This window comes from Gemmatimonadota bacterium (assembly GCA_026705765.1).
Lineage (GTDB): Bacteria > Latescibacterota > UBA2968 > UBA2968 > UBA2968 > VXRD01.
Window position 1 is genome coordinate 1 of record JAPPAB010000176.1, and the last position, 54,715, is coordinate 54,715.

42 protein-coding genes and 2 pseudogenes are annotated in these 54,715 nt (G+C 49.1%); 18 read left to right on the forward strand and 26 right to left on the reverse strand.

The features are described 5' to 3' along the window. Window positions 1–292 precede the first annotated feature (292 nt). Both OXH16_22400 and OXH16_22405 read left to right on the forward strand, forming a co-directional pair. Window positions 293–931, forward strand: coding sequence for a hypothetical protein (locus tag OXH16_22400; GenBank protein ID MCY3684157.1), 639 nt, complete (start codon window positions 293–295; stop codon window positions 929–931). A 101-nt stretch (window positions 932–1,032) separates the two neighbouring features. Beyond that, window positions 1,033–1,704: a glycosyltransferase gene (locus OXH16_22405; GenBank protein ID MCY3684158.1), complete on the forward strand. Its 672-nt coding sequence runs from the start codon at window positions 1,033–1,035 to the stop codon at window positions 1,702–1,704. 115 nt (window positions 1,705–1,819) lie between these two features. Here OXH16_22405 and OXH16_22410 read toward each other — a convergent pair whose 3' ends face one another. Next, the gene (locus OXH16_22410; protein ID MCY3684159.1) at window positions 1,820–2,722 is read right to left on the reverse strand and encodes an integrase core domain-containing protein; all 903 of its coding nucleotides are present in this window, start codon (window positions 2,720–2,722) and stop codon (window positions 1,820–1,822) included. A 2-nt stretch (window positions 2,723–2,724) separates the two neighbouring features. Continuing rightward, entirely contained in the window at window positions 2,725–3,009 is a 285-nt protein-coding gene (locus tag OXH16_22415) for a transposase (protein ID MCY3684160.1), read from the reverse strand. Between the two features lie 109 nt (window positions 3,010–3,118). Here OXH16_22415 and OXH16_22420 point away from each other — a divergent pair, with 109 nt between their 5' ends. Together OXH16_22420 and OXH16_22425 are read left to right on the forward strand one after the other, a co-directional pair. Further along, the gene (locus OXH16_22420) at window positions 3,119–4,885 is read left to right on the forward strand and encodes a glycosyl hydrolase family 28-related protein (GenBank protein ID MCY3684161.1); all 1,767 of its coding nucleotides are present in this window, start codon (window positions 3,119–3,121) and stop codon (window positions 4,883–4,885) included. Between the two features lie 133 nt (window positions 4,886–5,018). Next, window positions 5,019–6,266 (forward strand): glycosyltransferase, encoded by a 1,248-nt coding sequence (locus OXH16_22425; GenBank protein ID MCY3684162.1) that lies wholly within the window; start codon window positions 5,019–5,021, stop codon window positions 6,264–6,266. 8 nt (window positions 6,267–6,274) lie between these two features. On the opposite strand, the gene OXH16_22430 is transcribed toward OXH16_22425, so the two are convergent. Further along, entirely contained in the window at window positions 6,275–8,677 is a 2,403-nt protein-coding gene (locus OXH16_22430) for an ABC transporter permease (GenBank protein MCY3684163.1), read from the reverse strand. A 412-nt stretch (window positions 8,678–9,089) separates the two neighbouring features. Between OXH16_22430 and OXH16_22435 the strand changes: the two genes are divergently transcribed. From OXH16_22435 to OXH16_22455, 5 genes and pseudogenes are all read left to right on the forward strand, one after another. After that, window positions 9,090–9,779 carry a class I SAM-dependent methyltransferase gene (locus tag OXH16_22435; protein MCY3684164.1) on the forward strand — a complete coding sequence of 230 codons (690 nt, stop codon included), beginning with the start codon at window positions 9,090–9,092 and terminating at the stop codon, window positions 9,777–9,779. 167 nt (window positions 9,780–9,946) lie between these two features. Next, a complete protein-coding gene (locus OXH16_22440) occupies window positions 9,947–10,753 on the forward strand; it encodes a sulfotransferase (GenBank protein MCY3684165.1) in 807 nt (268 codons plus the stop codon). Between the two features lie 406 nt (window positions 10,754–11,159). Then, window positions 11,160–12,014: pseudogene (locus OXH16_22445) on the forward strand (IS3 family transposase). 170 nt (window positions 12,015–12,184) lie between these two features. Beyond that, on the forward strand, window positions 12,185–12,988 hold the full coding sequence (locus OXH16_22450) for a PqqD family protein (protein MCY3684166.1): 804 nt from the start codon (window positions 12,185–12,187) through the stop codon (window positions 12,986–12,988). A 574-nt stretch (window positions 12,989–13,562) separates the two neighbouring features. Then, complete coding sequence (locus OXH16_22455) at window positions 13,563–14,594, forward strand: hypothetical protein (protein MCY3684167.1); 1,032 nt, start codon at window positions 13,563–13,565, stop codon at window positions 14,592–14,594. 143 nt (window positions 14,595–14,737) lie between these two features. Here OXH16_22455 and OXH16_22460 read toward each other — a convergent pair whose 3' ends face one another. From OXH16_22460 to OXH16_22475, 4 genes are read right to left on the reverse strand one after another with little or no spacing between them, the layout of a single operon-like run. Continuing rightward, window positions 14,738–16,369: a thiamine pyrophosphate-requiring protein gene (locus OXH16_22460; protein ID MCY3684168.1), complete on the reverse strand. Its 1,632-nt coding sequence runs from the start codon at window positions 16,367–16,369 to the stop codon at window positions 14,738–14,740. Window positions 16,370–16,389: 20 nt separating this feature from the next. Continuing rightward, window positions 16,390–17,283: a dienelactone hydrolase family protein gene (locus OXH16_22465; protein ID MCY3684169.1), complete on the reverse strand. Its 894-nt coding sequence runs from the start codon at window positions 17,281–17,283 to the stop codon at window positions 16,390–16,392. A gap of 26 nt (window positions 17,284–17,309) precedes the next feature. Further along, window positions 17,310–18,089 (reverse strand): phytanoyl-CoA dioxygenase family protein, encoded by a 780-nt coding sequence (locus OXH16_22470; protein MCY3684170.1) that lies wholly within the window; start codon window positions 18,087–18,089, stop codon window positions 17,310–17,312. Window positions 18,090–18,112: 23 nt separating this feature from the next. Beyond that, window positions 18,113–18,289, reverse strand: a complete 177-nt coding sequence (locus tag OXH16_22475) for a hypothetical protein (protein ID MCY3684171.1) — start codon at window positions 18,287–18,289, stop codon at window positions 18,113–18,115. 94 nt (window positions 18,290–18,383) lie between these two features. Between OXH16_22475 and OXH16_22480 the strand changes: the two genes are divergently transcribed. The 8 genes from OXH16_22480 (at window position 18,384) to OXH16_22515 (ending at window position 27,464) form a co-directional block, all read left to right on the forward strand. Then, window positions 18,384–19,550: a hypothetical protein gene (locus tag OXH16_22480; protein ID MCY3684172.1), complete on the forward strand. Its 1,167-nt coding sequence runs from the start codon at window positions 18,384–18,386 to the stop codon at window positions 19,548–19,550. Between the two features lie 402 nt (window positions 19,551–19,952). Further along, the gene (locus OXH16_22485; protein MCY3684173.1) at window positions 19,953–20,501 is read left to right on the forward strand and encodes a redoxin domain-containing protein; all 549 of its coding nucleotides are present in this window, start codon (window positions 19,953–19,955) and stop codon (window positions 20,499–20,501) included. 58 nt (window positions 20,502–20,559) lie between these two features. Next, window positions 20,560–21,636: a hypothetical protein gene (locus OXH16_22490; protein ID MCY3684174.1), complete on the forward strand. Its 1,077-nt coding sequence runs from the start codon at window positions 20,560–20,562 to the stop codon at window positions 21,634–21,636. A 532-nt stretch (window positions 21,637–22,168) separates the two neighbouring features. Beyond that, complete coding sequence (locus OXH16_22495; GenBank protein ID MCY3684175.1) at window positions 22,169–24,826, forward strand: GWxTD domain-containing protein; 2,658 nt, start codon at window positions 22,169–22,171, stop codon at window positions 24,824–24,826. A gap of 34 nt (window positions 24,827–24,860) precedes the next feature. Then, on the forward strand, window positions 24,861–25,085 hold the full coding sequence (locus OXH16_22500) for a hypothetical protein (GenBank protein ID MCY3684176.1): 225 nt from the start codon (window positions 24,861–24,863) through the stop codon (window positions 25,083–25,085). Further along, on the forward strand, window positions 25,082–26,326 hold the full coding sequence (locus OXH16_22505) for a glycosyltransferase (GenBank protein ID MCY3684177.1): 1,245 nt from the start codon (window positions 25,082–25,084) through the stop codon (window positions 26,324–26,326). Before OXH16_22500 ends, OXH16_22505 begins: the two co-directional genes overlap by 4 nt. Beyond that, window positions 26,313–26,900: an FMN-binding protein gene (locus tag OXH16_22510; protein ID MCY3684178.1), complete on the forward strand. Its 588-nt coding sequence runs from the start codon at window positions 26,313–26,315 to the stop codon at window positions 26,898–26,900. The genes OXH16_22505 and OXH16_22510 overlap by 14 nt, the downstream gene beginning before the upstream one ends. Before the next feature lie 12 nt (window positions 26,901–26,912). Further along, entirely contained in the window at window positions 26,913–27,464 is a 552-nt protein-coding gene (locus OXH16_22515) for a TlpA disulfide reductase family protein (protein ID MCY3684179.1), read from the forward strand. A 74-nt stretch (window positions 27,465–27,538) separates the two neighbouring features. On the opposite strand, the gene OXH16_22520 is transcribed toward OXH16_22515, so the two are convergent. The 19 genes from OXH16_22520 to OXH16_22610 form a co-directional block, all read right to left on the reverse strand. Then, on the reverse strand, window positions 27,539–29,092 hold the full coding sequence (locus OXH16_22520; protein ID MCY3684180.1) for a glycoside hydrolase family 32 protein: 1,554 nt from the start codon (window positions 29,090–29,092) through the stop codon (window positions 27,539–27,541). 20 nt (window positions 29,093–29,112) lie between these two features. Beyond that, window positions 29,113–30,564: a sulfatase-like hydrolase/transferase gene (locus OXH16_22525; GenBank protein MCY3684181.1), complete on the reverse strand. Its 1,452-nt coding sequence runs from the start codon at window positions 30,562–30,564 to the stop codon at window positions 29,113–29,115. Further along, complete coding sequence (locus OXH16_22530) at window positions 30,561–31,334, reverse strand: hypothetical protein (GenBank protein MCY3684182.1); 774 nt, start codon at window positions 31,332–31,334, stop codon at window positions 30,561–30,563. The genes OXH16_22525 and OXH16_22530 overlap by 4 nt, the downstream gene beginning before the upstream one ends. 8 nt (window positions 31,335–31,342) lie before the next feature. After that, the gene (locus OXH16_22535) at window positions 31,343–32,758 is read right to left on the reverse strand and encodes an alpha-L-fucosidase (GenBank protein ID MCY3684183.1); all 1,416 of its coding nucleotides are present in this window, start codon (window positions 32,756–32,758) and stop codon (window positions 31,343–31,345) included. Window positions 32,759–32,854: 96 nt separating this feature from the next. After that, the gene (gene dgoD, locus OXH16_22540) at window positions 32,855–33,994 is read right to left on the reverse strand and encodes a galactonate dehydratase (protein ID MCY3684184.1); all 1,140 of its coding nucleotides are present in this window, start codon (window positions 33,992–33,994) and stop codon (window positions 32,855–32,857) included. Window positions 33,995–34,004: 10 nt separating this feature from the next. Continuing rightward, the gene (locus tag OXH16_22545) at window positions 34,005–35,267 is read right to left on the reverse strand and encodes an aryl-sulfate sulfotransferase (protein MCY3684185.1); all 1,263 of its coding nucleotides are present in this window, start codon (window positions 35,265–35,267) and stop codon (window positions 34,005–34,007) included. A 27-nt stretch (window positions 35,268–35,294) separates the two neighbouring features. Further along, a complete protein-coding gene (locus OXH16_22550) occupies window positions 35,295–37,037 on the reverse strand; it encodes an arylsulfatase (protein MCY3684186.1) in 1,743 nt (580 codons plus the stop codon). Then, window positions 37,034–37,996 carry a phytanoyl-CoA dioxygenase family protein gene (locus tag OXH16_22555; protein ID MCY3684187.1) on the reverse strand — a complete coding sequence of 321 codons (963 nt, stop codon included), beginning with the start codon at window positions 37,994–37,996 and terminating at the stop codon, window positions 37,034–37,036. Before OXH16_22555 ends, OXH16_22550 begins: the two co-directional genes overlap by 4 nt. After that, a complete protein-coding gene (locus OXH16_22560; protein ID MCY3684188.1) occupies window positions 37,983–38,801 on the reverse strand; it encodes a phytanoyl-CoA dioxygenase family protein in 819 nt (272 codons plus the stop codon). Before OXH16_22560 ends, OXH16_22555 begins: the two co-directional genes overlap by 14 nt. A 16-nt stretch (window positions 38,802–38,817) precedes the next feature. Beyond that, window positions 38,818–39,837, reverse strand: coding sequence for a Gfo/Idh/MocA family oxidoreductase (locus OXH16_22565; protein MCY3684189.1), 1,020 nt, complete (start codon window positions 39,835–39,837; stop codon window positions 38,818–38,820). A gap of 12 nt (window positions 39,838–39,849) precedes the next feature. Continuing rightward, complete coding sequence (locus OXH16_22570; protein MCY3684190.1) at window positions 39,850–41,238, reverse strand: sulfatase-like hydrolase/transferase; 1,389 nt, start codon at window positions 41,236–41,238, stop codon at window positions 39,850–39,852. Between the two features lie 7 nt (window positions 41,239–41,245). Beyond that, complete coding sequence (locus OXH16_22575) at window positions 41,246–42,145, reverse strand: phytanoyl-CoA dioxygenase family protein (protein ID MCY3684191.1); 900 nt, start codon at window positions 42,143–42,145, stop codon at window positions 41,246–41,248. 17 nt (window positions 42,146–42,162) lie between these two features. Next, window positions 42,163–43,074, reverse strand: coding sequence for a phytanoyl-CoA dioxygenase family protein (locus OXH16_22580; GenBank protein MCY3684192.1), 912 nt, complete (start codon window positions 43,072–43,074; stop codon window positions 42,163–42,165). A 22-nt stretch (window positions 43,075–43,096) separates the two neighbouring features. Continuing rightward, on the reverse strand, window positions 43,097–45,085 hold the full coding sequence (locus OXH16_22585) for an alpha-L-fucosidase (GenBank protein ID MCY3684193.1): 1,989 nt from the start codon (window positions 45,083–45,085) through the stop codon (window positions 43,097–43,099). Beyond that, entirely contained in the window at window positions 45,082–46,548 is a 1,467-nt protein-coding gene (locus OXH16_22590; GenBank protein MCY3684194.1) for a sulfatase, read from the reverse strand. Before OXH16_22590 ends, OXH16_22585 begins: the two co-directional genes overlap by 4 nt. Window position 46,549: 1 nt before the next feature. Next, entirely contained in the window at window positions 46,550–47,497 is a 948-nt protein-coding gene (locus tag OXH16_22595; GenBank protein MCY3684195.1) for a phytanoyl-CoA dioxygenase family protein, read from the reverse strand. Window positions 47,498–47,509: 12 nt separating this feature from the next. Then, on the reverse strand, window positions 47,510–49,480 hold the full coding sequence (locus OXH16_22600; GenBank protein MCY3684196.1) for a hypothetical protein: 1,971 nt from the start codon (window positions 49,478–49,480) through the stop codon (window positions 47,510–47,512). Between the two features lie 13 nt (window positions 49,481–49,493). Beyond that, on the reverse strand, window positions 49,494–50,231 hold the full coding sequence (locus OXH16_22605; protein ID MCY3684197.1) for a phytanoyl-CoA dioxygenase family protein: 738 nt from the start codon (window positions 50,229–50,231) through the stop codon (window positions 49,494–49,496). Window positions 50,232–50,287: 56 nt separating this feature from the next. Then, window positions 50,288–53,587, reverse strand: a complete 3,300-nt coding sequence (locus OXH16_22610) for a hypothetical protein (protein ID MCY3684198.1) — start codon at window positions 53,585–53,587, stop codon at window positions 50,288–50,290. A 374-nt stretch (window positions 53,588–53,961) separates the two neighbouring features. Here OXH16_22610 and OXH16_22615 point away from each other — a divergent pair. After that, window positions 53,962–54,150 (forward strand): annotated as a pseudogene (locus tag OXH16_22615) (AAA family ATPase). Window positions 54,151–54,715 lie beyond the last annotated feature (565 nt).

Here is a 54,715-nt window from a genome sequence, read left to right on the forward strand (position 1 = left end):
CACAAATTTTGAGGTGTGTTAAATATGATTAATGGGTTGGTGGATAGCTTTAATGGGTTGGATGTGTCTCATCTTTGTAGGGTTGAATATTCTGTTATCCGGCAATAAGACGGAGACAGTTTTTAGGAGTTAAAATTTACCGGATAGCACTTTAGACTTTTTAGGGCCTTAGGAATGTGCTTTTTGCTCAGGCCATATATTTAGGCGCAGAGATAATTCGAAATACTACACTCTACTTTGGCTACCAAAGCTAACTATTCTTCTTGGTTCAGTTGATATGGGGAATGAGCATATGGTTAGAAAGCATGTCGTGATTTCTGGCACGGGAAGGACAGGCACTACATTTCTTGTCCAATTACTTACATACCTTGGACTTGATACGGGATTTAAACCAGATGATCTGGAAGTACATGAAATCTCTAATGCCGGTCTAGAACACGATATTCGGCGGAATGATGTGCCCTACATTGTAAAGTCTCCTTGGTTTTGTAATTATGCAGAAGAGGTCGTTTTGAGGGAAGACATTCATATTGAGCATGTTTTTATTCCTGTGCGAGATCTTTTTTCAGCTGCAGAAAGCAGGAGGCAGGTGACAAGAAAGGCCTTAGTGAAATCAACTTTGAAACAGCGGATTCGACATTTTTTTCAACCACGAGTAGCAGTACCTGGCGGAGTATATGCTGCAAACCCTGGTCACCAGGAATTAGTACTTCTTGAGCAATTCTATAAACTTTCATTGGCTCTATCAAGAACATTCATTCCTATCACACTTTTGAACTTTCCAGAAATTATCCAGAACAGCCGTTTTTTATACGAAAAGTTAAAGCCAATCCTTGGGCAAACTGACTTTGGAAGCTTCAACGAAATTTTCAAGTCTACAGTTAGACCTGAATTGGTCCACACATTTGATCGCAAAATCATCCGAACATGAGTTTGTAACTCAAATGGGATTTGTTGCACGAAAGAAAGGATAAAAAAAAAGGCTCTAAGGTCTGGAGTATTGGCCTTAATCTATTTGGGTACAGGAGTGAGATGATGATACCGATCTTCATTGTACTATACAAAATGCCTCAGATTGAAAGGCGCTGTATAGAAACCTTAATGCAGCATACAAACTTAAGATTTGCTGAGCCAATTGTATATGACAACGGTCCTAAAAACCAGAATTTAGCGGTCGTATGGAATGAGATGATTGAACATTATCAGGGGTGGAGAAATGACTCTGACCAGATAGGTGTTTTGCTCAATACCGATTGTTTCGTTACCCCGGGTTGGCTGGAAAAGCTCTTACAAATTATGAAAAAATATGAAAAAGTTGGCTTCGTTGGGCCTATGACTAATAACTGCAAGACAAAGCAGAAAGCCTCTCTTTTTTATTCTTCACGCTTTTTTAAAAATCGCGTTCTATTTGATCAGCGTCTGTCTGGATTCTGTCTTATGTTTCGCCGTCAGGCTTGGATAGACGCCGGTCGATTTCCAGAAGATAGTCCTTTTTATGGCCAAGAATCGGCTCTTATATGGAATGCTCAATGTTTAGGCTGGCGAACTGCAATTGCATGTGGCTGTTGGGTAGAGCACTTGGGCAGTGCTAGTGCTCGCGCTGCAGAATTGCGAGGAGAAATTATATATGAAGAAGAGAGACAGAAAGGTCGGGAATGGATAGCCGCTTATAAAGTTAGAATGTCTCAAAGAGATAAAGATTAACCTATCATTACCTGATAGTTTGTGCCACTATGGACAGGACTTTCTATAGTTGAATTCTGATATATCTGTGGGATCTGTGACCCAAAATTTGAACCAGTTATTAGACTAATTTACGCTAAGGATCAGCCGTGATATTTCTCATAATAATTGCCTGCACCACTTGTTGTGGCGTACGATAGCTCAAGGCAGAATGCCGTCGATCTTGATTGTAATACGTCATTTGCGCCTCTGTCACACAGATAAGTTCTGCCAAAGAGTCTGCGTGCATAATCAAAGTTTTGTTTTCTGTCTTAAAACGTCCCCAGAAGGACTCTATCCACGGATTATCTTTTGCCCCATTCATCGCAAAAGAAATCCCTGCACGTTCTCTTATCAATACACGGTGTAACCAGTCGTATGAGGTGTAAACCGAATCGCGGTCGTGATGAATGAGGATGTCCGAAAGTCTCCTGCCCAAACAGGCCAAGTTATTTTGCAACTGATTGAGGCAGTATATCGCCAGGGCACGATTGCGATGTGCGCCCACGCCAAAGCCTGCGATCCATCTTGTCTGGATGTCTAAAAAGGCCATTAACCACGCTTTTTTATCACCCTGACAATAGAGCAGTTCTGTAAAGTCGGTGCAAAAGACACGCAAGGGATCAACGGTGCGTTTCTGGACCAAATTAGCGTCTTGTCCCACTTGGCTTATCAGCTTTAATACCGGATTCTTGCCACGCTTTGGCAGATGACGAGGTAAGTCCAACTCATAGGTTGCCAAGATCTTACGCAACCGCTTATGATTGATCACGATGCCAGCACGCGCTATCAGGTCTTCCTTGATGCGACGATACCCATAATCGGGGTGATGCCTGATTGTGGTGACGATCTCGGCCTTTATCTGTGCATCTGCGCTCGAACAAGAGGCCCGACCACGACGGTAGGCAAGCGTCCCTTTCGACAAGCCTAAGGCACGGCAGCACGCATTCAGACCATACCTGCTCTTATGCTTTTCGACCAAAAAGACTTTGTCAGACACGCTCAACGGTTGCCTAAAAAATTTTTGAGCAAGGCCAGTTCGACTTCTTTCTGACCCAGCAATCGCTCCAACTCAGAAAGACGTGTCTCATACGTTTTGACTGTATCATTGCCAGAGAAAATCTCTGCACTACTATCAAGGAACTGACGCTTCCATTTTGACAGACTCACCGGATGCACATCGTAAGCACGCGCGATTTCTGCATCCTCTTTGTCTGAGGTCAATGCCTCTAACACGATCTGGAACTTGAGTTTAGCGGAGTAGGACTTCTTGGTTTTCTTACCCATGGTATCTCCTCCTGTTGGTGAGAAAATACCACGCTGACACCCAATGTCAATTAGCCTTTATACCGGTTCAAATTTTGGGGCGCACCTCAGTGAGATCAATCGGATGACTATGATAAGATCAATTCTTAATTTAATACTATCCTATAGATTCTGGCAGTTATTGAAGATTCAAGAGATATTTCTTTTAGAAATTATGGGATTATCTTCTTGGGCTCTTCTCGGCTCATTACTTGTGTGTAATACGGCCTTGGCTGAAGATATATGGAGAAGCAAGCTCTATCCGTTGGACTGGAAACCTGGGCACAAAGACTCCAATGGCAATTTTCTACATGATTTCTCATTTGCAGGGTATAAAAGAGGCGAGAAGGAGATTCCCATATTTTCAAAAACAATGAAAGTTGATGTGACTGAAGATGTATTCGGTGCTGATCCGACGGGAATAAAAGAATCCACAACTGGTATTCAAGCAGCTATAGACTTTGTGGGCAAAAGTGGCGGAGGGATTGTTCATATTCCAGTAGGCGTATACCGAATAAAACCTGCTCAAGACAAGGCCTTTACACTCAAGATTTCATATGATAATGTGATCTTAAGAGGTGATGGTGTCGACAAGACATTTCTATTTAATGACGAACCTTACATGAGACATCGTAAGGTTATATTTATCACACCAAGAGGACCTTCAAACTGGCATTCGTCTACAGAATTGTCAGTGGATATAGTGCAGGACTTAACTGAACCGACTACACGAATCCCTCTTTCTGATGTATCACATTTTAAAGAAAATGATCAGATTGTCATAATAAGCGACGCAACAGATTCCTTTCTAACAGAGCATGATATGTTAGGATATTGGTCTCAAGACACACTTGGCGGGCCGATATTTTATCGTCAAATTGTCAAGATAGATAGCGAAGTAAAGATCGTAGAAATTGATATCCCTACGCGTTATTATCTGTTGAGGAGAGATCATGCTCGTATTTATAAAATTGATAGCTACATAGAAGGTGTCGGGATAGAAAATTTATCGATTGGTATGAGGGAAAACCCTAAACCTAATATCAGTAGCTTCGATTGGTATTTTAGAGACACGGCAGGTTACGAGGTACATAACTCCCACGTCATTTTCATCCGCAACGCGATTGATTGTTGGGTGCAGAAGGTTAATACTTTTCGTCCCAAAGGCAATCAAAGGAAATACCACATCTTATCGCACGGAATAAAAATTACGGCATCTCGAAACATAACTATTCGCAACTGTGACTTTCGTTATCCTCAATATAAAGGCCGAAATGGTAATGGGTATCTCTACTCAATTTCTGGAAGCGATTGCCTAATTCAAAATTGTATTGCCGTCGGGGGGAGACACAATTTTTCATTCTCTGGCATTCAGGCTACGGGAAATGTTATACATAGATGTGTGTCTAAACATGGACAACTACCGAGTGATTTTCATAGAAATTTAAGCATAGCGAATTTAATCGATAATATGACGCTTAAAAAAGATTGGCTGGAGGCCCGATATCGACTGGGATCTCTTTCGGGGTTGCTTAATTCCAAAGTCCATGGACATCCTACGACACAATCAGTTTTTTGGAATACTCGTGGTATCGCTTATCACCCCCAAAGTGGATCTGTAATCATTGATTCAAGGCAAGTTGGACAAGGATATATTATTGGAACGCAAGGGTTGTGCCATAAGATTACTTTAAGGCCTCTAACAATATGGTTAAAACTAACACAGTACCTCTTTAGTCGAAATACTGCGCCCGATGATTTTGTGGAAGGTGTAGGGACTGGCAACTTGCTATCACCTGAATCTCTATATGAAGATCAACTAGATAAAAGATTGAGATCCGTAAGAGAGCTAAATTGAATACTAGGTTGAGGAAAGATTATGAACGATATAGAGACATATTTCCTACATATGAAGGAAAATAATAGATAAAAGGTTTTATACTGTAACTCTTCCTTGATTTTTATCCACTCTTTAGAGGAGCAATATAGAAATGTCAAAAAAAAAGATCCTCTTTCATAGCCAACATCTGCACGGTGTCGGGCATCATTTTCGCACACTTCAAATCGTTCGTGAGCTTAGTGAAAGGCATGAAATTTATTGGGTAGAGGGGGGAAGAAGAATCCCTGATTCAGATATACCTGAACCGGTTAAAATTATACAACAAGAACCCATATATTTTTCTAATTGGGGAAGATTAATTTCTGCAAACCGCAAAATATCATTAAAGGAAGCTTTGAATAGTAGAAAACGGGTTTTAAAAGAGGTAATTGAGACTATAAAACCTGATATTTTTTTTATCGAATATTTCCCCTTTCGGTGGACATTAGCTAATGAATTAATGCAGGCACTAAGCATAGTCAAGACATTGAATAGTTCTTGTAAGGTTGTATGTTCTTTAAGAGATGTTCCTCGCGAAAGCCCAGCGACCTCTCATCTTTCTAATCGGGTCCCACCTGATCCCCTCGCTAAGTGGTATAAAAAGAAATTTTATACTAAGAACCCTCTACTCACACCACAAGAGCGTGAAAGACGCAAGGCAAGATTATACTATGAGCAGGTTGTTTCAACATTGAACTCCAATTTTGAGTGTTTGCTTGTACATACAGATCCTCGAGTTAACACATTAGATCAATACTTTCCTTGGATAGAAAAATTACAAATTGAAATCTTGTATACTGGATATGTTGCCCAAAGGATTAGTGAAAAATCTATTGATTACACTCATCCATTTGTTCTAGTGAGTTCAGGTGGGGGCGCGGATGCATATAAAATCGTAAAACCCTGTATTGATGCTTGGAAACTCCTATATCGGCACAATAAAATTAACAATCGCCAGATGATCATCTTTACTGGACTCTTTATTCCCCAGTCAAAATATAAGAAACTCCAAAGAGGGTGTGAAAATGGTCCTTTTAAGATTGAGATGTTTACTAATGATTTCATTCATTGGATGAAGGCTGCAGATTTTTCTATCAGTCGTGCAGGGTATAATACCTGTATGAATATTTTAGAAACAAAAACACCTGCTTTAGTTGTGCCAAGCGGGTTGACAAATGATCAATACTTGAGAGGGCAGACACTGAGTAATCTAGGCTTAGTTGAGATGATTATGGCAAAAGATCTGAGACCTCATCGGATTGCTGAGAGTATTGAAAGAGGCGTATTGTCTTCACACTCTGTTCATGACATTTCAATGGACGGAGCAAAGCGAACGGCAGATATTCTGTCGGTAATTTAGCATTACATTTATTCACTCCTAAGCGCATTTACTGAATTTGCTTGTGCTGCCCTTATTGTCTGAGTGATGATCGTTGTTAGGGCAATTATTAAGGACAAAAAACCACCTATTAGAAATAAACCAAGCCCCAAGTCAATACGATAAGCAAACTGATCCAGCCAATTTTCCGCAATAATGTAAGCTATAGGTGCCGCTATAACATTGGCTATAATCACGAGTATCGCTTGATCTTTAACCAACAGAAGCACAATTTGTGGAACAGAGGCCCCCAGAACCTTTCGTACAGCAATTTCTTTATTACGCACTTGCACCGTGTGGGCAATAAGTCCTAGCAATCCAAAGCAGGCCACGAAAATTGTCAACAAAGACAATATTGTAACCACCTGTTGTATACGGCGTTCTTTTGAATAAAATAGGTCCAGATGTTCGTCGAGGAATTGAAACTCAAAAGAGCGATTAGGTAGGTAGGCTTTCCATATATCTTCTAGAAAATCCATAGTGCGCTGAATGTTCTCTGTCTGAATATCTAGAGTAACATAGTTATAGGTTACAGAATATTCTAAAAAGAGCGGACCAATGGGATTGTAGAGCGTATTGTTGTGAAAGTCCTCAAAAATGCCGATAACTGTGTAATCTGAATTCCGAACCTGAACGATATCGCCTATTCCTAACCCACCCAGCCGTTGAGAAGCCGTTTGATTGAACAGCAAGTATTTGTCTCTATCTCTTTCATTGGGACTAAAGGCTCGCCCTTCTCTTATCGAAATGTCATACACATTTGTAAAATCATGGTCCACCGGTAATCGATGTACAGTGATGGAATCAACCATTCCCGGTCGATTAACCTTCCTAACATCTCGGGTATTCTCCCACCCTGGTGGATAAGCCGATGCAGTAAATCCAACAACATCTGGTGACTCGAGAAATCGTGCACGGATGGTTTCGAATTTGTCCAGTAAAGATTGATCCTCCCGAAATAGAGGAATGACCACTAGACCATCCTTCTTAAATCCGAGATTGATGGTTCGAATATTATACATTTGCGCTTGTACTATCAATGTGACAATAATCAGCACGACTGCAATCGTAAACTGGGTAATAACAAGTCCTTGTCTGAGATAAGACCTACCTATTGAAATAGTCCGTGATTTCTTGAGTGCTTGAGATGGGTGAAGGTTCGATAAGAACAATGCGGGATAAACTCCTGCACAAAGGCCTGTAACGATAGCCATAATTAAGCAGAAAATCCAAGACCAAAAATTGAGACTCAAATTTGTTACAAAAAATCCATTCAACAAAGGAATAGCTGCTTGAGCAAGGACCATTGCAAGTATAGACGAGCATGTCGACATTAAAAACATCGCAAAGAGGAATTGCTTAGCTAGATGTAAACGGGTTGCTCCTAAAACTTTGTGTATACCAACTTCCAGAGCGCGATCTTCAGCATGGGCTGTAACCAGATTCACAAAATTGATACAAGCGATTAAAAGCAAGAAACCACCGGCAAATGCAAGGGCATAGCAATGATAAATATCACCAAAAGGTGGATGAAATTTCGCACGACTCAATTTAAAATCGTGTTTGGCATAGAGGTGTGTTCTGAGAAGAGGTAGAAGGTCGTATCGTTCTTGATTAGAGACCCCCTTTGCCCAGTGTCGGGAAGCAAGCTTGTCGAGCTTTTCGCGAAGGTTTTCTGGCGTTGTCCCTGAAGTTAGGCGAATGAATGTATAGATAAAGAAACTCTGTGATGAATGTCGCCAATTTTCCCAATTGAAAGAGATGCTCTCACTTGTTGAAGCATGGCGGCTAACTACAAGGTCAAACAGGAGTTCTGCCGAAGTTTCGGAAGGAGGATCGCGCAAAACGTCCGCAATTAGAAAATCGCCTTCGAGCCACTTAAACTCAATACGAATAGACCGGCCAACGACATCAATCGAACCAAAAAGTTTTTTGGCCAAACGTTCTGTTAAATAAACAGTTCCTGGCGTAATTTGGGAAACCGTCCTGCCATGAATGGTAGGAAACGTAAAAAATGTCAAAAAATTATCATCAGCTATCGTACCCGAAACTTTAAAGCCTCGATTTGAAATACCTGCCCACATTGGACGTGTTATGAACCTTGTCATAGCTTCAACTTCTGGAATCTCGGATAAGAACGCTGGTCCTGCCGGTCCTTCTAAGCCTCGAGAATAGTAACCATTACCAGCATCAGATGATACTCGGTAACGTAAAACCCGATAAATGCGGTTTGCCTCTTTATGGTAGATATCATAGCTGAATTCTTGTTGTAACAAAAGAAGAATCAACAGACATACCGCCATGCAAGTAGCCAGCCCTACTACATTCAAGAGCTTATAGACACCGTGGCGTTTCAAATTTCGTACAAAAACCAGAAGCAAGGGAGTAATCATCCAGAACCCCACATAAAAAGTTTTAATTTTAATTTTAATTTTAATTTTGATCGTAGTTCTATATATCAATATCGGTTTTTTTGGGGCCCATAGCAAAGATTTTTTGTGCCTAATCTACATACTTATAGGCACTTAAAATAAAAAAGCTCAGCTAAGAGCGTGAAATCCGAAGATGTAGAACTCAAGCTAGCTGTCTAATCGTCAGGGATACGCTCTGACACCATCCATAACAGTTGATCGCACGTACACTCAAACGACAGAAAATAGAAGCCTTGATTGGGTGTATGGTGCTAAACGCTTTTGGTTATTTGGGAAAACCCGATGCGGTTAAAATCGAGACGTTTTCACAATACGTGCGTATTTGGATTATTGGCTTGCTCTGATTTTTTATGTAACAAAGTCGAGAGGATGTATGATGTTGGCAAGAATATATGATGCTGCGCAATCAAACTTTAACAAAGCTTATATTGGAAAAAGAGATGATGTGTTGAGTCTATTGCCTTATACCGCTAAACGAGTGCTTGACATTGGTTGTAGTGTTGGCACTTTGGGAGCAGCGATTAAAAAAACTTTAGGGGCTCACATGACTGGGGTAGAATTGTCAAAAAAAATGGCTAATGTTGCTTCTTCGAAACTGGACAGAGTTTTGTGCGGCAAAATTGAGGATATATTTGAGAGAAACCTGCTGGAAGATTGCTCATTTGATGTCATTATTTTTTCGGATGTGCTCGAACATCTTGAAAATCCTTGGGGCATATTAAAGAAAAGCCTGAAATATCTAACGTCTGATGGGACAATAATCGCCTCAATTCCCAATGTTAGACATATAGATACAATCTACAACCTTATATTGAAAGGTTACTGGCCATATAGAGAACGAGGTATTCATGACCACACACATCTTCGATTTTTCACAAAGAGAAACATCTTTGAACTGTTTGATGCTGCTGGACTTACAATTACTAAATTGGAAGTGACTTATAGAATTTTCGAATGGACCGGAAAATACCGAAAATTATCAAACCTAATCCGTTATATGCCATGTAATGATTTTTTTGCATTTCAATACCTGATTGTGGCAAATATAACTACCAAAGGATAAATTGAGCGCGATTCAGCACGTCTGTCTATTAAAGTTAGAATAGAGATATTTTTGAAAGGCAACTTGGTGCCGATGGTTGTTGCGCGCTTGCAACTATAAACTCTCAGACATTTAAGGTTGCTCTAAAACAGCCTGTTTTCAGTGTGAGTAATGGAAAGGAAAATATAATGTTGCCAAGTCTAATCATTATAGGTGCAATGAAAAGTGGAACAACGAGTCTTCACAACTTTCTAAGTCGGCATCCAGAAATCCATATGTCGACACCGAAGGAACTATACTTTTTTGATATAAAAAATAATTGGACAAAAGGAGTTGATTGGTACGAATCCCACTTTTCAGAAGATGCGAAGATCAATGGAGAATCAAGTACTAATTATACTAAATTTCCAACTATTAAAGGTGTACCAAAGCGTATGCATTCTGTAATTCCCAAGACTAAATTGATCTATATTGTAAGAGATCCCATAGAGAGAATCATATCTCACTATATACACAATTTTGCAGCAGGGCGCGAATCTCTAGAAATTTCTGAAGCCCTAAAAAATATAAATCGGAATCGCTATATCTATCCCAGTTTGTATCACAAGCAAATACAACAATACTTAGGATTTTATTCAAGGGATAGAATCCAAATAATCGTATTTGAAGAATTGCTATATTCTCCTCAAACGCAATTAAAAAAAATTTTAGATTTTTTAGAAGTCGATTCTGATCTGATAGATACACGGTTTTTTTTAAAATCTCATGAGTCGTCCAGAAAAATTAAATTAAATAAGGTTGGGTCTTTCTTTGCAAGCGTTCCTTGGGTACCGAACATAAATCTAAAGCCATTTCTTGTGCCAATAATTGGCAGGAAGATTCCACGTCCAACGTTAGATTTAAATTTTAAAAAAAAATTAAAAGAATATTTACAGGAGGACATAGAGAATCTAAGGGAATTGATTCAGAATGACCTATCGTGCTGGAATTTATAGAGCAATGGACTTGACCCGTTTTGGATGCTGTTACCGAATTGGGCAAGAGGAAGTCTGCGGTTGGAAAAACGGCTGTTTGTGGCCTGAATTCAGGCTTATGTTTAGTTGCATCGGGACATAATTCGAAATTCGGCAACAGCATCGTTTTGGTGGATGTACCTTATCAGCATCCGCCCCCGCATGGGGTTATGTATGAAGGGAACTCAATGTGTCATTCCGGCGTAAGCCGGAATCCAGACTTGTTCAGTGAAAAATAGGCATTGTAAGTTACTGCGACACAGTAAGTTTCTTAGGAGTAGTTAGAAAGGAGACCCGCTATGCCACCAACACGTCCACCTTTTCCATCCGAGTTGAAACGTCAGACCGTCGAGCTTGTGCGCGCTGGTCGCAGTCCTGCCGAGTTGGCCAGTTAGCCAAAGCGCACCAGGCACTTTGGCCAATCGCCACGCAATGCCGAGTCCTGGGTGTCTCCCTCAGTGGGTATTATGCTTGGCGAGCACGTCCACCCTCTATACGAGCAATGGTCGATGCAGACCTCAAAGAGCACATCAAAGCCTTCCACACTCGTTCGGATGGCACCTATGGTTGCCCCTCGCATCTGGAGAGATCTGATGGATATAAGCATTAGAGTCAGTAAGAAGCGCATAGCTCGTCTGATGCGTAAGATGGGCATTTGTGGCATAAGCTGCAGAAAGAGCACACAAACCACTGTTAAGGCGCATCAGGCTAATAAGGCCCCGATCTGGTAAAGAGAGACTTCACGGTCGCAACGGTCAATAAACTCTGGGTGGCTGACATCACCTATATACCCACCTACTCTGGCTTCTTGTATCTCAGTGTTGTCATAGATGCCTTCTCTCGCCGCGTCGTGGGCTGGGCAATGGCGAGCCACTTGCAAAGTGAGTTAGTCTTGTCAGCTTTAAATATGGCCCTTTACCAGCGCCGACCCGAAGACGTGATCCATCACTCTGACCAGGGGGCGCAATATACCTCGATAGCATTTGGAAAGCGTTGTCGTGAAGCAGGCGTACGTCCCTCTATGGGGTCTGCTGGCGACTGCTATGACAACGCGCTGTGCGAGAGCTTCTTTGCCACCTTAGAATGTGAGTTGATCAATCGCCGGTCCTTCCGTACGCATAAGGAAGCGCGCTTGGCTATCTTCTCCTACATTGAAGGATGGTATAATCCGCATCGCAGGCATTCTTCCATTGCCTACCATGCGCCGATAGCTTATGAAAAACTGCATCTATCACGGGCTTGAAACACAAGCCCTAAACTCTCCACCCAAGCGGGGTAACTCCAGTCTGCGATTAGAAAAACGGCTATTTTTGGCCTGAATGCAGGCTCTGTAAGCCCTATGTTTAGTTGCATCGAGACAGATTCGGAATTCGGCAACAGCATCCAAAGCGGGGTAACTCTAGGAGAACAAACATGAAGAATGAAACTGATAATATTAAAAAAAAAGCAGAAAATTTCAAAAATATGGGCTACTTAGTCACCAAACGCTTTGTAGATAATGAAATGTTAAAACTCTTTGAAATGTATGCTTTAATGTATAAAGATCGCGGTCTTTATTTTCAATATGATCAGTCCGGTCTTGGGCATTATGCTGATATTTTGAGTGAGTGCTTATTATTATATATACAACCCTCAATAGAAAAATACGTTGATTTAGATTTGATCCCTACATATTCCTACTTAAGAATTTATGGCCATGGAGATACACTGAAAGCACATGTAGATAGATCTGCCTGTGAAATTAGTTGCTCGCTTGTTATTGGTTATAAAAGCGAAAAACTCTGGCCGCTTTTTGTAAAAGCAAGAGGCGAAGATATTCCGATTGAACTCGATCAGGGCGATGCACTCATTTATAAAGGTTGTGAAATTCCTCATTGGAGAGATCAATTTAAAGGAGAATATTGGATTCAAGTTTTCCTTCACTATGTCAATGCTAAAGGAAAAAAGACTGCATTTCGATATGATAAAAGAAAAAAAATAGGAGTCCCTCGAATTCCTGGAATATCACGCCAAATGTTGAATGCCATTGGAGTTCGTGTGTGGACTTTGATTGATCAGCCTCACAGTGTTTCTGAATTATGCGATATTTTGACACAAGAATTTGACTTAGAAAAAAAACAGGTATGGTTTGGAGTAACTACATTTTTACAACTAATGATATCTACCAATAGAGTTAAATTTATTAAAAATCATGGTCAAGCTCGAAAAATTTCGTAAAATGTAGCTCTTGGATTTGATCCGTTTTAGTGGACAACTTATCTTTTTCAGAGAAAGGAGTCCAAAATGGGCAGAAAAGATCATATCCAGCAGCATTTCGCCAGCAAATGGTCGATCTGGTCAGATCGGGTCGCAGTGTTAACGATTTAGCCAAAAAGTTTGAGCCGACTGCCCAGACGACTAGTGCCTAGGTGCGTCAAGCTGACCGCGATTAGGGTCGTCGCGAAGACGGGTTGACGAGCCGTGAGCGAGTAGAGCTTCAGCAAATACGCAAAGAGAATAAATACTTGCGTCAAGAGCGCGAGATACTGCCAAAAGCAGCGGAGAGCGACGCGATCCCTAGAAAATCTTCGCGTTAGTCAAAGCGCACCAGACTTTTTGGCCAATCGCCGATCCTTCCGTACGCAGCGCGTCTGGCTATTTCTCCTACATTGAAGGATGGTATAATCCGCATCGCAGGCATTCTTCTATCGCCTATCAGGCGCCGATAGCTTACGAAAAGTTGTACAATCACAGGCTTGAAACACAAGCCCTAAATACTCCACCAAAGCGGGATAACTCCAGGTGATTTCTTTTGAACATTAACATCGATAAACTCTTTCTCTCGCCAGAATTTTATCCTATCAGTATAAATGTCTGTTCTTATACAGTCACTTTTATACATCTAAATAGGCAACGCTTTCTGAATCTTACTTTCCATGATTTTTCTACCTTAGAGAATGAATCCGAAAAGTTTCAGGTCAAATTAGATGATCTTTTGGATTTGCATAAAATGCAAACTCCACCACAGCGTCCTGTTAATTTTATTTTTCATACTGCCTTTTGCGGTTCAACTTTATTAGCAAGGTATCTCGACCAGCCAGGCTGGACATTTGTTTATAGGGAGCCAGCGATATTAACATCGCTGGTAACACATCGTTTCAGAAGAACGCTGAATTCTAGCTTATGGAGTGATACTTTCAAAATGAGTATAACCTTATTATCTCGTACGGATTCTTGTAATGAAGTCCCTATTATTAAACTTCACGACGGATGCAGTAGTATAGTCCATCACCTTCTGTCATTGCATCCAGATTCAAAAGGACTTATCCTTTATACAGACTGGTACTCATTCCTATTATCAATATTTAGACACCCATTCAGAAGAAAGTGGGTGAGGGATAGGTTGCAATTAACTAACTGTCGAGATCACGATTTGCTACATGACGTGGATATAGCCTCTCTTACTGACTCGGAAGCTACTGCCTATCTTTGGATGGCGCAAATGTATACATATCTTAAAGCAATAGAGTATCATACAAGACGTTTATATAGCCTTGAATGCAACATACTTTTCCAAAGCCCTCAAAATGCGCTTCGAGCGATTATGGATCACTTTTGTATTTCATCATCTTATGGGGTTGTCATTGATGATATTGCACGCCATGAAAAAATCCATGCAAAATTTGGGCATGAATATGATGCGAAAGTAAGTGCTGCACAGAATGCATTCATTGCAAAGATATATAAAAATGAAATTAGAATGGCACATAGAATGATTGAGAAAGTTGCTGTAAAGAATCCTCTTATCACAAAATTACCCCTATCTATTTGTGAAAATAAATAGAGTTGCCCCGGGTCAAGGGTCAAGTCCATTTCTCATGAAGAGTTAGCATAGAATAGAGATTTTAATTTTTGGTCAAGTGTATAAAAAACCACGTCCTTTGGGTGTGGTTGTTTGGTTTATACTACTAATGTTTTCGACAGGGATCAAAACCGCGATTGTTTGCTCTCCATGCTGGTATGCACATCGATCAACACGGTTTTGCCATCGGCGTTTAGTCGCTGTGCTTCTTGTAGTGCAGGGCGCATTTCGCCCGCTTTTTTGACGGTGATGCCCACAGCGCCCATGCCTTCGGCTATTTGGGCGTAGTTGCCCTGCATATTGGAAACGCCGTAGCGTTCGCGGGCTACGGGAAATCCGCCGGGATATGTCGCCATGCCACCGTTGTTCAAAAGTACGGTTGTAATGGGAATGCCTGCGCGAGCAGATGTTTCAATGTCCAGGCCGGACATGCCGAAGGCGCCATCTCCCATCATGTTGAGACAGAATTTGTCGGGGTGGGCGAGTTTGGCGCCGATCATCAGCGGGATGCCGAAACCGAGGTGGGTTGTTTTGCCCCAGCCGATGTAACTGTGGGGCGTGGTTGCGGTGTAAAATGGCACGATTGAGTCGCGGGGCGCGCCGGCGTCGTGTGTGACGATGCTGTTTTCGCGGTCGAGTGTGGTGTTGATTTCGTTGATGACGCGATAGGGGTTGAGGGGTTCTTCATTTGAGGTTAGCAGGGGGGTCCAGGTGTCGAGCCATTGTTTTTTGGCATGTGCGATCTCAGCGGCGACGCGGTCGGAATTTCTGGGTTCGCCAATTTGCGCTTTTACTTCGTCAATGATCGCTTGCAGGGTAAGTTTAGTGTCGCCGATTAATCCGATATCTACGGCTTCGTCTTTGTTGATGTCATCTGGATTATCGGTGTTTTGGATGAGTACTTTGACGGGGGGGACGGATTGGGCATAAGGCGTGCGGGTTAGACTGGATCCGAGCGCGAGGAGTACGTCGCAATTTTTGAGCCAGTGGTGTACGGGTCCCGTGGTTGCGCCGCTGCCAGCGCCGAGGGCGAGTGGATGGCGTTCGTCAAAGGCCGATTTGCCGGGCATGGTGCAGAATACGGGTGTGGCGGTGAGATCGGCCAGTTCTTCTATTTCATCTGTTGCCCCGGCAAATACGACCCCGTGTCCCGCCCAGATTACGGGGTTTTTTGCGGCGAGTAGTGCTGTGACGGCATCTTTGATGTCTCCAGATGAGGGGACCTGTTGTGCGCGTTTTGGCGAGTGATAATTTTGCGCGTCGGCGGGTATTTTTTCTGCACAGACATCGGAGGTCATTTCGACTACGACTGGACCAGAAATACCATTGCGAAGCGCGTGGAATGCGCGGCGCATTACGGTGCCGACATCTTCTGGTCGATAGATTGCCTCGACGCGTTTGACCCATCCGCGATACGTGTGGGTTGCGGAAAAATTGGGACGGACCGCGATTTGACTGAGTCTTACGCCGCCGGGGAGGACCAGTATTGGGACGTTGTCGGCATAGGCCTGGGCAATGCCACCCATTGCGTTTTCCGCACCGGCTTGTGCCTGTATAGCTACGACGCCGAATCGCTGTCGGTTGCTGGTGCGGCTAAAGCCGTCTGCGGCCATGACTGCTCCGCGTTCGTGGCGAAATGCGATTGGGCGGATGCTTTCTTTGGCTGCGGCCTCAATTAGCGGATTGCTGGGATAACAGGAGATCCATTCGACGCCTTCTTGTTTCAAAATGCGCGCGATGTATTCAATGCCGTTCATGAAAGTTCCTTGGGAAAAAGCTATTCTTTTAATGTTTCATTGAAAAAGTCAATTGTGCGTTGCCATGCCAATTTTGCCGCGGCTTCGTCATAGCGCGGTGTTGTGTCGTTGTGAAAGCCGTGGTTGGCGTTTTCGTATATATGAGCCGTGTAAGTTACGTCTGCTTCTTTGAGGGCGGCTTCATAAGCGGGCCAGCCCTGATTGATGCGTCTGTCCAGTTCGGCATAGTGGATGAGCAATGCGCCTTTTATTTTTGGTACGTCTTCGACAGCGGGTTGGCGGCCGTAAAAGGGGACTGCGGCGGAGATGATGTCGGGGATGCGGACGGCAAGGGTGTTTGACATGCCCCCGCCAAAGCAGAAGCCTACGACGCCGACTTTGCCGGTGCATTTTTCGTGTGTGTGTAGATAACGCGCAGAGGCGATAAAGTCTTCTGTCATTTTATTGCGGTCTATCTCGCGCTGCATGAGTCGGCCTTCGTCATCTGTGCCGGGATATCCGCCGAGGGGCGCGAGTGCGTCGGGGGCAAGAGCCAGAAAGCCTGCCGTTGCCACGCGCCGGGCAACGTCTTCTACGTAGGGATTTAAGCCGCGATTTTCGTGGATGACGACGACGCCTGGGACTTTGTCTTCTGCTTGTGCAGGGGCGACGAGGTATCCGCGCGTTTTTTCATGTCCTTCTGGCGACGGGTATTCTATGTATTCGGCGGTGATGCGTTCGTCGTCTGTGGCGATTTGCTGTGCAAGTGCGTAGTTGGGCTTCAGACTGTCTAATAGGGCGGCAGCGGTTACGCCGCCGACCGCGAATTTTGCAGCGCGGTTTAAGAAGCCCCGCCGGTCTGTTTGTCCGTGGACATATTCATCGTAGAGGTCGAGGAGTTCCTGGTCAAAGTCAGTTGCTCGTTGGCGTTTCATAATGGATTTCCTTTCTGTGATTTGGTTTATGCTGCGCCGACAGTCCCGCGAACGCCATCCCACTCGCGCCATATATCGGTGAATGCATCTACTCCAATTTCATTGATTTGTGTGTGTTTGGTCCTGAAGATTACGGCGTATCGAATGTCTGGCGAGGTGTTGGGACAGCCGGTGTGTACCATGGCGTGATGGGCAAAGATTACGTCGCCTGCTTCGCCAGTTACAAATACCGGACCTTCGGGTAGTTCGACATGGGGCATGTGGTCATTTAGTATTTGATGTCCGTGTTCTTTGAAGTAGTTTTCAAAGAAGTGATGCGATTTGGGCCATACGGTAAAGTTGCCGCCGTTGGGAACGGGGACATCGTCGAGATATACGACCGCGAAAGATGTAAAATTCCGGTTATAAGTTCCGTCTTCGCGCAATCCGCGCAACCGGTCGCCTACGGCTTTAATGCCGTCCAGGTGCCCGCCACTTCTGCCCCATCCAATTTTTTCCGTTAAGGTATCTTTTGGAAGACTGCCCGGTGGGCGCGGGAAATTGAGTTTGATACTTCCCGTCTGACTGCGCTGCAAATTGCCTTTTCCCAATGCGGATTCGAGGAGAGAGAAGGCGGGTGTTTCGTTGAACAGGTCCGTAATGACTGGTGTGGCGTTGATTTCGGGAAATGGGTTGGTATTTCCTTTGCCTATTTCGGCATTAATCGCCTGCCGCGCCGCATCTACCATGGCGCGGGGCACAGCGCCGGAGACTTTAAGATAGCCTTCTTCGTAGAAGAAGTGCTTTTGGCTTTCGGTTAGTTCCATTGCGATCTCCTCGCGTTCGCGTTTCAATTCACTTCGTCCAAAATTATACCACTTTCCAAAAAAAGCAACATTTTTACTTTAGTGGGAAAGCAGCTATCAGCTTTCAGTCCCCGCCCAGCCACCCAAAGGTAATACCTCGCTTGTTTTTCTGACTGCTGACCACTGACTACTGATAACGCTTGATAATTTTTTTGTTTCATGCCAAATTTCTTTTGATCGAGGAAATGGGAAGTGGGGAAAGCAGATTTATCACCTTAAGATTGCCCCAATTGGCACGGGGCGAAAGGAATGAAGATGTCCAGTTCTCAATCAGTTTATCGCGCTGCGGCTTTTGCCGATTTCAAGCCTGAGCTTTCGGCGCCCGGAGCTACGCCAGAGCGATTGGCACATCTGGAGGAGCACGGTTTTGTCATTATCAACGATTTTGCCGATAATCCTTGGATTCCCGTTCTCCGAGAGGCGGGTCGCCGCGTTACCGAGGCGTGCGCGCCAGAGAATGGGTACGATAAGATCGATTGCTCGAAGGGCTATGTACACCGCACGGGTAATGATGAGCCGTGGGCGATTCGGGGGCTTATCCATCCGGCTTTTGGAGAGCCGTGTTTTGCGGAGTTCCACGGTTCGCCAGATTTTCTGAGTTTTGTTCATTCGTGGTGTGGCGGGCTGGAGCCAGAAGATGTGGTGCTGGGTGGTTTGTTGCTGTGGTGCAATCCGCGGCAGAAAGAGAATAAGCTGAGTTGGCACCGGGATGTGACGTGGTGGGGTACGGGGGAGCGCTATTTTGCACAGCGGGATGAGCGGGGTAGTGATCCAGAGGCGTATTCCGAGGAGGTTGAGAGGAAGCGCTGGAAAGAGATCCGCGCAAATAATGCGAAGTCTCTTAAAGAGCGAAATGGCGTGAGTATGTTTTTGGCATTGGCGGACGATGAGTGTCACGAGCTTGTGCCGGGGAGCCACAATCGGTGGCGTACGCCGTTTGAGCACGATGTGCTTTTACCGAAGGCGGTGAAGGAGCAGGGGGTGCCGCATACGCCGAGTTGGAATGGCGAAGATCCATTGCCGGGTCAGGTGGCGATCCGGCTCAAGGCCGGGGAAGCGCTTATCCGAAATGGAACGACGATCCATACGGGGCACACGGTTCCGGATCGCGAGCGCAATACGTTGTCAATTGGTTGGTCGAGGTGGTCGGGACCATCTGAAGAGGAGCCATCTGTGAGCGATGTGCGGCATGCATGGCAACTCGATCCGGCTGTGCGAGAAGCACTGCCACACGAGTGGATGAAGACGGCGTGGGATCGCTGGGCCGAGAGAACGAAACTCGGGGATACGCTCGAGGACCGGTATCCGGGATTTGATATCAAGCGCGTCAAAGCTGGCGAGGTGATCGGTTGGCGCAGTGAACTGGAGCGGCAAGCGGCAGCGGCTGGCGAAGCGTGGGAGCGTTTCCAGACTTTGTCGTGAAGATTGTGCAATAGCAAAAAGCCCCCGGTGCTATTATAGCGTCGGGGGCTTTTTTTGTGCAAAGGCTGAGGAAGCGTTGAAGAACCCATCATATACTCTTTCGGAAATTGCTTACCTGTGTGGGTTCACATCTTTATCGACTTTTAGCAAGGTTTTCAAAGAGACGTATGGGGTTAGTCCGACCACATATCGAAAAAAGTAGCGACTGGAACAAATTTTTGCAGGTTAGGACAAACTTTCGGGCTTAAAACTATAAAGGCCATAATATTATCATTCATATTACAAAAAAGCCGCCGACAGACCCTGGCAAGTCGAGTGTCGGCAGTGAACAGTATTTGGTAGCAGAATTTTAATCATCTTTGCTCTCGAAAAATAAGACGTTCACCAAAATAGGACGAGTCCATGAGATTGTTTAAATTCTTATTGAAGAGACCTCCTGCGACAGGATGTGCATTCGGTATTTTATGCGTGATCTTGGTCCTTTCTATTGATAAACCACAGTCTGCACTCATACAGTGGACATCAAGTGATTCATTACCCTGGCGATCTGAGGCACCGGACTTTTCTTTTAAATCTGAAACCGGCGACCTGATTGATCTGAGTGCGTTTCGAGGGACAAACGTAGGGATTGTTTTTGTGTCATCTCGTTGTGCGTTCTCCCAGAATTTGAAGCAACAACTCATTGATCAGCATAGTAGTTCGGCTGAACGCCTTGTATTCATCAACGACTTCGACGAGCGCGAGGTTCCCGAAGAGACACAAAAGCTGGATGATACATTTCGAGCACGGTTTACGGTGGTAAAGGATACCACAGGAGAGACATTCCAAGCCTATAGGGTTCGGGGTGTGCCCCATATCTATTGGATAGATGAATTGGGAAAAATTAAAGATTCTGCTGGTGGTTTGTCCACCACGCTCAAGCTTATCCGTTGCTTTGCCGATATGCCATAAGTGAAGGAATACTGTTTTGGATTTGTTTTTCGACAGCACTTTTTGGGTGGAGTGGAGCATGCTTGCCGCAGTACTGGGTATTGGTCTCTGGGTCAGTCTGGTGGATATTTCCACCCGTCGTGTGCCAAATAAATGGACTTATAGCCTGTTGAGTATTGGCCTTCTTGGCCAAGGATTTATGCTCATTACAGAGGTTACGACACCCGCACGTTTAGCTGGTGTGTTCGGCATCAGTCTCGTCATTGCGATGGTGCTTATGGTGATCAGATTTTGGGGACCTGGCGATGGCAAGCTCTTTTGGGCCACTGCGCTGGCTCTACCCCCTTCATTATGTCCTACATTTCAGGTTTTTTCACTACAAAATGCAGGACCAGCTTTGCTCATCAATACTCTTGTTATCTATCTCCTCTTTAGCCTGTTTGCATCGCTCGTTTTTCGAAGAAATGAGGAAGAACCTCGTGTAAAGCAAAAAGAGATAGAGACTCCAATATTGCAGATTGCTGTTCGACTTATCGGCCTCTTGGGCCTGTTGCTGGGTACCAGCATATTGGTGATGAAACGACCATTCAACTATTTGGAAGCGCTGGCCATTTTGGTCATTGGATATCGTCTGTTTGACTTTCTCCTATCCCCTCGCCATTGGCCTTTGCTGACCTGGCCTGGGATTGGGGTGTTTGCTGTTCTCTGTTGGAGCCAGGATAATATTGTGATCTACGCAATTATTTGGGCAAATGTCGGGTTATTGGAATTGGCCTATAAGCGCGTACGTTCTTTTTTTCGCTACAGATTTGTACAATCAATTCCGATTGGAGCACTACAAATCGGCAATGTGCTGCGCCAATCGCTATACGTCAAGCATGAGGGAGAATCCCTGGAATTTGATTCTGATACTGAAGAAGAACCATTGCTCAAACGCGGGCAACCGCTCCTGACGAGAGATCTGCGTGCTTTGCGCAGACTCATCAATGAAAAAGTCTTAGCCTCAGAAGATCGCATTGAGATTGAACACACATTCCCATTTGTACCGTTCATCACCTTAGGAGCATTGCTGACCGCGCTTGTTGCAGGTCATATTGCAACACCGCTATCTCGATCACTTGGCCGCCTGGTCGCCAGGAGCCTTACGATTCTATAGTCTGGAATGCGACCATTTGATTTACACCAGGCGACCTTAATTAAAGGAGGGCTTACTTATGAACTGAGTTGATTTCGTGATATAAATTCATTATATCACATAGGGTTGAATTTGGGAAGTTTTTTTCGTCTAAAAAATCACAACGTAAAAGGAGTGTTATCATGGTAAAGTCGTTTTTCCTCAATGAAAGCGGTTTTGTGGCACCTTGGACCGCGTTGTCGTGGAGTTGGATTGTAGGCATTATGGGTGGAGCTTTCTCACTGTTGACGCCAGTGATTACAGCGTATGCCAACGCCGAGACTTGTATTACAGAGACTTGTTGGTATGGCGAGAGTGTAGAATGCTGTTGCGACCCACCCTGGGTCCCCGTCATACAATGTGGCGCTTATACTTATACCTGTGAATGCACTTAGTACTACAACGCGGAATTCTTTTTAAAAGCCGGAAAAGGATTTTTCGACTACGATACCTGTATATGACGCTGTCGGATTGGCGATTCGGAATTTGTTCAGACACAAGCAAGGAGTCAACCATGCGTTTTTCTTTTTTTAGAAGGTCATGGTTTGGTAGCTTTGTTTTTTTAGCGACAAAAGCGTGTTTTATCTGCAATGTCGAAGGACAAATATCCGAACCCGCACTTCAGAAAAGCTATGCTCACCGCGAGGACACCGCAGCGAGCCAACTCATTGGTGAAATCGCAGGTGCTGATTCGGCAGCGTTTTATCGGGATCTCCCACGCGCAAAAAAGGGAACATTCTTACACGCATTCTGGCAAGCACACAATCCGCTCGTACTCAAATACTACTATGGCTACCATCTCGATCAGCGCAGGTTTTCCGTATCAGATGCTTATTTTGAACAAAAAAAATTGCTCCCAAAAACCTATTGGGCAGGCGCTGTGCCACCCGATTCCACACAAGTTGTGGAGGCCGTACAAATTTGTACACGCCTCCTGACGCACAATCCCGAAGACGCGGTCGCCATGTGTGCGCTCGGCTATCTCAATCTGGAACAGAACAGGGAAAGCGAGGCAGAAAAACTATTTGTGCAGGCGCTCGAACATGACAAACGCCTATTCGAAGCCAGAAATGGCAGGGCACTATCACTTTTGCGGGTACCAAAACAGCGATGGCGCGCGAGAAAACTATTGCTGGAGGCAATGGCCTGGGACCGCAAATACAGCGCAGCCTATTACGGTTTGGCAATGTGCGATTTAATAATGAAAAGCGTAGAGGCAGAAAACAGCCTCAAAAGGTTGATCAAACGGTCTCCAGAATACTCAGACGCGTATTTTAAGCTGGGTGTTTTTTACGAAACCAGAGGCAAATTTGAAAAAGCCGAAGACGCTTATGACAAACAATTGGAAGCTGATCCCTCTCACATCACCGCGCAATTTCGCCTGGGCATCATAGCATTCAAAACCGGTCAACCCGCCCACGCGATCGAAATCCTGCAACCCGTCCTGAAAAAACGGCCAGACCTTCAAAGACCCGCTTTGCCAATGGTCTTTGAAGCCTATATCCAACTCAAAAATATGCCAATGGCAGAAGCGACCGCAGTCGCCTATCTGGATGGATTAGATGAGCACAATCGGTCCATGTTTGAGGATATCCGCATCGTCGCTTCTCCCGAAGAAATCCATGCCTTTAATGCCCTGCCAATCGAAGAGCGTGCGGCTTATATCAGAGCATTCTGGCAGCACCGCGATCCCACACCAGCAACCCCTGAAAACGAATGGTTGGTCGAACACATCCGCAGAATCATGTATGCGCGGCGGCATTTCTTTTCATCCCGCGGGCCCTGGGACCGCCGCGGTGAAATCTATATCCGGTATGGTCACCCGGCGCACTGGAGCCGGTCTGACAACATACGATTCGAGATTGATCCCGAAGTAGTACGCGTAAAAGAACGCTTGCTGATGTCGCTAACCGATGATGCGCGGAAAGAACTGGTCGCCAATATCCAGCGCATCCGAACATCGGTGAGGCAACCGGGAGAAGAAGTGGATCTCGAACCGGGCGTATTTGGAGGCACCGTTGAACTCACTGATTTTGAAAATGTTGACTACAGCCCCAGAGTAACACCGCGGGGAACTCCCCCCCAGATCGTCCGTGGGAGAATTACGAGCGACACGCCGTTATCCGACCGGGATGCGGGAATAGGCACAGATCATAGTCGCGGGTATCCACTCTTTCCCGTAGATGGGTATAAACCCTGGGAATATTGGATCTATCCAGAAGTCAACGGAGGCATCGAAATCGTATTCACATCGCTGGCAAGAGGTGGCGATTTCGACTATCCAATACCTTCATCCATACGCGCAGAAGCCAGAGACAATGCTGTGGTCTGGAACCGGCACAGGCCAGAAGATATCGTCAATCGCGCAGTCGCCCGCGAACCCTCGCGCTTTGATCTCCGCCGAGAAACCCTGGATTTCTATGCAGACATGGCGGATTTTCGCGGGGAACAGGGACAGACCCGTCTCGAAATTTATTACGGCTTGCCAGTTTCCGGACAGCCTGAAACAACGCAATTTGAACGTGGCCTCGCGCTTTTTGACACAACGTGGACCCCGATCTTTCAAAAAGTTGAACCCCTGTCCGATATATCTGACCAGACGGACAAAATCGTAGATCGACTGACCGTGAACATTCCCCCGGGCCGTTATTATCTGGGCGTTCAGGTACACGACACAGCGGGCAACAGGTTGGGTGTCCAAAAACAAGCCATTGACGTAGAATCCTATACAGGAGACGGATTGATGCTCAGCGACATAGAATTGGCAAACCGAATTGAAGAACAAGAAGCCGATTCTCTGAACATCATCCCCCAGCCCTCAAAATCTTTCTCCGCCGGGCAACCCGTCACGATTTATTACGAGATTTACGGATTAAAAAAAGATGCGTTTGGACAGACGCGCTACCAGATGCACTATCGGATTGCGCCAGCGCAGGGGCAGGCACCGGCTGTACGCGTATTGCAATCTGTGGGCAAACTACTGGGGGTCCTCAGCGAAAAAGAATTCACAGTTTCTTATGAACAGGTGGGCGAAACAGAATCTGAATTGAGCTATCTGGAGATTGATGTCACCGACTCCGCACAGGGCCTGTACGAATTGGTAGTGAAAATCTCGGACTTAAATGCAAACGTACAAGTTGCCAAATCCACCACCTTTCAGATCGTTGAGTAGAATCCCTGACACGGGCAAAGGGATTGGAGTCACTGTGACAGATGAGTTTGTCTTTTATTGCTACTCTTTGCCAAGATCAGAGATATATCTCGATATTTATGATCACAATTTGAATCTCGTTGAAATAGATGTCGGTATTGACGGTACGCTCATAGGAACGGATAAAGAAGTGTATCTCTACCTAAAAAGAAAAGTGGATGGTAGAGAAGAGCTGTTTCGGGCAAAATTCAATCCTGAAAGTCTGCGGGAAAATTCATGAAAATTTGTGTGATTACCTTCCAGTTTCCGCCAGAAGTCAAAGGCGGCGTTGGCACGGCGATTAATCGCATCACGCGGAACCTCGCAGCATCGGAGATAGGCATCCATGTAATTGCCCCTGGACCGCACGGGCCTGAAGACAGCTTTTCTTTTATTGTAGAAAATGGGGTCACAGTTCACCGTACATGCCCCAGTTTAGGCAATCACTTTGGCGATCCAACGCATTTGAGAAATATCGCAGATTATGTCGCCAGACTGCATGATCGAGAAAAATTCGACCTTTTCCATGGCGTCTTTGTGTTTCCCGCCGGACACCTTGCGACTTTGTTATCAAAAGATATGGGGGTGCCATCTGTTATCAGTATCCGGGGCAGTGATATTGAATTGCACCGCTATCATTGGGGATTATTTGGCGCAGTAAAATGGACATTGGAAAATGCCGCTTTTGTCACCTCAGTCGCGGGAACACTCCTCGAGAAGGCTTCTTCTTTTGCACAGATATGCAAGAAGAAAGTGATAAAAAACGCTTTTGATCCGAATTTATTTTCCAAGCAAAATATTGAGGAACTCGTCAAAACGCGAGGTGGTTTACGCGGCCAGATTTTTGTGAAAAAGCTGAAGAACGAAAAAGAAAAAGGCAAATTGGTCGTCGGGACAACCGGTATCATAAGACCGGGAAAAAGCGGTTTTTCTATTCTCTTTCAGGCATTCGAAGACTTTCATAGACAATATCCCGAAAGTCATCTTTTGCTCATAGGTGATTTTGCAGACTCTGAACTAAAGAAGACATGGTTACAACAATTCAGGAAACGCAAGTTGATCCGCCATATTTCTATCACAGGCCGTGTACCGCACAGTGAAGTGCTTGCATGGATGCGTCAGGTAGATGTATTCGTATTGCCATCTTTATATGAAGGATCGCCGAATGCGGTTTTGGAAGCTATGGCATGTCAAAGACCAATTATCTCTTCTGCCGTTGACGGTGTCCTGGAAATCGTCGAAGATGGGCAAGATGGCATGCTTTTTCCTTCTCAGCGAAGTGACATTTTGTGCGAAAAATTGATGTGTCTCGCGGACGACCACAATTTAAGAAAAAGACTGGGAATAGCTGCTGAGCACAAGATTCGAGAGCAATTTTCTCCCGAGAAGGAAACAGAAATCTGGAGAGATATATACAGACGAGTTATAGATGAATACAAACTTGAATCTCAAACTTCCAACGTGATCCATGATAAAGACTGAAAATCGAATCCCCATACTACTTGGTGCACTACTTGGCATTTTGCTGTTGTTGGCTGCCGGCTTGCTGATGCTATATAACAAACGCGCTATGCCGGTTGCTGGACTACCAGAGGTCCCATCAAAACAAGATATTGCGTCACGTCTTGAAGCCTTCAACGCCGCTTGGACAGACGTCAAAATGCAAGAGATCTTTGTTGCTCGGCCAGAACCGCGTTCTGGTGTACTTGTTGTTTATTCGATCCATAATAACGAACAAAAAACTTTCTATTTGGCAGCAGTGCGTCACGATATTAGCTGTACGACTTGTAGAGACCTTTTGTTGGGCGTTCTGCTTGATCCAAATACAAACAAAATTTTGGGGATTCTTCCCCTCTCGCCCTGGGAATTGGAGACTGGAAATTATGATCCCACAGTCTTTTTATCGCAATTCAAAGGCCAGATACTCGAGGCTTCCCAGTGGAAAACCAAAGATATTGACGGCATTTCAGGTGCAACCTACTCTGTCCAGGCAACCCTCACCCAATTGCGTGAATTGAATCGCTGGATTCAGAACTCGCAGCAATCACCCAATTAAGGAATGCAAAAGATGGTAGATAATACTCAACCGCAAAATGTGAGCGGACGCTTGATACTTCTGATGTCGCTTGGCTGTGGCTTGTTGGTCGCCCTGTGTATTTCTGTAGGGGTTAGACTCGTGGCTGGACACCCACCTGGCATACTTGTGAATCCTTTGGCTGAGTTAATTGGCGAACCGGTGCCCGATTTTGAAGTTGCCAGTCTCAATGAAGACCGTCAAATTTTTTCCGATGCAATGGGCAATTCGCCTTATATCCTCTATTTTACAGCGTCCGATTGTCGTGCCTGTGATGAAACCTATCCCGTGTTAAAGGCGGCCTCGGCAAGTCTGCCAGCATTTGTCATTGGTGTGGGACATCAACAGACTTTGGCCAGAAAACTCAAAAACCACGAAATTGTTGCAACTGTGGGGTTCGATAGTTCAAGGGCTATATTAAAAACCTGTGGTATTTCTGGTGTTCCAACCGCTTTACTTGTCAATGAAGAGGGTATCATCCGGAAAGCTGCGATGGGTAAACCCAATATTGCCCGCATGTTTGCTTCAGAGTTAGAATTGCAATAGCATTTTTGGAAATGTGTAACTCAAGTCGCTATCAAGAAGCCCCCGGTGCGGTTATGGCATCGGGGGCTTTTTGTTTATGATGTGTAAATATTCTCCATCTGATAGGCGTCGAGAGACAGGAGTTCGCTGTCCTGTCCCTGTGGTCGCAGGGAGACGCCCGTGCTGTCTTCGCGTCCGGGATAGACGCGCAATGCCACGCATTGTTTGCCGTTTACAAATACTTCTACGACGCTTTTATCGATAAATACGCGCAATTTTAAGGTTTCGTCCGGCTCGATATGGACCGAAGCGGTTTCGGGCGCGCGGGTGCGCACGTCGGGTAGAGTGGAGGAACACGATGAGTCGATTGTGATCAGGCTTTTCTGTGTGTTGAGCGCTCGATTTCTGAGCCCGCGATCTTTGAAGAACATGATGCGCGTGACTTCTTCTTTGTTGGGTGACCGCAATACGTCCATCTCGACCATAGGCGCATTTTTGGTATCGATTTCAGCGACGATCTCCATTGCATTGCCCTGAATATTGTCGAGGACGATCTCGCTATTGGCAGCGAGTGTCATGCGTCCTACGTGCTGGTGATCGCGGCGCAGGGATTCTATGTCGCCCGCTGGTTCTATGCGTATATCTTCTTCGTCGATGAGGGTCATTTTGCGGGGCAGGGTCATGATCTGGTTCCAATTTTCTGTCGGCTTGCCCGGGTTCATGTTGAAGATGACGATGATATTGCCATTGCCATCCGGGGTTGCCGAAGGCGCGTGTACACCACAGGGAGCGGAGGGTCCGAAATTGCATTTGTCGTGCGCTGTTACCACAAATTTGTCGCGTTCTTTGTCGTAGTCGCCCAGGAGATATTGCCCTCCGCTTATGTGGCTGTAAAAGAGTAAGATATGGCGATCGCCAATGGGCCAGAAGTAGGGGCAGGCGCCGTCGTCGCCAACGATTGTGAAGAGGTCGTCTTCGACAAATGGATGTAAATACGTCCAGTTCGCCAGGTCGGGTGAGCGGAGCAAGAAGTTTGCGCGCTTGGGTTTGCCGCCCGGTCCGGGCAGGGTGCCGCCCGAGAGGGAGTAGTAAAAGTCGCCTTTTTTCCAGATGCACGGATCAAATACCCGATAGGGCGGGGTGGAGCCATCGGGATTTTTCATGGGGATTACGGCTTGTCCGGTCACTTTTTCCCAGTTCAAGAGCAGGGGGTCGCTGGATACGGCGACCATGTTGCCTACCATGGTGCCGTGATACATGGCGATGACGCGGTCGTCTTCTACGAGTGTTGAGCCGGAAAAACAGCAGCGTTCGGGATTGGGATAGATCGCATAGGGCAGGTCTTCCCAGTGGATTAAGTCGTCGCTGATGGCGTGTCCCCAGTGTTGACGCGGATCTTCGGGGGGATATGCCTGGTAAAACAGATGCCATCGTCCCTGCCAGAAGCAGATCCCATTGGGGTCGTTGAGTGTGTGTTCTGGATTTACGTAGTGGTAGATGGGTCTGTGGGGGTCGCCTTCATAACTTTTTCGCGCTTCATGCATCCGCTGTAATAGCGGATTTGTGGCGAGGGCTTCGCGCTGTTCTTCGAGTGTGTTTGGAAATGTGTAGTGCGGTACGAGTGATGTGTAATCTGGTGTGTCGCTCATGGTGCTTTGTCCTTTCTGTTTTAGGGAATTCTCATGGCTTCCAATTCGGGGTGTGCGTCCCAGTGCGCCCGGATGCGCTGCCCCCAGTTGTCGATTTGACGGGTGGGTCGCTCGTGTGTGATTTGCCGCCGTTCCAATCCCGCTTCAAATTTCAGTAGTGCCTGACGGCATTGTATCACTAATGCGCGTTTGTTTTCTTCATGGGCGAGATTTTGCGTTTCTCCCGGGTCGTTCTTGAGGTCAAAAATTTGTTCGAGGCCGATGCGTTCGGGGTCGGGTCCGGGTGGGAGGAGGTCTTTTTCATTTCCGTAGGGAATATACTCACAGACGTATTTATAACGGTCGAAAAGCAGGGCGCGTCCCCAGTAGTTGCTTTCGACAAAGCCAAAGTCGCGCCAGGGTATGTCCCGACCTTCGACGAGGGGGCGCACGCTCATTCCACGCGCATGTTCGGGTGGTTCGATTCCGGCGTAGTCGCATACGGTGGGGAGGAGATCGACACCGGAGACAAAGTGTTTGTGATCATATGCGCCTTTGGGGATGTTCAGGTTGTGTCCGAGGGATGAGACGATAAAGGGTACGCGAATGCTGGCTTCGTAGAGGGAGAATTTCTGAAACATCTGATGCTGTCCAAAGGCTTCGCCGTGATCTACGCTGAAGATGATTGCGGTGTTGTCCGCGAGGCTGCTTTGTTCAAGGGCGGTTAAGATCAGGCCGATTTCACCATCTACTTTTTCTACAAAGCGGTGGTGATGCCATATAAATGTTCTCCATTGGCGTTCGTCCCATGTTTTCATGGCGCGCAAGATGGGCCAGTGGATCAGGCATTCGTCTATGCGCCTGCATACGCGGTGCAGGACGGTTTCGCGCGTGTCGTAATTGAAATTGTCAGGGAGAGGGGGTAAGTCCTTTTCGGTGAGCATGCCCCGGCGCACAGCGTCGGGCATTTCTTTTGTTTCAAAGTTGTGGCCGTATTCGCAGATGTCGTGCGGGTTGACGTACCAGACTTGCAGATAAAATGGGTCGGTTTTGTCATACGTGGTTAAAAAATCTACGACGGCATGGGTCATTGCCGCGTCGTAGTATTCGCCGCCGCCTGCGCCGATTCGCTGTTGGCCGTAGTAGAGGACGTCGAAGCTGTCATATACGTTTCGGCCATCTACGTGCCATTTGCCGCAGTGGATTGCGCGGTAGTCGCTTTGTTGTAATATCTGACCGAGGTCGGGTATGTCTTCGTGCAGATGGCCGCCGTTGAATGGGGTGCCGGCTTCTGAGGTGTATCGCCCAGTCATCCAGCTCGCCCGCGCAGGAGCGCAGACGGGGTCGCTGCTATAAGACCGCATGAATGAGATGCCGTTGTTGTGCAGGCGGTCGATGTGCGGCGTTTTTACATGTGTGTTGCCGTATGCAGATATGACGTCCCAGGTGTGCTGGTCGGTGTTGATGAACAGGATATTGGGGCGGTCGCTCATGCGGCGTCTCCTGTTAGTACGAAGGTCTGGAATGTGGTTGATGCGATGATGACCTGTTTTTGTTGATCCAGCCACCAGTACGAGGGTAGCATGCCCGCGCCATAGACGAAGAAGCCGGAGAGTTTCAGGGTTCTGTTGCCGAGTGGTAGAGTACAGTCTTCCATGTAGCCGATGTGTGCGGGTGTGCGGATTTTTTCGAGGTCTTCCAATATGGTGAGGGAGATTTTTTTGCCGGAAGATTTTAACTGGTGTGCGAGTTTTGGGATGACGTCAAATAGTGTCCAGTTGCAGGTGATGGGGTGGGTGTTTTCGAGATGACCGATGGGTAAGGTTGTGTTGTTGACGACGAGTGTGATTCCCTGTGATGTGATGCGTCCTTCACAGGTGAATTGGCGGTATTTATCTCCTGCACCATTGGTCGCTGTTACGCGCCAGGTGTCCCGCAGGGTGCGGAGGTTGTCGTCCGCACAATGGAAGTCGAGGTGCAGATTTTCGCCGCTTGTGGTGTTGAGAAATTGAATGTCGTAATGCCAGTTTTGCGATGGTTCGCGCTTTCGGTTGATTATTACTTCGCCAATTGTCAGGTCGCGCATGGGTTCTCCACCTGATCGACCTTTGTATCCTTTCCAGTAGTTTGGGAGGACGGTGTATTTTTTTTCGGATGCTGGCGTAGTGTTTCTATTCAGTATTTCGGTCAACTGTTTGCCAAAGTGGGGGGTCTGACTTCTGCCATCGTACTGAAATGTCCAATGTATGTGGTCGGATGTCATTGGATGCCTCAATCAGACACTGGCGTGATTTTTAAGACGATCGCGTGGTCGCATGGTTTTTCTGCGGGGAGTTGGACTTTTAAGCCGCGCATTGTTTGCGACCATTTTAACGTTCCTGCTCCCAGTAGTTCGACTTTGTCGATTGGTTTGGTTAGCAGACGTAGGGAAGAGCCGAGCGATTGGATCGTTACTTCATTTTTTTCGGGTATTGCCAATACGGTTGCGTAGAGGATATCCCCTCGCGTGGTGAAGCGGATGTCGCGTTCGCTAAACATCTGTCGCTTTGTATCGGTGAATGAACCTGTTGTGACTTCTGTGGGACCTTCGCCAAATACTTTCCAGGGGCGCGAGTCGTAGATCGCTTCGCCGTTTGTGTTTAGCCATTTGCCGATTGCGAGCAATAGGGCCTCTTCTTCTTCGGGGATGGTGCCATCGGCACGGGGGCCTACGTTGAGCAAGAGTGCGCCGTTTTTGCTTACGATATCTATCAGGTCGCCGATGAGTTGCGAGGCGCTTTTGTATCCCCGTTCTTCTTCGATATATCCCCAGGATTTTCTCGCCACACAGGTGTCGGTTTGCCAGAAGTGCGGGTTGATGTCGTCTAATTGTCCGCGCTCAATGTCGTAAACTGCGGCTTCTGGGGGAAAGGTGCTGTGTTTGTAATTGATCGCTACGCCGCGATCCCATTCGGCTCCGCGGTTGTAATAGTAGGCTGCAAAACGCTGTACGTAAGACGCGAAAGCGGGTTCTTGTATCCACCAGTCAAACCACACGATTTGCGGGTGGTATTTATCGACGAGTTCGCAGGTGCGCGCGAGCCAGTCGTCTAAGAATTCTTCGTTGGGCTGGCTGTCTCTCGGTTGCGCGGGTCCGTATAAGCCCGCGTATTGTCCGTCCTGTACGTCGGAGTCAAATTGCATCCCGCCATCCATGAACCACCAGTGTTCTGCGCGGTGGGTCGATAGGCCGAATACCAGCCATTGTTTGCGTACGGCTTCGGCGAGTTCGCCAATGAGATCGCGTTTGGGCCCCATTTTGCTCGCGCACCAGTCCGATAGGTCGGTGTCGTACATGGCAAATCCATCGTGATGCTCGGCTACGGGGACGACAAAGCGGGCACCAGCTTTGCGGAATAGGTCTGCCCAGTGGTCAGGGTCGTATTTTTCCGCTTTGAACATGGGGATGAAGTCTTTGTATCCAAATTTGCTGTGTTCGCCATAGGTCGCTACATGGTGCGCGAATTCTCTGGCGCCTTGTTGATACATGTTGCGGGGGTACCATTCGCTTCCAAATGCGGGGACCGCATACACGCCCCAGTGGATGAAGATGCCAAATTTGTCGTTCTGATACCAGTCGGGGACGCGATAATTTGAGAGTGAGTCCCAGTTCGGTTTAAAAGGTCCTTCGGGTAGTTGTATTGCCATGGTTTCTCCTGTGGATGATTGGTGGGACGGCAGAGGGGCCGTCCCCTACGATAATATTGTGGTTTGTAGGGGCGCCCCCCCGTGGTCGCCCGCCTTTCAAAATTCTACATAAGGTTCTGATTCAATAGGCGTAAATGGTTTGGGGGGGTATTTTGCCAGGACGTCCTCTTTCAAATCTACGCCCCAGCCAGGTCCTTCGGGTGGTACGCAATGGCCGTCGATTACTTCGATGGGCTGTGTGAGGACTTCGTTGTAGAGGCCGATGGACGATAGGAATATTTCCTGCATTAAACTGTTGTGTATGCAGAGGTCCAGATGCAGGCTGGCGATGGTGGAGATCGGTCCGTTGGAGTTGTGCGGGGCTACGGTTACGTAATAGGTTTCGGCCATTGTTGCAATTTTTTTTAGTTCGGTGATGCCGCCCGCGTGACAGATGTCCGGCTGGATGATGCCTACGGCATTCAGTTCTAATAATGAGCGGAATCCCCATCGGGTGTACAGTTGTTCGCCCGTTGCAATGGGTACGCGCACTTCATGGGCAAATTGCGCGAGGGCTTCGGGGTTGTCCCACAAGATGGGTTCTTCCATCCAGGCGATGTTGTATGGTTCGAGTGCTTGTGCGACTCGGCGCGCACTCCAGATGTTTAATCGCGCGCGTATGTCAATGCCGATTTCGACCTGTGATCCGGCGGCTTCTCGCGCGGCTTCTACGAGTGCGACGCCGTGTTCTATTCGGTCGATTTTTGCAACTTGTTCGCCGGCAAAGGGGTAGAATTTTAACGCTGTATAGCCCTGATCTACGACCTGTTTTACGCCTTCGAAGATGGCTTCGGGGGTGTTTCCCTTTCTGGGCCAGCCGTTGGCGTACATGCGTATTTTGTCGTGGGATTTGCCGCCGAGTAATTCATATACGGGTACGCCGAGAGCTTTGCCTTTGATGTCCCATAGGGCGAGGTCAATGGCGCTGATGGCACTGGTGGTTACGGGGCCGCCAGACCAGGTGACGCGCCGATAGAGGGATGTCCATAGTCGTTCGATTTCAAAGGGGTTTTTGCCGATTAAATATCGCTTGAATGCGCCAAATTCCGCTATTAGTCCTTCGTCCTTGTATTGCAGACTAGCTTCGCCCAATCCGTATATGCCGGCGTCGGTTTCGATTTTTATAAATGTCCAGTTTGTTCCCTCACCCTTTCCCGGGGTGCCCATACGTATTACGTGTAGATCGGTGATTTTCATTTATGCTCCTTTATTCTTTGACGACGATGGCTATTTCCTCTGGTTTGTCCAGTTGTGGGATCCACTCGTATGGTACGCGATAAGCGCGATAACACGTTTCGTGAGGGCTGATAAATTCCCATACAATTTCGAGTTCGGGAGTGACTTCAAAAAGCCGACCTCCTGCGCCTTCGCAAATCAGTGTATTGCCATTGGGCAGGCGCTGTGCAGAACTCCACGGTCGGCTGTAAAAACGGCAGGCGCGGATCCGGTCACCATCTGCCTTGAGCGCGGAATACTCCCATACGAGTTCCAGTGTTATTGGATCGAATTCTACCACACGAGAATAATCTCGTACCGCGTTCATCCTCCCGTTGGGAGCACCCGGATTCGGTGCGCCATATCCAGCAGCACCGCCATTGTCGAATACCAGGATGTTTCCTTCACCGGGCAAGCCTTTTGGAATCATGTGTGCGTGATGCAGTCCAATGATCCAGCCCAGTGCCCGCAGTTCGGATGTCAGTGAATAATCTGGCCCGACTTTCCACGCGATTTTACCCGTCTTTTTGCTGATTACTGCGATTGTGTTGGTATGTCGTCCATCCCAGATAAAATTATCTGGATGAAATCGCTCGTCGCCAGCATCATACCATTTGTTTGGTCCCAGATAGGATACGCTGTTGGAATGTACCCAGTCATAGGGATCTGCACCGACGCGCCCTCCCCGGTAAATCGCATTTTTTGCTTCTTCGTTAAAATCCATTTCATCAAAGTGATCCACGCTTTGCCATTCCCACACGGTGTCGCCGTTCCAATTTACTTCCAAAATACAATCGCCATGCAGCACCCCAGGTGCGATATGTGGCCTTTCTACTTCTTTTGCTGCAAGTACAATTGTATTTCCTTCTATGATGGGATCTAAACCCGGCGCATAATACCCGGTTGGACTGCCCTCGCGCTCAAAGTCGTGGTGTTGCTTGGCGGACCAGATTTTTTTCTTATCAATTTCGATTTGCTCGGTTTTATTGTAGTGCCAGACTTCATTCCCATCCCAATCCAACTGAACGAGTTCGCGCCCCCGTTCCATGCGGGGGCCGTTGTATCGCCGGTCACCGAGTATATACCCCCCAGGCATTACTTTGCCCAGTTGTGATAGGTCAAAATGCTTTACGAGGTTGCCGTTCATGTCAATTATCTCACCGCCAGCATAGACGGTATAGCCATTCCAGGTACGCTCGGGGTCGTACACAGATATACCAACCGGTCGGGGAACACCCGTTACGCGTGATGCCATTGATAGACTCCTCAGTAGATTTTGGGACTAAGCGGGACTGATTCTCTTTACATAAACATAGTAGGCACCGGGGGGCGCGTCAATGCCATCGTCAAAATAGGTTTGTACGCGGGTTGAGCCTTTTTTGAGTGATAACTGGAAAGTGACGCAAGGAGCGCTTTCATCTACTGCTTTTTGTTGGATGATGTCGCCTACTTGTAATTTTGCTGTTTTGATGGCGAGTGCTTCTCCCGGCAATAGATCATCTACATAAGGGACGCCTGTTCTGCCGGGTAGTGCGGCGCAGATCGGTGTGTCGATTTCAATGGGCCAGCGGCGAAGTTCGAATTCGTATTCTCCGTCTTGTTCAATGTCGATGGCCCAGAATCCGTTGTCTCGCTCTTTTTGGCGTACATGTCGCTGGCTGTAGATCCCTTCTTTTCCGTGCCAGCTATGTGCGGTTAGTGTTGTGGGGTTTTCGCGGTTTGATCCGATTGGGATTTCGCTGTATTCGCCAAATCGCCGGGAGATGTCGGTCCACCAATTTTCATAGTCTTCGCGCAGGCTTTGTACGATGTCGGGATGGTGTTCTGCTATGTCGCGCTTTTGCTCGGGGTCGCGTTTGTGATCAAATAGTTCGTGTTGTGGCTCGCGCCAGACTCCCGTGTGTACGAGTCGCCAGCGGTCGGTCATGGCGGCGAAGTCTTTGTATTTTTTTGGGTGATCAATTTGCTGCTGGTGTACGAATAGGGTGCGCGCGGGCCAGTCGTTAGAGGCGTTGTTCAACAGGGGTGTGAGGCTGGTGCCGTCGAATTTCGCGTCTGGTGGGGAGAGTTTGCAGAGGTCGATTAGTGTGGGCAAGATGTCGATGTGGGCGGTTACAGGTTCGACATCGCGACCGCCTGTTAGTTTTCCGGCGGGCCAGTGTATGAAACACGCGTTGCGATGGCCGCCGTCATAGACCCACGTTTTTTTGCCGCGCATGCCCGCGTTATATCCATCTGTTGGATATCCATCCGCGGTTATTCCCGTTCCCATGGATGTGCCGTTGTCTCCCATGAAGATGAGTATGGTGTTTTCTGTTAGATCATTGTCCGCGAGCCACTGGCGGAGGCGCCCGATGTTTTCGTCGATGTTTGCGATCATGCCGTAAAATCGCGCGCGTTGTTTCGGTATGCCCTGTTGTAAATAAGGCGCGCTGTATTTTTCGTGTACGTTGAATGGGCCATGGGGGGCGTTGGTTGAGATGTAGCAGAAGAATGGGGTTTCATCCGCCGCCATAAATTGCATGGCTTCGTTGAACCATACGTCTGTGCAATAACGGGCGTGCGGTTCGGGTGTGCCGTTTCGGAGATATGTTGCGGTGAAGTTGTCGTTGTCCCAGTAGTCCGGGATTTCTCCTACTACGCCGCCGCCAAAGCTCAGGGATTCCCCAAATCCCCGATCAAAGGGGCGATAGGGATAGTTGTCGCCCAGATGCCATTTGCCAAAGATGCCGGTTCGATAGCCCGAGTCCGAAAATGCGTCGGCGATGGTGATTTCGTCCCGGCGCATGATATATCGGCCCCGCAGGGTGCTCCATACGCCGGTGCGCGCGGCATATCGCCCGGTCATGAGCGCGGCTCTTGTGGGCGAGCACATGGCATCTACGTGATAGTCGGTCAAGCGCACGCTCTGGTCGTATAACTTGTCCAGATGTGGCGTTTGCAATACAGGATTGCCGGTGCAACTCAAGTCCCCATATCCCTGATCGTCGGTTAAGATCAGGATCACATTGGGGCGTTCTGTCATGCGCGTTGCTCCTTGTATGGGCTGAGGTCCATTTCTGGATAGGCGTTTTTGATGAGGTGAAGCGTTTCTGGCGTGTAGAAGTCGTCGCCGGGGTTGGGCCAGCCAAAGAGGCTGCGGACTCTTGCGGTGGTTTTTGTCAGGAAGGGGCGCAGGCGTCCGCGTTCTTGTATGTCTCGTTTTTCCGTGAGTGTCCAGGTGCTGGTGTCTCTGCGGCCCACGGCGTAGAAGAGGACGGCGCGTTGTTTTCTGGGGTTGGTGAATGCCTGGGCTGAATGGGGCGTGTGTGAGCTGTAAAAGAGTACGGTTCCGGTTTTTCCCGTGGCGGTGACGGGTTCGAATTTGTAAGGGAGCTCGCGGATGTCGTCAAAGCGATAAGATGCGTGTTCTGTGCCGAGTGGCTCGCGGATGAGTTTGTTCATTTTGCTGTGTGCGCCGGGCAATACGCGGACCGGGGCGCAGTCTGCGTCGTTGTCGGTCAGATAAACCCAGGCCTGGATGTGGCCGTAGCGTTGCCATTCCGGGTGCGGGGGTAGCAGGGGTTTTGCCCAGTCGATGTGGAAGCCCTGCCAGGGTTCTCTTGGGGTTCCCCGGTCCAGGCGTCCGCTACGGGCATAGACAAAGCCGTGGTGATAGTGCATGTCGGGTGTGTCTAAGAGTTGGGAGAGGGCGTCTAAAAAGGGTGCGTGTTCAAGGGTGCGGTCAATGGCGTCGATACCCGTTGGGATGTCGTGAAATTGCGCGCGGGGTCCGCCAAAGCTTCGGCGGCCTTTTGGTCTGATGAGTGTTTCTGCAATTTCGGGATGGGCATCTATTTCGGCGTTGAATTCTTCGTGAGATTTGCCGTAGGCATTTTGTTCTGCGACTTCGAGCGCGGGTGCCAATTGCGCTTTTGAGAAGAGGTTGGGGACTAAGAGATAGCCGTCGCGCTGGTATGATTCACATTGTTCAGGGGTCAACATTTTTGGCCTCCTTTATGACGGGATGCAGGGGGTGGTCCCAGGGTTTGCCGATTTCCATTTCGTCTTGCGCGCCCGCTGCGTCGTTTTTGCCGGTGAAGAGGACGTAGTCGGGGATGTAGATGATGGCGAATGCGCGGCGGGGTTCGTCGCTGAGGTTGGGTCCCGCATAGTGGAAGTTGCATCCGTGGTGGAAGGTGACGCCGCCGGCTGGCAGTTCTATGGTTTCCGGTTCAGCGACTTTGTGTCCGCGTTCTTTCATTTTTTGGACGATGCTTTCGCCCTGAGTGGTCAGGCTCACGCTTTCTTGTTTGCCGAATTTGTGGCTTCCGGGGACGAAGTGCATGCAGCCGTTTTCGATATAGACATCATCGATTGCGACCCAGGCGGAGAGTGCGCCCGGGCGGTCCATGCCAGACCAGTACGGGAAGTCCTGGTGCCAGTTGGTTTCCCGGCTTTTGACGCCGGGTGGTTTTATGAGTGCGTGGTCGTGGTAGATGCGGATTTGTTTGGCTTGTGATAGCCGGCGGGCGGATTCTGCGAGGCGTTTGTTCAGGGCGATTTTTCGCGCGCCTGCATAGTCGGTCCAGAGGTTGACCATTTGATTAAATACGAGTTCGTATTCGGGTCTGCCCCGTCCCGCGTTTTCTGCGCCTTTGATTCTGGCGCGGTTGATTGCTACGGCGTGGTCGAGCGCGTCTGCGAGTTCCCGGAGGTCTTCGGGCGTGAAGAAGTTGGGATAGCTGATGAATCCCCTTTTTTGATATTGCGCGATGTCTTCAGGGGTTGTGGGGCAATCTGTGGTCATTGCTGTTCCTCCAGTTTTATTTTATTTCCGCTACTTCTACCATTTGTCCACCGCGTTGTGCCGATAAATAGGCCGCATCGACGATTTGCATGGTGTGTAAATTCCCTCGTCCACTGTGCACGGGTTCTGCGCCGCGCCGCGCGGAGTCCATCAGGTGGTTCATGCTTTCACCCATTGCGTGTGTGAATGCCCCTTCGCGATTGAATTCGCGTGTTTCCTTTTTTCCGTTCAGGGGATGGGTGTGCAATGTGGCTGTGTCGGCGAGTACGACTTTTTTGACGGATAGTGCCGAGCCTTTTGTGGCGTCTATGCGCAATCGACATTCCGATAGGGTTAAGCCATGCCAGTTGGAGACCATGGTGCCGACGATGCCATTTTCAAATTGTACTGTCAGGCTGGTAAAGGTTTCGCCTTTGACATCTGGATTCCAATGGCGGGCTACGGCTGATACGCTTTGGGGTGGACTATCTGCCAGTGTGCGGATGCGGTCGATGAGGTGGATGCTAAAGATGCTGATTTCCAGGCGTTGTTCCCGGCTTCGCCACCCGCGTACCTGGGTCCGGTTTTTTAGTTCGTCGTGCGATATATAACGTATGTCGCCAATTTCACCCGAGTTGATGATGTCGCGCATTGCGACGACGTCTTCCATGAATCCCAGTTGGTGGTTGACCGCCAGGGTTACGCCCACTTTTTCCGCGGCTTCGACAAAGGAGACTGCATCGCACAATGTTTCGCCGAATGGTTTTTCGACGAGGAGATGGATTCCTTTTTCAATTGCGGGGAAGATTACGTCATGACGCACAGCAGGGGGTGTTAACAGGCTGATGACGTCAATTTCTCCCGATGCGATCATGTCTGCCGCATTTGTAAAGCGATTGGGTATGTCGTATTGGTCGCAATATCTGTTCAGTTGCTCTTTGTCTATATCGCATCCTGCGACGACTTCTCCCAGGTCGTGCGCGACTTTCCGATATCCCGCAATGTGCCGATGTGCTATTCCACCACATCCTACAATTCCTATCCGATATCCGTTCATATAGGAGATCCTTTATAATTCAGGTGCGCCGTGATTCCACGCGATATAAGACCGCGGACTCAGTTCGATCAGTTTGTCCAGTAAACGTTTTTGCAATTTGGATTTTAATTCTGCTATGTCCTGGCGGTCCCACAGGTTTTCTTTTTCCCAGGGGTCGTTTTTCAGGTCGTAGAGTTCGCCATAGGGTTTGTTCCAATAATGCCCGATTTTCCAGCGTCGGGTGCGCAAGCACCGAATGCCCGATGCTTCCATGTACAATTCGTCCTGGTCGTCCAGGTCTTCTGCATGGGACCAATAATGCGACAGGTCGCGTGATGCCATGTGTTCGGGTACTTCTGCGCCAGCGACCGTTAAACAGGTAGCTGCAATATCAATTGCCGAGATGAGAGATGATTCTACTTTTTCGCGTACGCCGCCTTGGGGAGGTTTGATTACAAAGGGTATGCGCATGAGTACTTCCATTATGTTTTGTCCTTTTGCCATGAGTTGGAAGTCGCCCATGAAATCGCCGTGGTCGCTGGTGAAGAATATGAGGGTGTTGTCATAGGCACCGCTATTTTTTAATGCCTGTACGATTGCGCCGATTTTTTCATCTATGAGTGTTACGTTTGCGTAATAAGCGTGCCGCAGTTTGCGTATTTCATCTTTTGTAAAAGGCTGTTGGCGCTCGGGTCCGCCTCGAAGTGAGTTGTGCGGGGGTTTTTGTGCCAGCATCTCAAAATTTGTCTCTGGCATGTCGATTTCTGCCGGGTCGTACAGGTCGGCCTGGGGGAGATTGCCACAGTCAATGGGGCCGTGTGGGCCTGGGAATGAGATCCAGCAAAACCAGGGGCGTTCTTCGGGCCTGCCGCTTTCTATCCATTCGCGGCCCCGGTCACCTACGTAGTGATCGACGTGGTATTTTGGGTCCGCTTTCCATTCCGAATATCGTCTGATTTCGGGATTTCCCTGAATTAATTCATTGCGGTGCTTAAATCCGGAGTCCCACAACCACTGGTTATAGGAGTTGCGATTTGGATTCTGAGGTGCGGGGCTGTGGCTGTCTATAATGTCTTCGTGGTTATAACCCCGTTCAATTTTCGATTCGCCAAAGTGCTGTTTTCCAATGACTGCTGTGTAATATCCCGCTTCTTGCAAATAACTCATGAATGTCTTTTCGTGCGCTGGCAAGTAGGTGATAAAGGTGGGTGCCGCGCACTGGTGGGGATATTTCCCCGTGAATATTCCTGCGCGTGCAGGTACACAGGATGGATTGGGTGTATATGCCCGGGTGAATAGAACGCCATCATTGGCCAGGGCGTCTATGTGCGGTGTTTTTACCGCAGGGTTTACACGTCCCAGGTGGTCAAATCGCTGCTCATCGGTCATTATGAACAGGATATTTGGTCGGTTCTGGTCCATGATGTTCTTACCTGACGACATTTTGACCGGCGAATCGCTCTCTGAACAGGGTCTGGCGAATCGGGGGCATGGCGTTCAGGATGCGGGGGTCGGGTCGCAATAGTCTGGCGTGACCGCCATCTACGAAGTTGTAGAGGTTGGCGATGGCGATGCGGTCGTTTTCTTCATTGGTCCACGGATGCGCGCTGTGTGTTGTTGCTTCTGCGAAAAGCAGGACCGAGCCTGCTGGGCAGGAATAGGTCGTCCAGATGCTGGAGTCGGGGTCTTGTATTTCGTTGGGTGCGGTGTACACGGCTTTGTGGCTGCCCGTTACGAGGAGTGTGCCGCCCTGTTTGTGTTTGACGGGGTTCAATTCCCAAACTACGCGGGTATGCGCGCTGTTGGCTTTGCCGGGGAAGGCGTTGTAATAGTGCGCGTCGCCGGGCAGGCGGTATAGTCCATTGCCATTGTGTGGGCTAAATTGACGGGCTTCTCTTTTGCCTTCATTTCGCCGATTGGGTGCGGTTCTATACCAGAGTCCATTGGCGGCCAGGCTGAATCCATAACAATTGGGGCTTGATAGACGAGGATTAGCCATGAATTCGTTCATCATGCCGACTACCAGAGGGTGATCTATCAATTTCTGTGTGGGACCTGCCAGCGGGGTGCGTTCGTGTTCGGGGAGCGATTGGGGGTCGAAGTGCAGTTGAATACAATATTCCCGCATTTCTTTGATGTCCTGTTCGTTCAATACGCCTGGGACTAAGAGCCATCCGTCTTTGTCGAACCGGTATTTCTGCTCTGCGGTCGGTTCGATGATGTCTAATCCGTCGCCATTTTTTTTTGGCAATACATCTGAGTAGTCGTCCATTGGGCTGCCCAGATTTTTGTCGATGATATAAGGTGTTACGGTTCCATTGTTGTCCATGTTGGTCTCCTGTTCAATTATCCGTCCATATACGCTGTTGTGCGTGGGAAGAATGTATCCACTTTTTCGTTGTACGGTTCGCTGAAGAGCGTTTGTCTTAAGGGGGGCATGGATTCGATGAGTTTTTCAGGGGGTAACCACGAATGCCATCGGCTGGCGACGATATTGTAGAGGTTGAATACGGCGAGGCGATTGTTTTCGGTGTTGGTCCAGGGATGTGCGCTGTGCGTGATTGCTTCGGTGAAGAATAACAGCGATCCGGGTGGACAGCTATATGTTTCCCACATGGTTGATTCGGGGTCGCGGACGGTTTCGGGTGCTGGATAAGCGGCTTTGTGGCTGCCCGGTACAAATAATGTGCTGCCCTGGCCTTTTTTGACAGGGTTAAATTCCCATACGACGCGCGTTAGTCCGCTCCAGGCTTTGCCGGGGATGCACCGGTAAAAGTGGGAGTCCCAGGGCATGCGAAACAGGCCATTGCCGTTATGTGGACTAAATTTTCCGGGCGTTTCAGCGTCGCGGTAAAACAGGTGGGATGTTTCCAGTCTGAATCCGTATCGCTCGTCGTTGGCGAGGGGAGGATATGCTACAAATTCGTTCATGAATCCGACGACAACGGGGTGGTCGGCCAGTTTTTGCAATGGTCCGCCGAGCGGACAGCGTTCGTGTTCGGGTATGCTTTCGGGGTCTTTGGTCAATCGTTCGGCAAAGGTCCGCATTTCGTCGCATTCGTCTTTTGAGAGTACGCCGGGGATTAAGAGCCAACCATTGCGATCAAAGTCGTATTTTTGTTTTTCCGTTGGCAAGACTACGCGCAGACCATCCGCATTTTTTGGCGTGAGGTCTCTGGCGGATATCGCCATCGGGCTGCCCATGTTTTTGTTGATCACAAAGGGTTCCGACCGGACGATTTTTTTTGTTTCTGGCATGGGAGGCTCCTTTCTTTTGGCATTATTCAATCACCACAATCTGATTCATTTCGACTTTTGGCACGGTAAATGACACGCGCCCGTTCGTTACTGCAAATTCAATGTCCTCGTTTTCGGGTGCGAGATATACGCGAGATATGTTGCGGTCCGATTTGAGGGAGACTGCAATATTGTACAGTGGGATAATGTCTTCAATTACATTTGTGTCGCCCCGTTTGATGGGGTTGGCATACATGAGATGCAAAATTAGCCGGTTTTCTTCCTGGGGTTGGCGCGTTACGTTTACGCGGCCGCACGATGGCAGGGAGACCTGCAATAAGGGGTCGTCGTAGAGCAGGTCGATGCAGTTTTTTACCAGGTCGCGGTGCAATTGCATGCCCTGATCGTCATAGACTCTGAAGATGGGTTGGGCGATGTGGATGATGTTGCCTTTGCGGATGACTGAGGGCCAACCCGCGTCGCCTTCATAAGGGGTGTTTCGGTGGGAGCAGAATTTTCCGTAGGTGCGGTTAAAATACGGTTTCCACGCGGTTGCGAGTATTTCGCCGTCTGTCACTTTTGTGGTTACGCCGGATTCATAGACGAGGAATGGGGTGCGTACCATGTTTTGGGCGATGGCGTCTCCGACGACTACGTATTCTATATCATTGGGCGAGGGTCCGGTATATTCTGCTCCGATGTCATACGCAAAACCATTTCCCGCGGGGTCCAGGCCGCTTTCGCCAGATGATAGTAATTTTCCGCCGCCTGCCAGAAAGGCGTCGATTTTTGTTTTTAGTGCGTTATCCACGCGCACGCTGTCTGGTAGAATTAATAGTTGGTAGGGGGATAGGTCCATTGTTTCGTCGAGCATTAAGAATGGGATGTGGTTTTCCATGAGCATGAGTCCGGCGCCGACTTCGCTGTCTTCCAGGTCTCTGTCTTTGTGTACGCCCGAGGGTGCGAGGATCGCCACATCTACCACGTGTTCGGCATCTTCCAGCCAGGGTTCGCGTTCTTCAACGCGTTTGTACGCTTCGCCTATGATGCGATAGGTTTCTTCGTCCATTTCACCTTCTGGATGGAGTTGGTCGCCTACCATGCAGCGGCAATTTAGTGAGATGATTTGTCCGACTTCGTATTCCAGTGCGACTGGATTTTTGAAGCCGCCAAATTCGCCCCACATGCGATGGAATTTGCCCGTTTGTGCGATTGCGTTGCAGTCGGGCAGGTTTGTGAAGTAGCGCGCATTTGTCGGGAAGTGGTTGTATCCCCACATGCCGGTTGGCAGGGATTCGATTTCGTGGTGCGACCAGTAGGGGTAGAGGTCGTGGCGACCCTTTTTGTCGCTGCCGTTGTGATAAATTGTGGCGTCGGGATTTCGAGTCCAGATGATGTCCGTTGTTTTGGATAGATAGTCTTTGTACACATCTTGTGAGTGGATAACCCGGTCTCCAGCGTTATCGGGGTCGAGTCCTTTTTCGTGCATGCTGGCGATACACCAGTCACAGGTGCAAATTTCTTCCCCGGTGATGTCGAGAAATATGCCAGAGGGATTGTACATGTCCATTACTTCTGTCAATACGGGCAAGACACTCGCGTCGAGATAGGGCGTGTTGCAACACAGGCGATACCATCCGCCGTGTGGCAGGGGGGTATGGGGGTGCATGGTTGGCCGTCCCACATAGCCCCCGTCAGGTCGCCTGACGCGCCATTCGGGGTGTTCGCGGGCAGCTTTTTCCTGCCATTGTACGGTGATATAGACGGGCATGTTGATGTCGGCTTTTTTGGCTGCGGCGAGCATGCGTCCGACGAGGTCGGTTTGCAGGTTGGGATGTTCCATGTCCGTTTTTGTGGGGTAATAACACCAGCCGTGATGGCATTGTGCAAAGATGGTTATGGAATTGACATGGCCTTTTTTCAGGGCGCCGATGAACTGGTCTTCGTCAAATTTGCCACCGACATTCGGGCAGTGTTCAGAGGTGTGGAAATCGAGATGAACCTGTCTGTAGCGGAGTTTGGCGTTTTTCATTGTTTTTCCTTTGCGGTATTGGTGTCTATTGTTTGTAGTAACGCGTTCATCTGCTTGCGCGTTTGAGGTATGTTATCGCTGTTGAAGATTTGTTGTTCTATTTCGTTTGTTAAGCCCGCTTTTTCGCGTTCTTCTTGTAGCAAGGCTTTCATTTCGGATACTGTTGAGGCGTATTCGGGGTCTTCGGATACATCCCGGGTTTCGCTGGGGTCTTTTTGGGTGTCGAAGAGCTGGTAGTGGTCGTAGTTGTGGTTGTACCAGATGAGTTTGTAATTTTTGGTGCGTACGCCGCAGTTTGCCAGTTCGCCGTCGGGGTGGATGTCGAAGTGTTGATAGTAGAACGCGGTTCGCCAATTGTCCGGTGGGTGTCCTTTCAGGAGGGGGACCAGACTTTTTCCCTGGATGTCTGTGGGGATGGGCTGCCCGGCATATTCCAGGAAGGTCGGTGCATAGTCGAGGTTGATGACCATGTCACTTGTGTGGGTTCCCGCTGCGATTTCTCTGGGGTACCGGATTAAGAATGGGACCCGCAGGCTTTCTTCGTACATCATTTTTTTATCGACCCAGCCGTGTTCGCCCTGAAACATCCCGTTGTCTGAGGTATATGCTACGACTGTATTTTCGACGAGGTTCTGTTCGTCGAGGTAGTCGAGGAGTCGCCCGATATTGTCATCTACCGAGGCTACACAGCGGAGGTAGTCTTTGATGAAGTACTGGTAGTTTCTGCGTTTTTGTTGCTGCATGGATAATCCTTCGGGCATGGCGTCCCAGTGGGTGATATTCCATTGTTCATGGACGGTTTCGAGCTTGACTTGCAATGCTTCGGGAGGTACCGGGCTGTCTCCAAAGTTGTGGTCAAATGTCTCTGGTTCGGGGATTGTTTCGTCCTGGTACATCGCCTGGTGTTTTTCGTCCGGCTCCCAGTTGTAATGGGGGGACTTAAAATGACACAGGAGCATAAAGGGTTGTTCGGGGTTTCGCCCTTTGAGCCAGTCCAGGCATTTGTCGGTTACCAGGTCTGTCGAATATCCCCGGCTTTCTTTCCATACAGGGCCATGCGCACCGGGTTCGATAAATATGGGGTCAAAATAAGAGCCTTGATTCCACATGACGCTGTAGTGATCAAAGCCAGTTGGTATGCTGTGCAGGTGCCATTTTCCGATGACTGCTGTTTGATATCCTGCGTCCTGTAGTAGGCGGGGGAATGTCTGCTGTGTGCCGTCAAAGATATTTCCACCGATTGATGTTTGTCCGTGGAGATGTGCGTATTTTCCGGTTAAGATGGAGGCGCGGCTGGGCGAGCACAAGGAGTAGGTTACATAACAATTGTCCAGGCGCATTCCTCCGTTGGCAATGCGGTCCATGTTGGGGGTGTGGTTGATCTGGCTGCCGTAGCAACTCAGGGCACCGGTTCCATGGTCGTCGGTCATGATGTAGAGGATGTTGGGGCGTTTATCTGGCATTTTATTTCCTTTTTATCCGAATGTCGTCTTCTGTCAATGTTCGTCCCAGTGCGCTGTCCCAGTTCATGCTTTCTTTTTCGGGTGTTGTTTGTATGGTTCCGGGCACGCCGCAGATGTACATCTCAGTTGTGCCCCAGTGCTTCGTCTCTTCGTCTATCCTTTGCCTGTTCCGGGTATTGGTGTGCTGAATGGTTGCTTTCATGTAGTGTACGATATAGGCCCGCCGAAACCGATCTGATCTGTTGGGTGTGCTGCGGTGAAATAGGGCATTGTTGAAAAATACGAGTGCGCCCTTGGGGACTTCCACTGGTGTTGCTCGTTTTTCCATTTCGTCGGATACGGTCAATTTTTTTTGCAATAAGTACTCATCGCTTTCGACCTGGCTGTGATCGACTACACCCAGGCGGTGGCTGCCGGGGATTACCCATAAACATCCGTTTTCTTCATCTGCATCATCCAGTGCCAGCCAGGTTCCAATTGAGGCTTGCTCTATGGCGTCGCCTATGCTGCTGATATACGTGTTTCGGAAGTACCAGGAGTCCTGGTGCCACGCGATGGGCCGTCCGGTGCCCGGGGGTTTGAAGAAGTACAGGTCGTTTGGACAGAATAAATCCGATCCTACGACCTGTGTGACCGCCTCCAGTCGCCTCGGGTCGCGGATGTGGGATCGCACCAGGGCGCTGAATCTGTGAAGTCGCGTTATGCTGTTTAACGATGCAGGCCCAGAAGTCGCTTTGGTTCCGGCGTTGCGTTTCAGGATTGCTTGTTTCTGTTTTTCTGGCAGTACGTCAGAGGTTTCGATGAGTTCTACGAGGTCTTCAATTCTGTCGCGCAGTGCGTCGATCTCATACGTATCGAAGGCTTTTGGTCGGATGAAGAATCCGTCTTTTGCGTAAGCCTCGCGCTCTTCCGCGGTTAAGCCATGTGTTCTGGTGTCAACTGTTGCCATTAAATGACTCCTCTAAAATCCGTGTACCAGGTGTCCCTGTCCAAAGAAGAAGATGCTGTCTATTACGCAGGATAAGAATGTCGCTATGGCATATCCGATTAGCAGGCCGATGAAAAACGGCTGTCCTTTTCTGTAGAGGCGCACGCCACCTATTTTCAGTATGGTCGCTTTGTAGATCCAGATGAGAAATACCGAGAATACGGTTTTCTGCGCCATATAGGTGCCCTGTAGCATGAGGGCTACGGGATGGAGGGGCAGGTGTACGAAGCGGTATTTCAAATAGGTGAGTACGGCTGTGATCAATACGCCAGATCCCATGAATAACATGCGCTCTACATCGGGCGCTTCCGGGTTGCGGATCCAGGTTACGGATGCGTCGTAGGACCGCTGTGGTCCGATCAACAGGTTCCACGCGGCTCTGAGGTTGAAGCCGCCGGAGGAATAGCCCATGTATATGGCGTGGAGTATTGCAAATGTGGCGCCTGCTACTACGGCGAGCACGATTACGCCGAATAGTCGCCCGCGCTCGACCCGCAGCGGTGTGGTCAGTTTTAGCATTTGCGCGATTGGGGGTCCCAGAAATCCCCGGGTTTTTCCGAACATGGCCCAGAGATAGCCCTGGCACGTCAAGGTGGATGCTGTGACTGTTTGCCCGCCCATGATGTGGAGCGGGGTCCAGGTTATTGAGTGGTAGGCTATATCTCCATAGGGTAGTCCCAGTTCTGCGGCGAATCGGGCCATTCCAATGTAGGCCACTGCGGTGAAAAACAGGTACAGGACGACGATCCGGATTTCCATGCCTGCCGCGTGTAGCCACGCGACCATGTATAGCAAGGATGCTATGAGGGCGATTAGTGCTGCACGGTAGGACATCACTTCCTGAGAGTCATCTACGTCGGAGGCATTTTTGAAGACTTTTCGAAATACGGCTTTTAGATGTCCGCGCGCCATCCATAGTCCGAACATGACATAGGCGCATAGTACTCCGAAATTTTGTGACCGCACGGCTTCGCCGCCTCCGTGCCCTGCCGCGATGCCCAGGCGGTCGAAGGTCGCGACTTCAATTTCTGTGAAGAGAAAGAATAGCCAGAAGCTGAACAGGGTTTCGACCCGTGCAAAATAGGCAAAGCCTATGACGTAGATGCTGATTTGTACCCAGAAGGGTTTGGCACCTTCCAGCCAGCGGAACCACTGCCCTTCGGTGTGCGTGGTTGGCAGTCCGGGTATTAAGGGGTAAAAGTACGAGATGATGTTCCAGAATACTGCAAAGATCCCGATCCAGAAGCCCACGCGAAAGAGTGGTTGGTTGAGTAAGGCGGGTGTTCCCCCATTGCGCTTATCTACCTGAGCTACCTGCATGCCCACTTCCATGAGCGGGAATTCCAGGCGTTCGTTTTCTACCCACTGTTTTCGCAGTATTACCATGAGGCAGAGGGCCACGCATGCCGCTGCAGCTACAAAGGTCATCCACCAGAATACCGGTACTGCCCAGGCTCTCCAGGGTATGGGTTCGCCCGGGGGCAGGCCGTCGTAGAAATAGGTCACGGCTTTGTCTTCGTTGTTCATGATCAGCCAGGAGACCATGTTGGGGTGCAGCAGTTCTGCCCAGCCGTTTTCCGGGGTGGCGAAATAATAGGGCGCAGCAATGGTGCCGACGACGTAGGATGCCAGGCCGTAGAATGGGAATAGGGATCCGATCAGTCCCATGCCCAGGGCGACGCACAGTTGTCCTCGGTTCAGTGCCCACCGCGGTTTTATCCATCTGAGTAGCAGGTTGGTGCCTACGAGCACTACAAATGGGAAGAACAGGCCCATCGGGAATAGGGCTTTGTTGTTCTTCGACGCCCGCAAGATTACGGTGGACCAGTTGATGTAGTAGTCCGATGCGACGATTAATAGCAGGCCCGCGACCACGACTTTCCACGATATCAGTTTTGGTTCAGTTGCCGGATGTATCGCTTCTTGGGCAGAGGAAAGCGCCAATTGAGATCTCCATTTACCACCGGCTTCGCAGTGCCAGGCGGGGCATGTCGCGTACGTTATTGGTGGCGGCGTGGACGCAGAAGTGGGCGAAGAATAATATGTCGCCGCATTTTGGTTCCAGTTCTACGGGGTCGCCGATATCGACGGTGTGCAGGTCTTGTTTTAGCTGCCACATGTATTCGTATTTTTCGGGATCGGATTCTGCCAGTGTGCGAATGGGTTTGTGGGATCCGGGCCACGCGACTGTTCCCCCGCCGTGTTTTTCAATGTCGTTGAGATAGATGATGGAGTTGATGATGAATGGGCCGGGGAGTGTTTTGTGCATTTTGGCTTTTACGCCACCGTCAAAATGTGCCCCTTGCCACGCCCATTCTTCATTTGAGGGAAAGATGTTTTGTATGAGTGTGCCGGTTGGTAGATGAAAGAGATCTACACTTTCGCCGGTTAATTGCGCCATTGCTGCCATCATTTCGGGCGTGTAACAGGCGAGGAGGTCGGGGTGTTGATTGTCGAAGTGTTGAAATAATTTCGATCGGGGTTTGAATCCGGCCTGTAGCGTGGATGCAATCGCTTCGTCTGAATAGTTGTTCCAGGTTTCCGGGGCGTGAGGGTCCATGCCCATGACTTCCCACATTGTGGCTTCACCCGTGCGTGCAATAGCCTCGGGAATCAATCCCGAGGCCAGCAAGAAACCGTCTCGATGGTATTGGTCAATCTGATTTTCTGTTAGGGGTAGTGTTGCAACGGCCATTGCGATTCCTTTCTTTTTGTGGGTTATCAATATAAAAAATGGCGGAAGAATGTCCACTATCCCCTGCACAGGGGTTCAAAGAGGATGGTGTCGCCAATTACGTAATCGACGGCCTGTACCCAGGTGCCGGGGGATAGGTTCTGGCGTTTGTTGTTGTTCGGGTCAAGGTAGATGGTGGTGCGTATTCTTCCGGGGGGCCAGGTGCTCGCGTTTTGGGCGTTTGCTATGACCGCCCAGTCGTCGCTGGTTTCTGTTTGTAGCCGCGTGCCGTGGAGGTTGCCGGATTTTGCCATGATGTGAAAGCCGAGGTCGATTTTGTTGTCTTCGATGGCGATGATTTTTGCGCGTCCCAGGATGGAGGTGACGTCCAGGGTGAGGCGGTGGATGTGGGTGCCGAGTTGTTCGGCGGCTTCGATGCGGTAGCTGTGTGCGCGGCCGTCCGGGTTGATGGTGATGCGGTCGCCTGCGGCGATGTCTTCCAGGCCCTCGATGTCGATGGTGCAGGTTTCCCGGTTGAGGGCGGTGATGCGGCCAGTTTGTTGTGCGTGGGGATTTGTGAGGGTTGTTTTGGTGCTTTGAAAGGCGGTTGTGCCCAGGGTTGAGATTTGGTCGTCTGCGACGACTGCGAGGGCACCTGTGAGGACAGTGCCGTTTTCAAATTGGGTTTCGTCATTCGGGCTGGCATTGGGTGCCCAGTACAGGGCGATTTGTTTGCCGTGTGCGGTGGTGAGGTGGATGCCCGCGGCTGTGGGGTTGTTCGACGGTATGGCTGTGGTGCTGGCGAGGGTGGGGTTGCCGAGGTGGGGTTCGAAGACGAGGTCGATGCAGGTGGTGTCGTTGTCGGGCGTGCGACGCCAGATTACGGGATGGTAGAGGTAGTTGGATTCTTCGGGTGTTCCCATGGCCTGTGCCGCACGGGTGTTGAGGACCTGGGTGTTTGGAGAAATGTTGAGTTGATGGAGGTCGAGATGTACGGCTGGTTCGATTTGCGATTGCCAGGTGCCTTGAAAAGTTTGTGGTGCCCGGGCGGTTGTTACGTTGTCCATGTACGCGAGGGCGGTGTGGTCCGGGTGGGGCAGGTTGTCTGTTTGGGTGCGCTGGATGTGGGGACCGGCGACTGTGCCGGGTTGGGGTTTGAGATCCACATTGTCAGTTTGGAATATGCCTTCCAGGCCGCGACAGGTGCGCCAGTGTTCTGCGCCGCCCGCGATGCGTGAGAGGTCGAGGAGGGCGATGCCTTCGCCGTCGGTTTCGATCAGGGCGATGAGGCGGCGGAAGGTGATATCGAGTTTGTGCCAGCCGCCCGATGGGTCGAGTACCCAGCGGTGGGCTTCAATGTCCAGGATCTGGATGCCGTCGGTGAATAGGGCGCGTACGAGGCGGCCACGGCCCGCGCTGGTGGGTTCGCCGGGCGGCAGGTCTGCCCAGACGGTGTTGTGGGTCGCCCAATGGGCTTCCCAGGGGGATGTGCTTGCCCAGGATTGGGGATAGCCGAGGTCTGTGAGAAAGGGACGGTTAAAGGCGAAGAGCTGGACGTCCAGGAGGTCTCGATGGCGGTGGTGCATGGTGTCGCCATAAGCTATGCCCACGGCGGCCCGTTCGGGGGCTTCGGGTGTGCGCAAGATGGCGATGCCGACGCTGTCGAGGATGGTTGGTCCGAGCGCGCGGTGCTGTTTGTTCTGTACGGTGGATTGGATTTCTTCGAGGTGTGGGTCGCTGGTGAAGGCTATGGCGCGTTCCATTACGCTGGTTTTCATGGGCGCGTGATAGAGGTCGTCTTCCAGACGGATTGCGTCTTCTGTATGGATGCCAGCGGAACCGGGGGCGGAGCCGTCGCCGAATTGGAAGTAGGATTTTCCGATCATGGTGATTTCGCACAGTGCCCGGGGGACGCGTGCGCCTCGCGGATCTTTGAATAGCGAGGGGTACAGGGTTTCCGGGTAGGCGTTGGGTTGCTGGGTGCGCAGGTTGCGGAGGTGGTATTCCAGGTCGAAGAGGCCGTCGCTGTGGATGGCGTTGTATCCACCCGTGGATTCCTGGGGTGTGCCGTCGGGCAGGATGTCATTGGTGGTGAAGACGCGCAGGGTGTCGGGTCCTTCGTCATAGACCCAGTCCATGACGTCCCGGGCGTCGGCGCGGTCCAGGCAGCGCAAGAGGATGAGCGCGCCCTGGCTTTCGCGCGGCAGGTTGCTGCCCGCGCCCCGGTCCAGGGTGACCTGGAGGAGGGCGGCGAGCATTTCTTCGATGAGTAGGCAGGTGTCTTCGGGGCTTTGCAGGGATAGGCCGAATGTCCGTGCGCGTTCGACGAGTTCAGTGTCTTCTCTCAGGAGGGGCCAGGCTGTGTCGTAGGCGAGGGCGAGGCTTTCGATGAGGTAGGGGGTGTCGATGCTGTAGCGGATGGTGCCTTTTCTGCTCAGGGCGGCAACGGGGTCGGTTTCTTCTGCCCAGTCCGGTTGTCCCCATTCCCAGGGTTCTTCTACGCTTTTTGAGGGTCCATAGCGGAACTGGGGGACCGAGGCGAGGTAGAGTTCTTCTGTGGCGTAGCGCAGGAGCATGAGGCCGAGTTTGCGGGTGCGTTCTTCGTCGAGGTCGCCAGCGCGCAGGCTGTCTGTGAGTGCGTTGATGCCGGCGTGATAGGCGCGGCACTGGTCGCGGTGATAGGTGGCGGCAAAGAGGTAGATGTGGTCCTCGGCGTCGAAGTAGCCATATCCGTCGTCTGCATACTCGCCCGAGGTGTAGTCTTCTTTTGTGAGGTTGTTGCTGGGATAGATCGAGGCGCAGTTGGGGCATTTCGATTTGAAATCGCAGGGGAGATGGTTGCGTTCCCAGGGATAGAAGCCGCTGTATTTGAAGATGGCAGTTCCGCAGTTTGGACAGCCCTGATGGCAGTTGGCAAAGTGCGCTTTGGGCAGTTCTGCAGGTGGTAGTTGCGACCAGAGGATATGGTCGGTTTGGGATGACCACCAGGCGAGGGTTTCTTCGTTGAGGTGTTCTGATTTGGGGTCGTTTTGTAGCGTTTGTCGGGTTTTGGTGGGGTGGTAGTTTTGTCCCAGAGGCCATCGGCGGGGCCATTGCGCGCCGTTGTAGGTGTGGGGCTGGCGCAGGTTGTCGAGGGTGCGGACCTGGATGGTGGTTTCCGCGGTGTTGCCGTTGTGCGTTGCGATGAGGGTGTAGTCGCCCTGTTTTTGAGGAGATCGCAGGTAGTAGTAGCGCGCGGTGTCCCGCTCGCACCATCGGGTGGCGATGGTTTCAAAGTGGTTGGCTGTGAGGGCGATGTTGTCGTCGGTGGCTTGTACGGGCAGGCGGAAACTGCGGCCGGGAAGGATGACTCTGGGCCGCCAGGGTATGCTGGGCATGGCGAGGTCCTTTGGTTAAGTAGTAGATACAATCAGAATATATTGAGAATCGGAATTTATCAAGACCGATTTTGTATGCTGTTCTCTCATAGTTCCTCAGTAAAACTTGCATTTACAGGTTTTTTTGTTTAAATCATTGAGAACGTCGGGAAAACAAGCGGTCAGTAAATCATGTGCTCTACATGAAAGCCGTCATTGCGGCATGGTTTTGAGCCGCAATCCAGAAGGTTTTTGTCATTAATGTCGTTGTGGTGTGGCTACGCCTGTGTGCTGATCGCTACAGGATAGTCTTTTACTCAGTGAATGCTTGTAACTCTACTAATTCGCATGAAATAGCAGAATTTAAAAAAGACAACGCCAAAGAGGACTGTAAAATGGCTAAGATAGTAGGCTTGGAAATCAGAAACTTCAAGGTACTCAAAGATATTACGCTGGGTCCCTTGTGGAATCAACGGGATCGCCAACCGCTTACCCCTATGACGGCGGTGATCGGCAAAAATGGCGTGGGAAAAAGTGCCCTATTCGATGCATTTGGGTTTCTTGCGGATGCGCTCAAGTTCGGCTGCGCGTTGTAATGCCAAGTCAAGCTCGTTATCTACAGTGGCATTTAGAGTCTCTACAGTCTATCTACTGATTCATAATATAGCAAATTAGGTATATCCATCGCCGCTTGGGGTATCCAGAAGAATCGGAAGATAGGAATATAAAACGTATTGTAGGGGTAATTGATGATGGATTAATTACCTGATGTTACGCAAGCACCATCGCGGTATCCACAGAGACAAGTGGTACATATCTTTCACATAACCACTCATTCATGACACAAAATGTACCCTCTCGCCTTTCATCTGCGTCCATCTGCGGATTAAATTCGGTTAGTGTGCAATACAGCATATATAGAGCACAATAGGGTGTTCAGCCGTCTTGCAATACGCCCCACAGCACTCAATTTTTGGAGAATGACCATTTGTTGGCATGATTTTTGCTTTGTGTTTGACTGTCCCACGCACCCCATCAGACACGAGGCATTCCACATGGCCGAATATGACACCATCTCCAAAGACCTCATTCAGACCTACCCCAAAGACTTCATCCGCCTCACATTCGGACAGGACGATGTAGAAGTCC

Coding starts and splice junctions, on each gene's coding strand:
- OXH16_22485 (MCY3684173.1), top strand. CDS start 19,953: ATGAGATTGTTTAAATTCTTATTGAAGAGACCTCCTGCGACAGGATGT.
- OXH16_22405 (MCY3684158.1), top strand. CDS start 1,033: ATGATGATACCGATCTTCATTGTACTATACAAAATGCCTCAGATTGAA.
- OXH16_22575 (MCY3684191.1), bottom strand. CDS start 42,145: ATGGACAACAATGGAACCGTAACACCTTATATCATCGACAAAAATCTG.
- OXH16_22525 (MCY3684181.1), bottom strand. CDS start 30,564: ATGAGCGACCGCCCCAATATCCTGTTCATCAACACCGACCAGCACACC.
- OXH16_22470 (MCY3684170.1), bottom strand. CDS start 18,089: ATGGAACTAACCGAAAGCCAAAAGCACTTCTTCTACGAAGAAGGCTAT.
- OXH16_22535 (MCY3684183.1), bottom strand. CDS start 32,758: ATGGCAATACAACTACCCGAAGGACCTTTTAAACCGAACTGGGACTCA.
- OXH16_22400 (MCY3684157.1), top strand. CDS start 293: ATGGTTAGAAAGCATGTCGTGATTTCTGGCACGGGAAGGACAGGCACT.
- OXH16_22565 (MCY3684189.1), bottom strand. CDS start 39,837: ATGAACGGATATCGGATAGGAATTGTAGGATGTGGTGGAATAGCACAT.
- OXH16_22440 (MCY3684165.1), top strand. CDS start 9,947: ATGTTGCCAAGTCTAATCATTATAGGTGCAATGAAAAGTGGAACAACG.
- OXH16_22425 (MCY3684162.1), top strand. CDS start 5,019: ATGTCAAAAAAAAAGATCCTCTTTCATAGCCAACATCTGCACGGTGTC.
- OXH16_22610 (MCY3684198.1), bottom strand. CDS start 53,587: ATGCCCAGCATACCCTGGCGGCCCAGAGTCATCCTTCCCGGCCGCAGT.
- OXH16_22495 (MCY3684175.1), top strand. CDS start 22,169: ATGCGTTTTTCTTTTTTTAGAAGGTCATGGTTTGGTAGCTTTGTTTTT.
- OXH16_22545 (MCY3684185.1), bottom strand. CDS start 35,267: ATGGCATCACGCGTAACGGGTGTTCCCCGACCGGTTGGTATATCTGTG.
- OXH16_22560 (MCY3684188.1), bottom strand. CDS start 38,801: ATGACCACAGATTGCCCCACAACCCCTGAAGACATCGCGCAATATCAA.
- OXH16_22595 (MCY3684195.1), bottom strand. CDS start 47,497: ATGGCAACAGTTGACACCAGAACACATGGCTTAACCGCGGAAGAGCGC.
- OXH16_22585 (MCY3684193.1), bottom strand. CDS start 45,085: ATGAAAAACGCCAAACTCCGCTACAGACAGGTTCATCTCGATTTCCAC.
- OXH16_22420 (MCY3684161.1), top strand. CDS start 3,119: ATGATAAGATCAATTCTTAATTTAATACTATCCTATAGATTCTGGCAG.
- OXH16_22415 (MCY3684160.1), bottom strand. CDS start 3,009: ATGGGTAAGAAAACCAAGAAGTCCTACTCCGCTAAACTCAAGTTCCAG.
- OXH16_22555 (MCY3684187.1), bottom strand. CDS start 37,996: ATGTTGACCCCTGAACAATGTGAATCATACCAGCGCGACGGCTATCTC.
- OXH16_22465 (MCY3684169.1), bottom strand. CDS start 17,283: ATGAAACGCCAACGAGCAACTGACTTTGACCAGGAACTCCTCGACCTC.
- OXH16_22510 (MCY3684178.1), top strand. CDS start 26,313: ATGATAAAGACTGAAAATCGAATCCCCATACTACTTGGTGCACTACTT.
- OXH16_22490 (MCY3684174.1), top strand. CDS start 20,560: ATGCTTGCCGCAGTACTGGGTATTGGTCTCTGGGTCAGTCTGGTGGAT.
- OXH16_22435 (MCY3684164.1), top strand. CDS start 9,090: ATGATGTTGGCAAGAATATATGATGCTGCGCAATCAAACTTTAACAAA.
- OXH16_22475 (MCY3684171.1), bottom strand. CDS start 18,289: ATGAAACAAAAAAATTATCAAGCGTTATCAGTAGTCAGTGGTCAGCAG.
- OXH16_22590 (MCY3684194.1), bottom strand. CDS start 46,548: ATGCCAGATAAACGCCCCAACATCCTCTACATCATGACCGACGACCAT.
- OXH16_22460 (MCY3684168.1), bottom strand. CDS start 16,369: ATGAACGGCATTGAATACATCGCGCGCATTTTGAAACAAGAAGGCGTC.
- OXH16_22530 (MCY3684182.1), bottom strand. CDS start 31,334: ATGACATCCGACCACATACATTGGACATTTCAGTACGATGGCAGAAGT.
- OXH16_22480 (MCY3684172.1), top strand. CDS start 18,384: ATGTCCAGTTCTCAATCAGTTTATCGCGCTGCGGCTTTTGCCGATTTC.
- OXH16_22520 (MCY3684180.1), bottom strand. CDS start 29,092: ATGAGCGACACACCAGATTACACATCACTCGTACCGCACTACACATTT.
- OXH16_22580 (MCY3684192.1), bottom strand. CDS start 43,074: ATGCCAGAAACAAAAAAAATCGTCCGGTCGGAACCCTTTGTGATCAAC.
- OXH16_22550 (MCY3684186.1), bottom strand. CDS start 37,037: ATGACAGAACGCCCCAATGTGATCCTGATCTTAACCGACGATCAGGGA.
- OXH16_22505 (MCY3684177.1), top strand. CDS start 25,082: ATGAAAATTTGTGTGATTACCTTCCAGTTTCCGCCAGAAGTCAAAGGC.
- OXH16_22430 (MCY3684163.1), bottom strand. CDS start 8,677: ATGATTACTCCCTTGCTTCTGGTTTTTGTACGAAATTTGAAACGCCAC.
- OXH16_22605 (MCY3684197.1), bottom strand. CDS start 50,231: ATGGCCGTTGCAACACTACCCCTAACAGAAAATCAGATTGACCAATAC.
- OXH16_22515 (MCY3684179.1), top strand. CDS start 26,913: ATGGTAGATAATACTCAACCGCAAAATGTGAGCGGACGCTTGATACTT.
- dgoD (MCY3684184.1), bottom strand. CDS start 33,994: ATGAAAATCACCGATCTACACGTAATACGTATGGGCACCCCGGGAAAG.
- OXH16_22450 (MCY3684166.1), top strand. CDS start 12,185: ATGAAGAATGAAACTGATAATATTAAAAAAAAAGCAGAAAATTTCAAA.
- OXH16_22570 (MCY3684190.1), bottom strand. CDS start 41,238: ATGGACCAGAACCGACCAAATATCCTGTTCATAATGACCGATGAGCAG.